The sequence below is a fragment of the Streptococcus wuxiensis genome (assembly GCF_040888245.1).
In the GTDB taxonomy this organism is placed as follows: Bacteria; Bacillota; Bacilli; order Lactobacillales; family Streptococcaceae; genus Streptococcus; species Streptococcus wuxiensis.
On sequence record NZ_JBFNFE010000006.1, the window covers coordinates 57,672 to 115,103 of the forward strand.

Below are 57,432 nucleotides of genomic sequence, written 5' to 3' on the forward strand. Positions count from 1 at the left end.
ACACTCCAACATCAAAAAGAGGCTAGGACTTTTTGTCCCAGCCTCTAATTTTTTATTCTTATTTTGCAACGCTCTTAGCAAGAACGAAGTTTCCTAGTGTAGCTGAACCATTGCCAGCAACAGCTGGAGTCACGATATAGTCACGTACATCTGGAACTGGTAGGTAGCCATTGAGTAGGGCTGTGAATTTCTCACGTACACGGTCAAGCATATGTTGTTGAGCCATAACCCCACCACCAAAGACGATGACATCTGGACGGAAAGTTACAGTCGCATTCACTGCGGCTTGAGCAATGTAGTAGGCTTGAACATCCCAGACAGAGTTATTCAGTTCAATGTTTTCCCCACGAACACCTGTACGAGCTTCCAAACTTGGACCAGCTGCATAACCTTCCAAACATCCATTATGGAAAGGACAAACACCATTAAATTCTTTTTCAATATCCATTGGGTGTCTAGCCACATAATAGTGACCCATTTCAGGGTGACCAACACCACCGATAAACTCACCACGTTGGATAACACCAGCTCCGATACCTGTACCGATTGTGTAGTAAACTAAGTTTTCGATACGACCGCCAGCATTGTTACGAGCAACTACTTCACCGTATGCAGAACTGTTTACGTCTGTTGTGAAATACATTGGCACATTTAGAGCACGACGAAGGGCACCGAGCAAGTCTACATTTCCCCAGTTAGGTTTTGGAGTTGTTGTGATAAACCCGTAAGTTTTTGAGTTTTTATCAATATCGATTGGACCAAATGAACCAATGGCAAGTCCTGCAAGGTTCTCAAATTTTGAAAAGAACTCGATCGTTTTATCGATTGTCTCGATAGGTGTTGTTGTAGGAAATTGTACCTTTTCTACAACGTTATAGTTTTCATCTCCGACAGCACAGACAAATTTTGTACCGCCCGCTTCCAAGCTTCCGTATAGTTTTGTCATGATTAACCTCTTGTATTTATTTTCTTTATTATAGCATATTTCCAGACTGAAAATTGCTCAATATTTTAGATTTTCCTCTGTAAATTTTACCATTCAAGCAAAAACGAACAAACATGACATTTGTTCGTTTTTTTGTTTTATTAAGCTTTAACTTCGATGATTGCGTCACCCTTAGCAACTGATCCAGAAGCAACTGGATTTACTGAAGCAAAGTCTGCAGTGTTTGTTACGATAACCATAGTTGTGTTATCCAGACCTGCAGCAGCAATCTTAGCTGAGTCAAAGGTTCCAAGAACATCTCCAGCTTTAACCTTGTCACCTTGAGCAACTTTATGGTTGAAGCCTTCACCGTTCATTGAAACAGTGTCGATACCAACGTGAATTAAGATTTCAGCACCGTTAGCTGTTCTCAATCCATAAGCATGGCCAGTTGGGAAGACGATTGTTACTTCAGCATCAGCTGGTGCATAGACAACATCTTGACTAGGTTTCACGGCGATTCCTTGTCCCATAGCTCCGCTTGAGAATACTGGGTCATTCACATTTGAAAGAGCAACAACGTCACCAACGATTGGTGTTTGAATAACACCTTCGCTCGGTGCAACAACAGCACCAGTAACTGCTTCTTCAGTCAAACGATCTGTTTCAGCTTCAGTAATAGCACCTGCAGCTTCTTCTACTTCATCTTCGTAACCAAACATGTAAGTAAGAGCAAAACCAAGTGCAAATGATACAGCTACCATAAGAAGGTATTGTAGAAGTTGTCCATTACCAATGTAAAGCATTGTACCTGGGATGACTGTGATACCATTACCAGTACCAGCAAGTCCTAGGATTGAAGCAAGTCCACCACCGACTGCACCAGCAATCAATGAAAGGAAGAAAGGCTTACGGAAACGCAAGTTAACCCCGAAGATAGCAGGCTCAGTAATACCTAGGAAGGCAGAAAGAGCAGCTGGGAAAGCAAGAGTTTTAAGTTTAGGATTTTTAGTTTTCACACCAACGGCAACAGTTGCAGCACCTTGAGCAGTCATAGCTGCAGTAATGATAGCGTTGAATGGGTTAGCGTGGTCAGCAGCAAGCAATTGAACTTCAAGCAAGTTGAAGATGTGGTGAACACCTGATACGACGATTAATTGGTGAACTCCACCAATCAAGAAACCACCAAGTCCGAATGGCAAGTTAAGAATAGCTTTTGTTCCAATGAGAATGTAGTTTTCAACAACGTGAAAGACTGGTCCGATAACAAACAATCCAAGGATTGACATTACAAGGAGTGTTACAAACGGTGTTACCAAGAGGTCAAGTACATCTGGAACAACCTTACGAACTGCTTTTTCAAACTTAGCTCCGACAACCCCGATGATGAAGGCTGGAAGAACTGAACCTTGCAAACCTACAACTGGGATAAATCCGAAGAACTGCATTGCAGTTACTTCACCACCAGACGCAACAGCCCAGGCATTTGGAAGTGAATCAGAAACGAGCATCATACCAAGAACGATACCAACGGCTGGGTTACCACCGAATACACGGAAGGTTGACCAAACAACCAATCCTGGCAAGATAATAAAGGCAGTGTCTGTCAAGATCTGAGTATAAGTTGTCACATCTTGTGGAAGTGTCATTCCAAGAGCAGTCAAGAGACCACGAACACCCATGAAGAGACCAGTTGCTACGATAACTGGAATGATTGGAACGAAGACGTCACCGAAAGTACGGATGGCACGTTGGAACCAATTTCCTTGTTTTGCAGCTTCTGCTTTCATATCTTCTTTAGAAGATGTTGGCAACCCAAGAGCTACGACTTCATCGTACATCTTGTTTACTGTACCAGTACCAAAGATGATTTGGTATTGACCTGAGTTAAAGAAAGCACCTTGAACTTTTTCCAAGTTCTCGATAGCATCCTTATTGATTTTCGCTTCATCTTTTACCATAACACGGAGGCGAGTCGCACAGTGAGCTACACTGTTGACGTTCTCACGTCCACCCAAGGCTTCGATGACTTTTTTTGCAATTTCTGTATTGGTCATTTGCAAAAATCTCCTTATAAAAAAATTTGTTCTTGTTTGAAAGCGATTTTACTCGCCCTACGAGTATTATTTTATCATCTTTCAAAAATATGTCAAGCGTTTTGCAGAAAAAGTTTTTTGATTGCTAAAATTTTTGATAGTTTTTGCTACTTTCTTAATAAAATTCTCTCAAAATCGCCTATCTCTACATGTTTTTATGTGAATATTTTCAAAAACTTTCATATTTTCATTGATTTTCATAAAAATAGGTTTCTAATTATCTGTCAATCGTTTGACATTTTTTTCTTAACTTCGATATAAAAGACTTGCTTTTTTATAAGGAAACGTTTACTATAAAGATAGTAGAATTTATGGAGGGAATATAAATGGAATGGACTACCGAGCGTCGTTATAGACGCTATGAAGATTGGACACAAGAAGAAAGAAAAGAACTCCAAGAAAAGATGGCGCAATCACCATGGCATGTCAGCTATCACATTGAACCAAAGGAAGGACTCCTTAACGATCCGAACGGTTTTTCTTACTTTGATGGCAAGTGGGTTGTCTTTTACCAAAACTTCCCCTTTGGTGCAGCTCATGGATTGAAATCTTGGGTTCAGCTTGAAAGTGACGACTTGGTTCACTTTACTGAAACAGGTGTAAAAATCTTACCTGATACTCCACTTGATAGCCACGGCGCTTACTCTGGATCTGCTATGCAGTTTGGTGATCAATTGTTCCTATTCTATACAGGAAATGTCCGTGATGAAAATTGGGTGCGTCACCCTTATCAGATTGGTGCCTTAATGGATAAGGACGGCAAGATTGAAAAGATTGATAAGGTCTTGATTGATCAACCAGCTGATGCTACCGACCACTTCCGCGATCCACAGATTTTTAACTTTAAAGGACAATACTACGCAATCGTTGGTGGACAAGACTTGGAGAAAAAAGGATTCGTCCGTCTCTACAAAGCAGTCGATAATGATTATACAAACTGGCAAGAAGTTGGTGATTTGGACTTCAACAATGACCGCACTGCCTATATGATGGAGTGCCCAAATCTTGTCTTTGTCGGAGAACAACCTGTCCTTCTCTACTGCCCACAAGGTTTGGATAAAAAAGTTCTTGAATATGACAATATTTATCCAAATATGTATAAAATTGGTGCTTCCTTCGACCCTGAAAATGCTCGTTTGGTAGATGTGTCTGAACTACACAATCTAGACTATGGTTTCGAAGCCTATGCTACTCAAGCTTTTAACGCTCCGGATGGACGTGCTCTCGCTGTTAGTTGGCTTGGTTTGCCAGATGTGTCTTATCCATCTGACCGTTTTGACCATCAAGGAACTTTTTCATTGGTAAAAGAACTTACCATTAAAGATGGCAAACTCTATCAGTACCCTGTAGAAGCCATCAAGTACCTTCGAGCTTCAAAAGAGGAATTTTCAAATCGTTCTGAAACTAAGAATAGCTACGAACTTGAGCTGAACTTAGAGGCTAATAGCCAAAGTGAAATCATCCTTCTTGCTGATAAAGACGGAAAGGGGCTATCTATCAATTTCGACCTTGTCAATGGCCAAGTAACCGTTGATCGTAGTCAAGCAGGTGAGCAATACGCTCAAGAATTTGGAACTACTCGCTCATGTCCTATTGACAAGCAAGCAACTACTGTCAATATCTTCATCGACAACTCAGTCTTTGAAATTTTCATCAATAAAGGAGAAAAAGTATTTTCTGGTCGTGTCTTCCCACATGAGAACCAAAATGGAATTCTCATTAAATCTGGAAACCCAACTGGAACTTACTACGAATTAGAATATGGTCGCAAAACTGACTGATGTCGCAAAATTGGCTGGTGTCAGCCCTACTACTGTTTCACGTGTCATCAATAAAAAAGGCTATCTATCTGAAAAAACCATCCAAAAGGTCAATGAGGCCATGCGAGAGTTGGGCTATAAACCTAACAACCTTGCTCGTAGCCTCCAAGGGAAATCAGCCAAGTTAATCGGTTTGATTTTCCCAAAAATTAGCCATGTTTTCTATGCTGAATTGATTGACAAATTGGAACACGAACTCTTCAAAAAAGGCTACAAGACCATCATCTGCAATAGTGAGCACGATTCGGAAAAAGAACGTGAGTATCTTGAAATGCTAGAAGCCAACCAAGTGGATGGAATCATCTCTGGTAGTCATAACTTGGGAATTGAAGACTACAATCGCGTAACGGCTCCAATCATCTCTTTTGACCGTAACCTGTCTCCAGATATCCCTGTCGTTTCTTCTGACAACTATGCTGGTGGTGTCCTAGCCGCTCAGACCTTGGCTAAAACTGGAGCCAAATCTGTTATTATGATTACAGGTAATGATAACTCCAACTCACCAACTGGACTTCGTCATGCTGGTTTTGCTTCAATCTTGCCAAAGGCTCCTATTATCAATGTTTCCAGTGACTTTTCACCCCTTCGTAAGGAAATGGAAATTAAAAATATCCTGACCAAACAAAAACCAGATGCGATTTTCGCCTCTGATGATTTGACTGCTATTTTGGTTATTAAGATTGCCCAGGAGCTTGGAATCTCTGTACCTGATAAACTCAAAGTGATCGGCTATGACGGAACTTATTTCATTGAAAATTTCTATCCTCACCTTACTACCATTAAACAACCCTTGGAAGAAATTGCTCGCCTGACAGTTGATTTACTACTTCAAAAAATCGAGGGGAAAGAAGTTGCTACGACTGGTTATTTCTTACCAGTTAGTCTCTTACCAGGTAAAAGTATTTAAACAAAAAACTCAGACTAGTTTCGTCTGAGTTTTTTCTTATGATCTTAAGTTTTTCAAAAGAGTTTGGGCTTTTTCTAAATTAAAAGTTTTTTCAGCAATCAAGCTTTCTACCAACTTAGGCACTTCAGCCTCTGTGGCTCCTGCAAGGAGGGCCAGTGACTTCGCTTGAAGTTTCATGTGTCCATGCTGAATTCCTGTGCTGACAAGAGCTTTAAGAGCTGCAAAATTTTGTGCAAGACCAATTGACACGGTAATTTGGGCCAATTCCTTAGCTGATGGATGACCTAGCAACTCATGGCTGAGGACTACACGAGGATTAAGACCAATTGATCCACCTTTGGTCGCAACCGGCATCGGCATAGTCATCTCTCCGATTAGCTCTTCTGTTTCCAAATCCATAGTCCAACGACTGAGACCTCGATAAGCACCATCATGACTCGCATAGGCATGCGCTCCTGCTTCGATGGCACGCCAATCATTTCCTGTCGCAATCAAGAGAGCATCGATTCCGTTGAAGATTCCTTTATTATGGGTGGTTGCTCGATAAGGATCTGCTTGAGCAAAGTGGCTGGCTAAAACCATTTTTTCAGCTAGTTCACGCGCTTCATCCTTCTGGCGACTCAAATAACGAAAGGCAATCCGACAAGTTGCAGTTACTAGAGAGTCTGTTGCGTAGTTGGATAAAATGCCCATTAAACTTTGCCCTTGACTTAGAGCCTCTAAGCTAGGTTTTAAAGCTTCAAGCATGGTATTGAGCATATTGGCTCCCATGGCTTCCTGAGTATCCACGTGGAGATAAACTACTAAAAAGTCAGCCTCACCAGAAATTTTCTCAACTTTTAGCTCTCTCGCTCCACCACCACGTTTGACAATAGATGGATAGGCTTGGTTTGCTTGTTCGAGTAGCTCTGCTTTCTGACTCAAAATAGCCTGACATGCTTTATCCCTATCTGGAACCTGATAAAGAGCTACCTGACCAATCATTTGGCGTTGATGAACCTGAGCAGTAAAACCACCCGCACGTTTGATAATCTTACTAGCAAAACTAGCTGCAGCAACGACGGATGGCTCTTCGGTCACATAAGGAACGGTGTATTCTTGACCGTTTACCAGTACTTCTGGCACCACTGAGTATGGAAGTGAGAAGGTTCCTACTACATTTTCACTCAGTTGATCCGCAATTTCTAGACTGAGATTTTCATTCCGGTCTAAACTTTCCTGCGCCTCTATAGAAGTAAGCGCCTGAGACTTCACTAGCTCTAGGCGCTCTTGGGCTGATTTTTTAGCAAATCCATTCCAATTTTTTTTCATTATTTTTCAACCTTGCTGTAGCGACGTTGGTGTTCTACAATCTCAACCAGAGCATAGTCTTGTCCTTCATAACCTGACATGGTTGCAGAACCTGTCTCATCCAAGTTTGTTTCCTCAAAAAAGATTCGTTCATAATCAGCTACGCTCAATGCTTGACGCTGGTCTAGCAATTCTAAGCGATTTTTCTGCAATTGCTGTTCATAGCCTTCAACCAATTCCACACTGAAGAACTCAGATACAGCACCACTTCCGTAGCTATAGAGAGCAAGCTTGTCCCCTGCTTTTAGACTATCAGAATTTTCAAGAAGAGACAAGAGTCCTAAAAAGAGTGAACCCGTATAGATATTCCCAACCTTTTGGCTGTAAATAATGGACTCATCAAAGTGTTTTTGAAGTAAATCCTTTTTCTCTTGAGGTAGAGATTTATCGAGAATTTTTTTCAATCCCTTAAGAGCTAGCTTAGGATATGGCAAATGGAAACAAATAGCTTCAAAATCATTCAAGTCGCAATCATAACGCTTTTGGTACTCTTCCCAAGTCGTTTTTAAGCTATCCAAATACTGCTGTGTTGAGTAGACTCCATTTACAAATGGTGTCGTTGAATAATTTGGACGCCAAAAGTCCATGATATCACGAGTCTGCGCAACGTTATCGTTGTTGAAGACCATAACACGTGGATTTTGACTAATCAACATGGCAACACAACCTGCTCCTTGAGTTGGTTCCCCAGGAGTTTCGACACCATATTTTGCAATATCACTAGCAAGTACCAAGACTTTTGATTTTGGAGAATTTTCTACGTGTAACTTAGCATAGTGAAGGGCCGCAGTTGCACCATAGCAAGCTTCTTTGATTTCAAAACTACGAGCAAAAGGTTGAATTCCAAGTAGACCGTGTACAAAAACCGCAGCCGCCTTACTTTGATCGACTCCAGATTCTGTCGCTACGATAACCATATCAATCTCTTGCTTCTCTTCTTCAGTCAGGATAGAATCTCCTGCACTGGCAGCCAAGGTAACAATATCCTCTGTTAAAGGAGCAATACTCAATTCTTTTAAAAGGAGTCCTTTACTCAATTTTTCAGGATCAGTCCCTCGAGCTTCTGCTAAATCTTGTAATTTCAAAACGTATTGACTGGTCGCAAAACCAATCTTATCAATACCGATTTTCATATTTACCTCTATTTTTATCATTCATTATAAAAATTCGTTCACCTCTATTTTATCATAATTGAGGTCAAATGAGCGAAAAAAGACTTGATTCCCCAAATCAAGTTCATTTCCATCGTCCTATCCATGTTCTTTCAGCCACTCTACCAACGAAAAAATCGAGTTTTAGCTAGCTCGATTCTTTTTGAGATAATAATACAACTTGAGTATGACTGTCCCACTTGCCATTCCTATTGAAATAACAAGGGCCAACATCATCACCAACATTGCACTGGCAATGGCGTTTCTATAGTCGCCTGTCACAAAAAATGAAGTCGTTCGATAAGATAGATACCCTGGTACCAGCGGAGCCAAGATGGCCAAAGCAAACACAACGGCTGGTGTTTTGTAGAGAATACTCATAATCTGGCTGATACAAGAACCAATTACAGCGGCAATAAAGGTCGCCAAAATAACATTGGTTGGCTCCTTGAGTATTAGATAGAGCAGCCAGATTGACATTCCCAAAACTCCACCAGGAATGAGCATAGAACGTTGGACGTTTAAAACGATTAAAAAAGTGATAATAGCTAGCAGACTAGCTAGAGCCTGCAATAAAAATGTTGTTAGAGTCATATTAGTTCATGAGTAAGAGGGCGACAGAGGTGCCTGCCCCTAAGGCAAGGGTAACCAGCAAGGATTCAAACATCTTGCTCATACCAGAGTTAATGTGATTGGTCATAATATCTCTAACAGCATTGGTCAGAGCAATTCCCGGTACAAACGGCATGACCGCACCTGCAATGACCAAATCGGCTGTCGAAGGAAAGCCAGAATAGCGCGCCCAAAATTGTGCAATCAAACCAAAAACAAGAGCACCTGTAAAAGCTGTCATAAAGGGAATACGGATAAATTTTTCTACGTAAAGAGAACAGGTGAAAGCAAATATGGTTGCCACTCCTGCACCAATGGCATCGTAGACATTCCCCCCGAACATGATCGAGAAGAAGGGAGCACTAAGGGTCGCTGCAGCAGTTAGCTGAACATTGGTGTAGGGAGATGCCTTCGCATTTAATTGCTTGAGTTGAATAAAGGCTGTCTCCAAATCAAGCCGCCCTGATACAAGCTGCCGTGAAATCTGATTGACATCACACACCTTCTCAATATTATAAGCAGAGGAGGTTACTCGTTTCATTCGAGAGATATTTGTATTTTCAATGGAGAAAAAAATAGCTGCAGGCATGGCCAAAACATTACAATCCATGATGCCTTGTGAATGAGCAATTCGAATCATGGTGTCTTCGACACGATGGATTTCAGATCCATTGCGAAGCAGAATTGTTCCTGCTAACATAATGACATCAATGACTGCATTCAGTTTTTTTGATTCGTCCATGTTCCCCTCCTTTTTAAACTCTTTTTATTTTATCATAAATTTTAAGGAAAAAAAATCTTTGTCACAAAAACTGTGACAAAGATTGATTAGTTCTCACCATTATGGTTCTCTGAAGGAACATTAGATGATGGAGCTGTAGTAGTCTGTGGTTCTCTAATCTGTGGTGTTGTCTCTCCACGATATGGATTTCCTTGTGAAGGATTTGTTGTCGTTGTTGTTGTTTTCGGTTTGTAGATAGAAATTTTGATACGAGTTGTATTCAAATCTACACCTTCACCTGGTTTTGGACTTTGACTAACCACAGTATCCTCAACAGTCCCTTCTGGTGCTGTAGAAACCTCTACTACTTCAATATTCGCCTCTTTAACACCGACTATCTGAATCAAGTTATTCTTGGTAAATTCAAGGCTTGATCCAATATAACTTGGCATAGGAACGCTAGTTACCTTCTTGGCTACTGTCAAGGTAATCTCTGTCGCCTTACTAAGATCATAAGTGGTTCCTTCTGGTAGACTCTGTCTCATAACAAGTCCTGCCTCTGTTTCACTTGATTCTTCTTCTACAACCTTGATGAGATTTTCAGGAACTTTTTTCCCTTTCAACTCTGCAATGACGTCTGTAGAATTGCGTCCAATATAATTTCCAATCTTAAATGATTGCTGACCTGAAGAGATAATGAGATTGACTTTAATACCTTCTTTACGAGACGAACCAGCATCTGGATCCGTTCGAATCACTCGGCCTTCTTCTACCGTATCACTAGCTTCAGACTTTTCCTCGCCAATTTCAAAATTAGCTTTTTTAAGTTTTTCCTTAGCTTCTGCTACAGTTTGTCCAGCAACATTTGGAATTTCAACAGTTGCTGGTGTTTTGGATACTATCCAAAAGAGAGAAGCCAAAACAAGTATAAAGCTAGCCAAAAGCACCAAATACCTCGCTTTAAAACGACGTTTCTTGACTGGTTTTGCAACAGTTTCTTTACTAGTTGCCTTTTGAGTCGGCTTTTGGTTCTGAGGACTTTCTTCCTTTGGTTGCACTTTAGGAATCGCTGTTAAAGTAGATTGTGAAATTTTCGGTAAGGTTTTTGTGTCAACTTTACTTGTATCTTCAAATACCAGCTTTGGTTCATTTCGACGGTTATAAGAAAGACTGCTCAATAAGTCAACATACATCTCTGAGACAGTTTGATAACGGTCTGTCAACTTTTTAGCTGTCGCTTTTATAACTACGTTTTCCAAGGATTGTGGCACTGATGGGTTTTCTGCAATGACCGAAGGAAGTGGTTTTTGGAAATGCTGAAGTGCAATCGTAACAGCACTATCTCCATCATATGGAATATGACCCGTCAACATTTCAAAGAAAATAATTCCCATTGCATAAATATCACTCTGTATGGTCGCCTTAGAACCACGCGCCTGCTCAGGTGATAGATAGTGAACAGAACCCAACATGGAGTTGGTCTGTGTCAAACTGGTTTCTGCAAAGGCCACTGCAATCCCAAAGTCAGTAACTTTTGCGGTTCCATCAGGAGTCAAGAGTATATTTTGAGGTTTTAAATCACGGTGAATAATCCCCTTTGCATGCGCCAAACGCATAGCCAAGAGAATTTGCCCCATGATACGAACAGCTTCCTCGTTTGATAGAGGGTGGTGTTCTTTAATATAACGTTTGAGGTCAAGCCCAGCTACATATTCCATAGCTAGATATTGTTGACCGTCTTCTTCACCGATATCCGTAATTCGAACGATATGAGGATGATCTAGGTCCGCCATCGCACGTGCTTCACGCTGAAAACGTGCAACAGCGATTGGATCCGTTTGGTAGTTGGTCCTCAGGACCTTCACCGCTACCTCTTCCCCATCTAAAATCAAATCTTTGGCCAGGTAGACATCTGCCATCCCGCCACGGCCAATTTGTTTGATAATCCGATATCGTCCGGCAAATATCTTGCCGATCTGGATCATTCTGATTCCTCCTCAATCGCAATCAAGGCAACAGTAATGTTATCAAGCCCTCCGGCATTGTTTGCAAAACGTACTAAGGTTGCCGCCTTGTCTTCAAGTGAAATATCACTTGTCACGATGTCATAGATTTCACTTCCTGAAATCATATTCGTGAGACCATCACTGTTCATAACGATATAGTCACCAGGTTCCAAGCTTACAATTCCTAAATCAGGTTGAATCTCATCTTTTTGTCCAATAGACTGGGTAATGATATTTTTTTGTGGATGCGCTTCAGCTTCTTCAGGTGTTAATTGACCTGCCTTGAGTAACTCATTGACTAATGAATGATCACTCGTTAATTGGTGGTACTCTTCTCCACGAACCAAGCCGATACGAGAATCACCAATATGAGCATAGATGGCTTGGTTATCAATGATTGCAAGGGCTTCTAGAGTTGTACCCATTCCCTTATATGCTTCATCTCGGCCTAATTGGTAAATCTTTTGATTTTCAATCTCTAGATGTTCTGCAAACCATTCACGAACTTCATTAACGGTATCAATCTGAGTATCTACCCAGGCAACACCTAAGTCCGTAACTGCCATCTCACTGGCAATATTACCCGCTCGATGTCCTCCCATCCCGTCAGCCAAGATAATCATCGTACGACCGGCACGGTTGACAAAAAGATTGACATAGTCTTGATTATTTGTACGTTTCTGACCCACATCTGTTAATAATGAAATCTCCATTGTGTCAGTTCCTTCCTAATTGGATACCTTCCGAAATTGGCTGATAAAGAATCCATCACTTCCATATAATTCAGGAGTAATGAGGATGCAACCATCTTTCAGGATATCCTTGCATTCGTGTTCTAGTTTAACCTGCTCGAACTCGGGATGACTTTCTAAAAATGCTTGAACAACTTGAAAGTTCTCCTCAGAGACAATAGTGCAGGTACTATAAGTTATTATACCACCTTTACGTAGCGTTTGACAAACACTACCTAATATTTCCAGCTGAATTTCCTGTAATGACGCGAAATCAGCAGTGTCTTTGTTGTATTTGATATCTGGTTTCCGACGCAAAAGTCCAATCCCTGAGCAAGGGGCGTCGACTAGAATTTTATCAAATTGATCCTTGTCAAAAAACTCATGCACTTTTCTAGCATCCAGTTTTTGTGTTTGTACACGGTCAGCTACGCCTAATCGCTCAGCATTCTCTTGAATCAACGTGAGTTTATGGTCGTAGAGATCCAATGCAGTCACCTGACCCGTCGTCAGATAAGAGGCCATATGGGCTGTTTTCCCACCTGGTGCTGCACAAGCATCCAAAACCTGCTCGTCTCCTTGCAGATCTAGTGTCGGAGCCACCAACTGACTAGACTCATCTTGGATAGTAATAGCCCCTTCAGCAAACAAGTCATGACCAGCAAAATGCCCCTGCTCTTTGACCAGACCAGAAGCTGATAAAGCAGAATCACTTGCATCAATCAGAGCTTTAATTTCCTCTTTTCGGCTCAAATCTGTCACCCGGATACTGGCTTTATTACGTTTTAATAGACTTTCAAAAATCGCTTGCGCTCGCTCTTCTCCATACTCTTCCTTGAGCTTAGAAACTAACCACACTGGCAAAGAGTAGGCGATAGAATCACGCTTGTTCTTACGCTTGATACTGGCAATATCTGGCAAGCTCTCACGCAAGATACGGCGAAGGACTGCATTGACCAGTTTTTCGCTACCTTTTTTACGAAGTTTTGCAATTTCTACCGCTTCATTGACCACTGCATGATCAGGAAGCTTATCCAAATATTGGAGTTGATAGACGCTCATGAGAAGCAAAACATAGAGCCAGCTGTCTAGCTTGTCTCTATCCTCAATAAAGTGAGACAAATACCATTCTAAAGTTAGTTTACGAGCTACGGTTCCATAAACAAGCTCTGTCACCAAACCTTTGTCAGTTGCTGACAGTTGACTTCCCTTGAGGTGTTTATTTAAGGCGATATTGGAGTAGGCTTGATTGACAAAGACATCCTCTAGCACCTTTAAGGCTAAGTTTCTAGCCGTTTCTACTTTAGTCACCAAATCGTTCTCCTACAGCCAAACTTCGTCCAACACCGTTGAGGAAGGAAGCAATGTCCATTTTAGGTTTTCCTGCTGGTTGAACCTGTTTGAGAGATAGAGCTCCTTCTGCTGTCGCGACAATCAATTCTTTCTTACCGATGGAAATAATCTCACCCGGATTCCCCTTCCCTTCTACAGGCAAGGCTTCATAGATTTTGAAGCGTTCTCCCTTGAGGAAGGTATGAGCAACTGGCCATGGATTCATCCCACGGATTTGATTAAAGAGTTGACGGTTGGTCTTGTTCCAGTCCAATTTTTCTTCCTCTGGTTTGATATTAGGTGAGAAAGTTACTTGGCTTGGATCTTGCGGTTGAGTCTGAATCTCGCCAGCTATATAAGCAGGTAGAGTATCCAAAAGCAAATCACGCCCAACAATGGCCAATTTTTCGAACAAAGTTCCAACATTATCCTCATCAGTAATGGGAATACTGCGACGAGAAATCATGTCCCCTGCATCCATTTCCTTGACCATTTCCATAATGGTTACTCCTGCTTCTTCATCACCTTGAATCAAGGCATAATGGATAGGAGCTCCACCACGGTGCTTTGGAAGAAGCGAAGCATGAACATTGACTGCAAAATCCATGCTATCAAGGAGTTTACTTGGGAGAAATTGTCCAAAAGCTGCTGTTACAATCCCATCAGCTCCCAAATTCATGATGGCTTCCATTTCTGGACTACCCGATAATTTTTCAGGTTGGTAAATAGGAAGTCCTGCCTCTTTGGCTGCTTGTTTGACAGGGGTTTCTTGGATGACTTTTTTACGGCCGACAGCCCGGTCTGGCTGAGTCACAACCGCTACAATCTCGTAGCGGTCATCTGACAAAAGCCCCTTTAAAACAGTTGCTGAAAAATTGGGAGTTCCCATAAAGATTAGTTTTGTCATCTTTTCTCCTTCTATAAAAATTGTTGCGGTTCGTTGTCAATACTGAGACGAAGTTCGCTATTTTCACGTTCTTGAGTTAGGGCTAAGACCTGATTAAGGGTAGAAGCCAACTCATCTTCTAAACGGTATTTAATCAAAATTTGGTAATGATAGAGGTTATGAGTGCGAGCGATAGGTTTTGGTGTTGGTCCAAGGATGATACAAGCATCCGATAAACCTGACCTCAAAATTTCCATGACTTGATAAGCACGTCTAAGAACCTCTTCTTCTTTTTTATGAGATAAGGTGATTCCAATAGTAAAATAATAAGGTGGATAACCCAACTGACGTCTGATACCCATTTCATAGGCATAGAAACCTTCGTAGTCCTGATCCTTGGCGAACCGAATGGCATAATGATTAGGATTATAGGACTGAATCAAGACCTGACCTGCCTTTTCAGCGCGACCGGCACGGCCTGCTACCTGGGTCAAGAGTTGGAAAGTCCTCTCAGAAGAACGAAAATCAGGCAGGTTCAAGGCTGTATCCGCATTGAGAACACCAACCAAGGTCACATTTGGAAAATCTAATCCCTTGGCAATCATCTGGGTTCCTAGCAATATGTCCGCTTCACCATTGCCAAATTGTTCAAGTAAAGCTTGGTGACTACCCTTTTTACGAGTTGTATCCACATCCATGCGTAGAATGCGTGCCTCTGGAAAGAGTTCCGCTAGCTCATCATAAGCCTTCTGTGTCCCCGTTCCATAATAGCGAATGCTACGACTCTGACAGTTTGGACAGACATGTGGAATTTTCTTCGTAAAACCACAATAATGACAGTTCATAGTCTTAGTATCCATATGCAGCGTCAAGGAAATATCGCAGTTTGGACAGGTATCAACAGTCCCACATTCTCGGCACATGACAAAGCTAGAATAACCACGACGATTGAGCATGAGAACAACCTGCTCTTTTTTATCCAATCGATCTTGAATTGCCTCAATCAGTGGTGGTGTAAAGTTTGATGTTTCATTCTGCCCGATGTAATCACGAAAGTCAATGAGTTGAACTTCAGGAATGCTTGCTAAAGGATTGGCCCGTTGAGTTAGACGTAGATGTTGATAAACACCCTTACCAGCACGCGCACGGCTTTCTAGACTTGGTGTTGCAGAACCAAGAACTAGGGCAGCTTGATTGTACTGAGCTCGTAAAAGAGCCACATCCCTAGCATGGTATCGAGGATTGCTATCTTGCTTATAGCTAGCCTCGTGCTCTTCATCGATAATAATAACGCCTAGATTTTTCAAAGGTGCAAAAATAGCTGAGCGAGCCCCAACAACTACCTGAGCATCTCCACGCTCCACCTTGCGCCACTCATCATACTTTTCACCATTGGACAAGCCTGAGTGGAGAATGGCTACTTTATCGCCAAAACGAGCAATAAAGCGCTCAGTCATTTGAGGTGTCAGAGAGATCTCTGGTACAAGAACAATCGCTGTTTTCCCCATATCCAAGGCACCTTGGATAATCTGCAGGTAAACCTCGGTTTTCCCACTTCCTGTGATTCCTTGAAGGAGAAAGGGAGGGTGTTGCTTCCCAATCGCTCCAACAACCGCCTCACAGGCTAGTTTTTGCTCTGGGTTTAACTCTAAGGCTTGATTTGACTCGATTCCTTCAAAGTAGGTAGCTGAACGTTGAACTTCCTTTTGAAGAATCGTCAAAGCACCCTGTTCCACAAAGAAGTTGACTTGTTCCCGTGAGTAATGTTCTAACAAAGCAGCCAAAGGGGTACTTTCTGGATGTGCTACTAAATAATCTCGCAGTTCCAATTTCTTCTTGGCGCGGTTTGAGATTTCTAGCTTTTCTAATTTGTCAAGATTCACTTGAATCCAAGACTGTGTTTTGACCTTCTTCTGGTCTATAGCCTGATACTCTAACTTCAAAAGCCCTTTGCGAGTCAATCGCATCATCTCAGCCTGCTTTTCTAAGTCAAGCGATGAAAAGGCTAGAGATTCTTGCGAACCGAATAAGCGCTCCTTGTCCTCCTGACTCAAGCCTTCCAGAGGATAGAGAATCTTATCATAGCTAGAGTTCAAAAATCCAGGAAGCATGGCTTTAAGAATCGAAATTTTGTATGAAAAGACTGACTTACGTAGTTCTTCGGCCAACCAGAGTTGTTCCTCCGTTAAGACTGGAGAAAAATCAAGTACTTCGACAATCTCTTTCAAATCCTCGTCCGCCACTTCCTCATCGGACTCTTGTTCAAATCCTAGAACAATCCCCTGAATCAAGCGATTGCCCTTCCCAAAAGGTACATGAACCCGCATGCCAACTTCCAGCATATCTACAAATTCCTCAGGGACCTTGTAACTATATGGTTGGTCTGTCTGCATCAAGGGAACATCCACAATGATTTTTGCAATAACCATATCCTCACCTCCTTCTCTACTTAAATCGTTTCAATTGATTGAGTATTCTTGCAATAGAAAAAATAAGATTGAGTCCCCCCAACCTTAAATTTTTTCACCTTCTTCTTTTTCTTTCGCAATTTGCTCTTTGATTTTCTTTTCTTCCTCTTCTCTCAATCGTCTTTCTTCTTCGATACGACGACGAACAGCTTCGCGTTTTCCTTCTGGATCTGGATGGATGGTTACATTCCCAGATTCAATTTCTTCCAAAGCACGAAGAGTTGATTTTTCAGATTTGAATTCTTGTGTTGGAGGTGCTCCTGCTTCTAATTCATGAGCACGTTTTGCTTCCAAAATTACGAGTGAATATTTTGATGGCACCTTGTCAAGCAAGGTATCAATAGAGGGTTTAAGCATCATTTGTTTGTACCTGTTTTCTATAGTTTATCGAATAGTCGGAGACTTTGGTAGCATATCCTGATAGTGACCGATAACACGATCTACACGGAAATGTTCAGCTTCAATCACACGTTTCACACGTTCTGCAGCAAGAGGAACATGATCATTGACAATGGCGTAGTCGTACTCACGCATCAAAGCAATTTCTTCTTTGGCTTTTTCGATACGTTGGACAATCACTTCTGCGCTATCCGTACCACGACCAACCAGACGGTCTTGTAATTCTTCTAAATCTGGCGGTGTCAAAAAGATAAAGACTGCATCTGGAACTTTTTTCTTGACCTGAAGAGCTCCCTGCACTTCAATTTCAAGGAAGACATCAATACCCTTATCAAGTGTTTCATTGACATAAGTTAGAGGAGTTCCATAGTAGTTTCCTACATACTCTGCATACTCTAACATTTGTCCTTGACGGATCAATTCTTCAAATTCTTCACGCGTACGGAAGAAATAGTCAACTCCGTCTACTTCACCTGGACGTTGAGCCCGTGTTGTCATAGATACAGAATATTGGAATTGATTTTCAGAACTCTCAAAAATTTCTCGTCTAACCGTTCCTTTTCCAACTCCAGAAGGACCTGAAAAAACGATTAGTAAGCCACGGTCTGCCATGATGTCTCCTTTGGATAGTTTGTGAAATGCCTTGGAAATTCATTAAGAATTCTCTTTGTGAAGGCATTTCTGCTTACTACAATCTTTCTATCTAGTGTAACAAAAAAGCAGTAATTTTTCAACTGCTCTTTCTTATTTATTTTGCATAATCAACTGCACGAAGTTCACGAATCACGGTTACCTTGATATTTCCTGGGTAATCGAGGTTGCTTTCGATTTTCTCACGAACTTTGTGAGCTAAGATTGTGACCTTATCGTCCTTGATTTGACCTGGATTTACCATGATTCGGATTTCACGACCTGCTTGAAGGGCAAAGCTATTTTGAACTCCTTCAAAGCTATTAGCGATTTCTTCTAAATCATGGAGACGTTTGATGTAGCTTTCAAGCGATTCGCTACGAGCTCCTGGACGGGCTGCGCTTAAGGCGTCCGCTGCAGCAACGAGAACTGCAATCACACTTTCAGGCTCTACATCTCCGTGGTGACTAGCAATCGTGTTAATCACGACTGGATGCTCTTTGTACTTGCGAGCCAATTCAGTACCAATCTCAACGTGGCTACCTTCTACTTCTCGGTCAATGGCTTTACCGATATCGTGAAGGAATCCTGCACGACGGGCAAGGGCTGCATTTTCACCAAGTTCGCTAGCCATGATACCAGCCAACTTAGCCACTTCGATTGAGTGTCGCAAGACATTTTGTCCGTACGAAGTACGGAACTGTAAGCGACCCATGATCTTCATCAAGTCTGGGTGAAGGTTAGGTGCACCGATTTCATAGGCTGCTGCTTCACCATATTCACGAATACGGTTATCAATTTCTTGACGGTTTTTTTCAACTAACTCTTCGATACGAGCTGGGTGAATACGTCCATCCTTGAGCAAGGTTTCCATCGTCATACGGGCAATCTCACGGCGGATAGGATCAAAACCTGACAAGGTTACCACTTCTGGCGTATCATCAATGATGACATCAACCCCTGTCAAACTTTCAAAAGTACGGATGTTACGCCCTTCACGACCAATGATACGACCTTTCATAGTATCATCAGGCAGATGAACTGTCGAGTTGGTAGACTCAGCTACATACTCACCAGCAATTCTCTGCATCGCTTGGGACAGGATATCCTTAGCAAGCTTATCAGAACGTTCCTTAACTTCTTGCTCCGCCTCACGAATGCGACTAGCAATTTCCTTGGTCAAGTCTTCTTCTGTTTGGGCTAAGATAATGTCTTTTGCCTCTGATTGTGTCAAACTTCCGACACGCTCTAGTTCAGCTTGCTTTTGCTTTTCAATTTCCTCTAGTTGCTCTTCACGTGCATCAAGGTTTTTTGCTCTATCAGAAATACTTTGTTCTTTTTGTTCAAGTGTTTTTTCTTTGTTCGTCAAATTATCGTCTTTACGGTCAAGGCTCGTAGCTCTCTCCGTCAAACGACTTTCGATTTGCTTGAGTTCTTGACGCTCCGACTTAAATTCAGCGTCCACTTCTTCGCGGTATTTTCTGGCTTCTTCTTTAGCCTCCAATAGTGCTTCTTTTTTAAGGGATTTGCTTTCGCTTTTAGCTTCATTGATTAATAAATCCGCTTCGCGCTCAGCTTGTCCTCGTAAATTAGTTGCTTCTTGTTCAGCATTTAAAAGCATCAACTCTGCAGCCTCTTGTGATGATTTCATCTTGACTGAGATGCTGACATATCCAATGACTAAACCAATGATGACGGCAAAAACAACTATAACAATTGTCATAATTTCCATGTTTTTACCTCAATTTATTTGTTTATCTGAATGACATACATTCTTATACATTTTACCACAAAAAAATATTTTTAACAAACCTTAAATGGAAGTTGTTTTAGTTATTTTTAGGAGCAATATCTTCATTTTCCTTAGCAAAATAAGCTTCTTAAACCTAACTATTTTTTAAAAGAATTTTTTTGCAAAAAATAAGAAAAAAGTCCACCTCTCAGTAGACTTAGTTTGTTTCAATTCTGATTGGCACTCGACCAAAATTTTGTTCTGCGATACTAGGGTGTCCCAGTTGATAAATTTGGTCTGCCTTTTGAGTCATGGCATCCCAGGGTTCTTTACCGATACGGCTGACGAGATTGACCTGCTCCTTGAGAGCTTTAAGATGTTGTCTACCTTTTTCGGTAAAACCTAGGACATGAATGGCTTCTGGCAAGTCACTTTCTCTAGCCTGCACCAAGATATAGGTCAAGAGGCGTCGCACACGCGCCTTGGTGTAGCGTTTGGTAGCTACTAACTCAACCAATTCCTCAATAGATTTTGCTATTTTGATGGCTTCCTTAATACGCACAGCCATCTCTTGATTAACCTGATAAATAGTACTTAAATCTGGATTTGACAAGATTTGATAGCGTAAAAGTGAAAAATAATCTTCCCAACTCAGCTTACTCGTCTGCTCAAAAAGAGTAACAGAAGGCATAAAGCGTTCTAAGAAATCTTGATCTGTTTGGTGCTGACGGATAGCTGTCGCCGAAGCAAAGTCCACATCCTTGTCCACAGAATGATATCCTGCTCCCTGACGCTTGATTGGATGAAGTTTGATGTTTCGTCCAGCAACTGCCTTGGCGTAGGCAAGAGCTAAGACATGATTGGGCGTATCACCCGAAAAATCAAGACCTGCAAATTCCTTCCACATAGCTTGCGTTTTCTGAGGGTAGGAGAGGGAGTCAGGCAGTTTATCCACAAAATCCTCCATCTCTTGACCACACTCTGCATATAAGTCAACGATTTTTTGATAATCCAGAACTTGCTCTGTCCCAAAGGAAAGGGTATCTATGCCCAAACGAGCCAAGATATCTACTGCTCCTTGTCCAAAGAAATCTGCTGCCTGTACACTGACTAAAAAGGGCAATTCTACTACTAAGTCCGCTCCATTCTCTAGTGCCATTTGAGCCCGTGTCCACTTGTCAACGATAGCCGGCTCGCCTCTCTGCATGAAATTCCCAGACATGGCAACAATTTTCAACCCATCCGCCTGTTCTAGCAGGTATTTGTGGCCATTATGAAAAGGATTGAACTCCGCGATAATACCTATGATGGTCATGATGTTCTCCTACTTCTGTGCCACAAAAAACCAACGAGTGCTAGTTTCTGTAGGTTCCTTATCCTCAAAGTCTGCGTAGAGTTTGAAGGATTTGAAACCAGCCTGTTCTAGCAAAATATCATAGGTCAAGACTTCGTAGGTTCGCTCCTCATGCACTTCGTCGTGACGACTAAAGGAACCATCCGCTTCCTTGATAAAAAAGGTCAACTCATGCACGATAGAATGTGGTGCTGCATCCTCGTAGGTATCCCAGAGCATGGCAAAGTCTTCTGCATTTTCATGATAGGAATAGCCAGGAAAAACCTCGTCAGTCTGGTAAGTCGAATGCACATCAAAGATGAAAACTCCGTCCTCATTGAGAGCATTATAGACTTCTTTAAAGACATCCCCTACTTCCACCTCATCCTGCATATAACAGATAGAATCGGAATAGCAGGTCACAAAGTCGTATTTACCAGCCTTGGATAAATCCAGCATATTGCCTTCCATAAAATCAATCTTTTGCTTGGCTGAAGCAGCTCTCTTCTCAGCAATCTTCAACATATCTGCACTCAAATCAAGCCCAGTTACATCAAAACCAGCCTGAGAAAATCGCACAGACTGAATCCCTGTCCCACAAGCTAGTTCCAAGAGTTTCTTTTTCTCCTTAGTCTTGGGCAAATGCCGGAGGGAAAAATCCGTCCATTTGTCGTATAAACTATCATCCATGACTGCATCGTAAACAGCCGCAAAAGTCTCGTATGTTGCCATAAAACATGATACCAAGTCCGCCCATAATTCGATAGAAAATTAGGAGCCTGACGATGGAGCCAAGCTCCAAGGAAGGCTGTCTATTTTCCGAGAATTACAGGACGGGTTCAAATCCTTTCTAACAATTTTCTTCTAACATAAGCAAATAAAACTCAGTTGACTACAACTGAGTTCATCTACTAGTCCAAGGTTTCAGATAAATCTACTGAATCCGCCTCATGCCATAGTTTTTCTAGGTTATAGTGGGCACGCATTTCTTCTGAGAAGATATGCACAACGACTCCACCAAGGTCTAGCAAGACCCAGCCTCCAGCTGCTTCGCCTTCTACATGGCTACCTTTAAAGCCTGCTTCAGCTACTTTTTCACGGATATTTTCAGCGATAGCGTCTAATTGACGGCTATTCATAGAGCTAGTAATGACAAAGTAGTCTGTCACACTGGTCAATTCTTGTACATCAAGTGCGAGAATGTCCTCGGCACGTTTCTCATCAGCCGCTTTCACGACTAGTTCTAGTAATTCTTTTTCGTTCATTTAGTCCTCTTTCAAATAGTGCACATAGGCGTTATAGGTTTCAAGGGTTTGGGGATAGATGGGAAATCCCTGGTGAGCCAAATGCTCCACAGTACGAGCAGTCTCATAGGCCACTGCCTTATTGAGTGATAAACTTGCAATCTCACGCGCCTGGTCCACCCCTGGAAAGGCACGATTGTGCTCGATGTAGTCTGCGACGTAGATAACCTTATCAAGGTCCGTCATCTGATCAGCCCCGACTGTATGGATTTCTATTGCGCGCAAAATTTCAGAGTCTTGCAAGTTCAAATCTTCTCGAATCTTGTAAATTCCGACCATACCATGCCAGACATTATTGCCCCAGTTTTTAAGATCAGAGTCAAGTTGATAACGATCTATCAAGTCTAGAAATTCCTGGTTTGACAACTTTTTAGCATAGTCATGAAGGAGGCCTGCTAGACCAGCTTTCTCAACATCGACTCCAAATCGCTGGGCAAGCTCTATGGCTGCACTCTCTACACCCAGACAATGGGTTAGGCGTTTTTCAGGTAGAAGCTCCGCCATTTTTTCTAACAATTCTTCACGGGAACAGTTGATATAGTCTTGGTATGCCATCAGTAAAGTCCTTCTTTCTCGATATAGTCTAGCACTGGCTTAGGCAAGAGAAAGTTGGGTGTTCGTCCTTGAGCGATAAAATCACGCACCATACTAGATGAAATATCCATGAGAGGCACATCCACCCAGATGACTGGATAAGAAGTCCCTGCTTTGTAACGTGGTCGCTGAACTCCCACAAACTGAACTAGTTCCACCAACTCATCAATTCTATACCACTTAGGCAAATAGTCTACCATATCGGCACCGATAATGAAATAGTAATCTGTGTCTGGATTCTTCTCTGTTAGAAGCTTCATGGTGTCGTAGGTGTAAGAAATACCCTTGCGCTCCAGCTCGATTGTCTCAATAGCTAAACCTTCGATTCCATCGATAGCTAATTCAAGCATCTTGAGGCGATGGTGCTCAGGGATGGTTTCCTTTTTATCTACGTGAGGTGGTTGGTATTCGGGCATGAGCAGAACTTGATCCAATCCCAACTGCTGGCGTACTTGGTCCGCCACGATAAGATGGGCGTTGTGAACAGGGTTAAAATTTCCCCCTAAGATTCCAACTTGCTTACGTTTTTTATCCTTGATTTCTGGCTCTAACTCCACTTTTGTAAAGGGAGTTAATAATTCGATTGCCATAGGCTAATCTCCTTTAGTCTTCTGTAAAAACAGTATTGGAGTAAAGTTTTAAATTTCTTTAACTTTTTTAGAAATCTTTCGATTTTCTTTCTTGCTTGATTGTTTATACAAAATCAAGATGCGTCCGATTTTTTGAACTGTGTCCACACCGATTTCTTCTTCCAAGATTTCAGCTACTTCGTGGATATTCTCGTCTGTGTTTTGCAAGAGAGTAACCTTGATCAATTCACGAGCGTCAAGAGCCTGACGAACACTTGTTTTAATTTGGTCGTTGAGACCATTTTTCCCGATTTGGATGATGGGTTTGAGGGTATGTGCCTGGCTGTTGAGGAAGGCACGTTGTTTTGATGTTAATGACATATTCTTTCTTCCTTTTTTGATAGTTATTTTAGGTGGTGGGGGACGGTCGGAACTAATTTCCCAAAGATTTCATCTTTGAAAAATGGATTTCCTGACCTCACAATTGAGCCTAGGTCTCAATTGCGCCCCTTGCCAATCTATAGATTGGCAATCACACCACGGCAATAACTATCCCTACATGAGCTCACTTTGTTCGCTCATTGATTTTATTTTAAATAATTGCTTTTCGTGTGACGACTGCGACGCCTTCTGGTGCCCAGACGGCGACCTTGGCAGTTCCTGTTACACGAATCCAGCCTAGTCCTGAAATAACTAGGTCTGTCTTGTCCTTGATAGTAAAGACATGTTGGACCAGTTTTGGAAAATCTTCTTTTTCCTTGCTATTTGGCGGTGTGAGAAGGGTTCCCAGGTGCTTGTCGTAAAAGACACTGGCTCCTTCTAGCTTGGTGCGGTGAAGTTTGAGTTCATTGTCAAAGAAAGCTGTGAAACCTTGCTTTTCTCCTGCAATGAAATCAAAGCGTCCCAAACCTCCTAAAAAGAGAGTTTGCTCAGGATTGAGCTGGTAGGTTTTAGGTTTGATTTCCTTTTTAGGACTGACATACTTGAGATTTTTAGCCGTCAAGTAGTGGGCCATCTGATGACGATGGATAATTCCCGGTGTATCATAGATATAAGAACCATCATCAAGTGGGATCTCAATCTTATCTAAGGTTGTCCCTGGGAAACGTGATGTTGTGATGACGTTCTGGTCACCCGTAATTTCCTGGATAATTGCGTTGATAAGAGTTGATTTCCCAACATTGGTAACCCCAACTACATAGACGTCACGACCCTTACGATAGTGCTCAATTTTATCAATGACTTCCTTGATAGCATGCTTGTTTTGGGCTGAAGTCAAGACGACATCGACAGGACGAAGACCCTCTTCGTGGGCACGTTCCATGAGCCATTGACTAATCTTACCAGGCTTAACAGACTTAGGTAGGATGTCTTTTTTATTCCCAACCAAGAGAACATCATTGCCTGATACAAAGCGAGGCAATCCTGGGATAACAGAGCCATTAAAGTCAAAGATATCGATGACGTTCACTACTAAGGCATCACTGTCTCCTACCTCGTGCAAGAGTTTGAGGAAATCATCATCCGTCAACTGGACATCTGTGATTTCATTGTAATGACGAAGACGAAAACAACGTTGGCAATAAACCTCTCCAGTTTCCAAACCTTTTTCAAGTGCTGACTGAGGCGTAAAGCCTAGACCAGTCTTATCTGTCGTCTGAATGGTTGCTCCACAACCAATACAGAGAATTTCTTCCATAGTTAGATTCCTTTTTTATATGTGATAGGCCCGTACTTTTCAGTGATTTGTTTCATGACACGGCGCTCACGAGCTCTGTTAATCTGTGTTTTGATAGAGTCATGTTGGACCAAAGGTTTGACCAAAATCGAACGAATACCTGCACGGTGAGCCGCTCGAATGTCCGTCATGAGCTGATCTCCAACCATAACCACTTCGTTTTTCTCATAGTGAAATTCCTTCATGGCGCGGTCAATCCCGAAAGTAAAGGGCTTCAAAGCCCAATAAACATAGTCAATCCCAAATTTTTCAACTGCACGTTGAACTCGTTTTTTAGAGTTATTAGACACTACGATAATGCGAATACCAGCATCACGAAGGTCATGTAACCACTGCCTCATCTCTGAAGTCCCATCAGGGTTATTCCAAGCAATCAGAGTGTTGTCCAAATCCACCAAAACAGCTTTGATCCCTTGGTTTTTCAGGCCTTGGACTGTCAAATCATAAACTGCTTCTACAGCAAAGTCCGGCATGTAATTTTCAATCGCCATTCTGGCTCCTTCTCTTTTATTTTCTAGTAATTTTCTTCAGCCATTGAGATAAGGCTGCCCATAAAATCAAGCTAGCTATTAAGATATAAATCCAAGCATTTGGCTCTTCTGTAAATGGTAGAGGAACATTCATTCCGAAGAAACCTGTAATAACCGCAAGTACTGCTAGTAAAACGGAGATAATAGTCAAAATTGTCAAACTATCATTCAGGTTATTGTTTAGGATGTTGTTGTAAGAAGAAGAGAGTTGTTGCAAGACTTGAGAAATCAAGTCTGTCATAGACACCAACTGATGGGCTTCAATCATCGCATCATCAAATTGCTCTCGTTCGACATCATTAAATCTCCGATAAAGAGCATGGCTCTGGATATGTTCCAAGAGGAGTCGATTTTGTTTTGCCGCTGCCGTTAAGTAAACCATACCAGTCTCCAAGTCGGAAAGAGCAAAGAGATTTTTCTTTGTTGTTCTCTGACGAAGTAAGCTGTTGACTTCATCTTTACTCTTATCCATCTTTTCAATGATTGGATAATAGGCGTTACTAATGATTTCTAGACTAGCAAAAAGAAATTTGTAAATAGAAAGCAACTCATGGCTATCCAGATAAGCTAACATCTGATCAATGACATAAGCATTCTTATGGTTGCTGATGGTAATCATTCGTTTGTTTTCAACGATAAAGGTCATGGGAATCGCTTCATAGTAATCCTTGTCCTTTTCTAAGTCCAGAACATTGTAGATAAAGGTCACAGTCCCATTCTCACGGTTGTAATCCATATGGGCACGTTCATTTTTATCCAGCGCATATTCGATGGTTTCCTTATCCAATCCGTAGATTTCAGATAAATCTTCAAGATTTTTAATTTTTTCTACATCTAGATTGATCCAAACACAACCATTTCCTAATTGCTCATCTAAAAACATCGTTTCTCCTTTACCAAACTCTTTCTATTGTACCACAAATCAAGTAAAATTTCAGTTCAACTCGTCTCTTGAAAAATTGCTAACCACAGTAATATTACGGTTGGGAACAAAGTGGAGAGCCTGGTCTTCACCTCTTAGTTGAGTGGTTCGAATTCCGACACTAACTACTTTTCCCGATACAGTAATGGGACCATTTGTCAAAACAACTTCATCTCCTACATCCAACTGGCGTTCAAAGAGAATAAAGAAGCCATTGATAACATCTGATAAGAAGCCCTGCGCCCCCATACCAATTGCAACCCCGGCAATCCCAGCACCAGCTAGTAAACTGGATACAGGTAGTCCTAGGATAGACAAAATGCAGTAGACTAAAAAGAAATAAAGGGTGTAATTAAAAATATTTTCTAATAAACGCGAGATTGTCTTTTGTCGTCCTGCATCACGCTTTGAATACTTAAGTGAAGGCTTCACAATTCTCTTGACAGCTGCATGGAGAAGCTGTTTAGCTATGTAAAATAGCACAAATAAAATTAAAAGAGAAATCACTTTCGTTAAAAGATTCTCAAATACCGTTGTTAAATCTAGCTTATTAAAATAACTTTTAAAAAATTCTTGCATGTAAAACTCCTTTCTAATTATTATACCACAAAACGAAGTTGTGTCTGGCTTCATAAATATTCATTCTGCCTATACTATTATTAGATTCACTTGATTTCAAAACATATTTATACTATAATCAAACCACTACATGGAGAACAAATTATTTTCTCAATAACTCTCTTGGAATAGACCTTTCTACCTCACCTACTACTATAACTTTAAAGCATTTATCTCAAGGAAAGTATTCTATGTCTATCACACAACGCACTCTTAAACTAGTCCTAGCAACTTGTTTTGCTTGTTTACTAGCCTACTTTTTTGATTTGTCATCAGCTGTTTCAGCTGGTATCATTGCTATCTTGAGTCTTTCTGATACTCGAAGAAGCACGATCAAGCTAGCCCGCAATCGTCTTTTTTCAACTCTTCTAGCTCTCTTAGTTGGTGTTATTGCCTTTAAACTAACTGGTTATCATATCTGGAGCTTTGGACTTTACTTAGCAATCTATGTTCCTCTAGCCTATAAACTGGGTTGGGAAATTGGAATCACTCCTAGTAGCGTTCTGGTTAGCCATCTCTTAATCCAACAATCAACAGCACCGGCACTTTTACTGAATGAGCTCTTACTCTTCCTAATCGGTACTGGCTTTGCACTTCTGGTCAATCTCTACATGCCTTCACGTGAAAAAGAAATTCAACATTATCATACGCTTGTTGAAGAAAAACTCAAAGATGTTCTCCTACGGCTTTCTTACTATCTGAAAAGAGGAGATGGCCGTAATCAGGCTCAACTTGTAAATGAACTTGATCAACTACTTGAGGATGCTCTTAAGTTAGTTTACCTCGATCACTCTGACCATCTCTTTCACCAGACAGATTATCATATCCACTACTTTGAGATGCGACAAAGACAAACGCGTATCTTAAGAAATATGGCTCAACAAATCAACACATGCCAACTAGCCGCTAGTGAGAGTTTGATTGTCGCCCAGCTCTTTTCAAAAACAGCTAGCCAACTAAGTCAAACCAATCCAGCCTACGACTTATTGAATGATATTGAGAGCTACCTAGAGGTGTTTCGCAATCGCTCTCTCCCTAAAACTAGAGAAGAGTTTGAGACACGGGCTACGCTTCTACAACTCTTTCGTGAATTAGAACATTTTATCCAGATAAAAGTAGATTTCTACAACCGTTATTCTAACAAAAACAGTAACAAATAAAAACTTCTATCGGCAACTGAGTTGCTGATAGAAGTTTTTTGTTATGAATAGATTTAATTTTCGCGCTTCTTTCGAATCGACATGTGACTGATATCTCTCAAACTAAAATAAGTAAGAGCCAGCATTCCCAATGTAATAAAGATTTCTGCTGGAAGTTGGAAAATCTGTAGGGCAGACAAGAGCAATAAGATTACGAGGGCAACAAGTCCAAAGACTAATATTACAACGTTGACCGTCCCCTTGATACTTTGAGGTGTCGCAAATACATAGAGTAGTAATAAGAGTATCCCTATGATTAAATAGACCATCTTTATCTCTTTCTAGCTCTTATTCAGCTGATTTTTTCTTTTTGTTTGCTTTCTCACGCTCTGCCTTGTTGAGGATTTGCTTACGCAAACGAATCGATTCAGGCGTTACTTCCATGTACTCATCGTCGTTCAAGAACTCAAGTGATTCTTCAAGTGTCAAGATACGAGGAGTCTTGATAACTGCTGTTTGGTCCTTAGTAGCAGAACGAACGTTAGTCATTTGTTTTGCTTTCGTGATATTAACAGTCAAGTCATTTTCACGAGAGTTTTCACCGATGATCATTCCTTCGTAAACCTCAGTACCTGGGTTGACAAAGATAGTCCCACGTTCTTCGATAGACATGATAGAGTAGGTTGTAGCCTTACCAGCATCGATCGAAACAAGGGCACCACGGTGACGTCCACCAATTTCTCCTGGAATCAATGGCAAGTATTGGTCGAAGGTATGGTTCATGATCCCGTAACCACGAGTCATTGACAAGAACTCAGTTGAGTATCCAATCAAACCACGCGCAGGAACTAGGAAGACCAAACGAGTTTGACCATTACCAGTTGCAATCATATCCAACATTTCACCCTTACGTTCAGAAAGGCTTTGGATAACAGATCCTTGGTATTCTTCTGGTGTGTCGATTTGCACGCGCTCAAATGGCTCACACTTCACACCATCGATTTCTTTGACGATAACTTCTGGACGAGATACTTGAAGCTCATAACCTTCACGACGCATAGTCTCGATGAGGATTGACAAGTGCAATTCCCCACGTCCTGAAACTGTCCATTTATCTGGTGAGTCTGTTGGTTCTACACGAAGAGATACGTCTGTTTGCAATTCTGCTTGCAAACGTTCTTCAACCTTACGAGAAGTCACCCATTTACCTTCACGACCAGCAAATGGTGAGTTGTTAACCAAGAAGGTCATTTGAAGGGTTGGCTCATCGATGTGAAGAACTGGAAGAGCTTCAACTGCATCTGTTGGAGTGATTGTTTCCCCAACGAAGATGTCTTCCATACCTGATACGGCAATCAAGTCACCAGCCTTAGCTTCTTGGATTTCACGACGTTCCAAACCAAAGAAACCAAAGAGTTTTGTAACACGGAAGTTCTTGGTTGTACCATCAAGTTTAGAAAGGGTAACTTGATCCCCAACCTTGACAGTACCACGGAAGACACGTCCGATACCGATACGACCAACGAAATCATTGTAGTCCAAGAGTGACACTTGGAATTGAAGTGGCTCGTCTGAGTTATCGATTGGAGCTGGAATGTGGTCAATAATGGTATCAAAGATTGGCGCCATAGTCTTCTCTTGGTCTGCTGGATCATCTGACAATGAAGATGTTCCGTTGATTGCTGAAGCATAGACTACTGGGAAGTCAAGCTGATCATCATCTGCACCAAGCTCGATGAAGAGTTCCAAAACTTCATCCACTACTTCTGCTGGACGAGCTGATGGTTTGTCAATTTTATTGATAACAACGATTGGGACAAGGTCTTGTTCCAAAGCTTTTTTCAATACGAAACGAGTTTGAGGCATAGTACCTTCGTAAGAATCCACTACCAAGACTACACCGTCAACCATTTTCATGATACGTTCAACTTCTCCACCGAAGTCCGCGTGTCCTGGTGTGTCCATGATATTGATACGAGTTCCGTTATAGGCAACTGCTGTATTCTTCGCAAGGATGGTAATTCCACGCTCTTTTTCAATATCGTTTGAGTCCATTGCACGTTCAGCTAATTCTGTACGCGCATCAAGAGTTTCAGATTGTTTTAATAATTCGTCAACGAGGGTTGTTTTACCGTGGTCGACGTGTGCGATAATCGCGATATTACGGATATCTTCTCTTAATTTTGTCATGATTTCCTCTATTTATTTCAAATTTATTTTCTAACTGAACGATTATACCACAATTTTAAGCAAATGACTTAACTCAAGTAAGTGTAAATGTTTTCAAAAGAAAATTCATGATTTATCTTTTCTTTTCAAAAATGCCGACTTGTGATAAGATAGGCTGGTATGCGTTTAGATAATTTATTAGCCCAGGAAAAAATCAGTCGAAAAGCTATGAAACAGGCTCTCCTAAAAAAAGAAATCTTAGTAGATAAAGTCCCTGCTACTTCCCTTGCACAGAATGTTGATACGGGATTACAAGAGTTGATTTTTCAGGGTAGAAAAATCCAAGGATATGAGCACACCTATCTCATGCTTCACAAACCAAATGGTGTCGTGACAGCAAGCAAGGACAAGAAGCTCCCAACGGTTATGGACCTACTACCTCAACACCTCCAATCAGACCAACTCTATGCTATCGGTCGGCTAGATCGAGATACGACAGGGCTCCTCCTCTTAACAAACAATGGCCCTCTAGGTTTTCAACTTCTCCACCCTCAATATCATGTCGATAAAACTTATCAAGTTGAGGTGAACGGCTTGCTCACACCAGATCACATCCAGCAGTTCAAAAACGGAATTGTCTTTCTTGATGGAACTATTTGTAAACCTGCTCAGCTTGAGATTCTATCTTCAAGTCCTAGTATCAGCCGAGCCACCATCACCATCTCTGAAGGGAAATTTCATCAGGTCAAGAAAATGTTCCTCTCAGTTGGTGTCAAGGTCACTGCCCTCAAACGAGTTCAGTTCGGAGATTTTCTATTAGATCCTGACCTAGCAGAAGGTCAATACCGACTCTTGAATCAAGAGGAATTGAAAATTATTAAAAACTACTTAGAGAAAAGTGAATAAAATAAAAAAGCTTTAAAAATAAAGCTTTTTTGTTTTTGATTAGCCAAAAATCATTACGAGGGCTGCAATCCAGTTAAGTACAGAAATGACAATACCTACGATATTGAGAATTTTTTCTGTTTTATACACTAGTTCAGATTGTTTTTCGTGCGAATTAGCCAAAACAAGTCCAATGATACCCAAAATAAGACCTACGATTGGAGATAACAAACCAAGGACGATAGATAGGATACCTAAAACAAGTGATGCTTTTTTCTTTTCTTGCATAATAAAAACTCCTTAAATTTAATACAAATTAATTATATCATAAAAAGCTAGATTTATCTTCAATTCAATAACTTTTTACAGAATATTAGCTAGTCTTAACCTTGCCTGTCCAAGAATCCAATCCGTAAGAAAGGATATAGATTTCTGAGAAACCTTGTTTTTTCAAGAAAAGTGCTGCATTGGTTACACGTTGCGCACGTTGGTTTTCATATAGAAGGACAGGTTTATCCTTGCGAAGAGCTGCAAGACTTGTCTTCAATTGATTTGAAGGAATATTACGAGCTCCGAGGATATGTTTTCTGTGGAAGTCAGCTGGGTCACGCAAGTCAATTAGCTGACCTGTACGAATCAAAGATTCAAATTCTGCATTGTCTACAATTTTTGCTGCACGGCGAATACGAAGATAGTTGTATCCCATCCATGCCAACATCGCCACTACAAGTCCCCATAATACCCAAGTTACCATAATATCTAATCTCCATTTTTTTCTAAATAGTCTAATTCTAGTTTGTGCTCTCTACGCAAAATTGCTTCTGCTTCAAGATAATCCAGCTTATCCATCAAGCCAGCATCATAGATACGAGAAAGTTCAATCTTCATTAGTTCAATATCATAGAGGCGTTTGCCCATATAGACAAGAATGCCGAACTGTTTGAGAAATTGTTGCACATCATAGAGTGTTTTCATAGCTTTCATTTTAGCAAAAAATCAGAATTTTTTCAATAGTTCCCTTGGAGGATTGCTCTTTTTACTATTATCTAGCTTTCTTCACACTATGACAAAGAAGAAAGCCTACTGTCATACCAACGATATTTTGCACAAGATTTGGGACGATTTCTGGTATGGCTGCTCCCCAACCATTCATCCAAGCCGATGCAAAAGCGTAACCTGCCACCATGATGATGGTTGCCAAGACTAATCCTAGCCACTGCCATTTCCCTTTAACACCTGCCAAATATCCCTGTGAACCATGGAAAATCAAGCTGAAGAACATCCACTGAGGGTAACCTGAAATCAGGTCAATTAGAAATCCCGCTAATCCTCCGACAACAGCTCCTTCGCGACTCCCAAAGTAAAAGGCCGTAAAGAATATTCCTGCATCCAAAAGTGTTAGAAATCCTGTTTGGGTTGGGATTTTGACAATATAACCTAAAACTACCGATAGGGCAGTCAGTATTGATAATAGGGCGATTTTACTTGTTTTGGTTTGCTTCATACTGTCTTACTCCATATTGATCTGCTTGTGCGATAGCACGGTAAACAAAGGCTTTAGAACTCTCAACCGCAGGTAATAGCTCCTCTCCCTTGACTAACTGACTAGCAATGCTAGATGCAAAGGTACAACCAGCACCTGCATTTTGTCCTTCTAAGACTGGATTCTCAAAAATGGTAAAATTCACTCCATCATAAAAGACATCCACAGCCTTATCCTGACTAAGGCGATTCCCACCTTTAATAATGACTGCTGGTGCACCCAAGTCATGTAATTTTTGAGCTGCAGCCTTCATATCGTCCAAGGTTTCAATCTTTTGGCCTGCTAGCAATTCTGCCTCAGGTAGATTGGGTGTAATGACAGTCACATAAGGGAAAAAGCGAATCAACTCTTGACAAAGCTCGCTGACAGCAACATCATGCGTTTCCTTACAAACCAATACAGGATCCAGAACGACAGGGACTCCTGATCTTTCCTTGATGAAATGTAATGCTTTCTCAGCAACACTAACAGTCGGCAAGAGACCAATCTTAATCCCTCCAAAGTCTACGCTTTTAAGACTATCCAACTGTTGTTGAAAAATAGTCTCATCCGTCGGGAAGACCTCAAATCCATTTTCTGTCAAAGCAGTTAAGCAAGTCATGGCTACAAAACCATGCAAACCATTTAAAGTAAAGGTCGCAAGGTCTGCGGCTAGTCCGCCACCACTGAAAATATCATTTCCTGAAAGTGCTAAAATACGATTATTCTTCATAACGAATCTCCTTCAAATACAAACCATTGGGTGCTGCAGTTGGACCTGCCAACTGTCTGTCTTTTTTCTCCAAAATCAGGTCAATCTGCTCTATCGGCATTCTGTTATTACCAATTTTCAGCAAGGTCCCAACCATATTTCGAATCTGCTTATAGAGGAAGCCATTGCCAGAGAAAGTAAAGGTCAAAAATTGACCGGTCTCGTCAACCCTAAGACTGGCTTCCGTGATTGTTCTTACCTTGTCCTCCACACTTGTTCCGGCAGCAGTAAAACCGGTAAAATCATGGGTTCCTTCTAATTTCTTCACAGCCTTTTGCATGCGTTCCACATCTAGTGGATAGGGATAGTGGGTGGCATAATGACGTCTCATAGGATTTTTAGGACGCCCTCTATCCACGATAAACTCGTAGGTCTTGCTATGCTTGGCATAACGGCAATGAAAATCATCAGCCACTACCTCAATCGAAATGACATCTATATCTTCAGGACTTTGAGTATCGAGAGCAAAGCGAAGCTTTTCCTCATCCATCTGATAGGGAAGATCAAAGTGGATAACCTGCCCTAGCGCATGAACACCACTATCCGTTCGCCCTGCACCATGGATGGTAATGGCCTGCCCTTTATTTAATTTGGTTAAAGTTTTTTCAATTTCCTCTTGGACACTACGCGCGTGTGGTTGCCGTTGAAAGCCAGCAAAGGCGTAGCCATCATAGGAAATGATTGCTTTATATCTAGTCATGTATCTATTTTATCAAGAAAATTTCTCTGCAACAAGTTTGAAAACCAAAAATTGTACGGGTGCAGTTTTAGATATCAACTAGTCCTTACCTCGATTTTCTCATTATATATTTTCGTACAGGTACTTCAACCATTTGAACGATTTCAAATCCTTCTTTTTGGTAAAGATTGTAAGCTGTTTGATTTGCCTCGTAGACATTTAGAGAAATAGTATCTATGTCTTCATTTTCAAAGGCCAAACTAACAAATTTCCTTAAAGCCTGGCTACCTAATCCCTGCCCCTGTTTCTGAGGATTGATAAAAAATCTCCCGATATGAAGATTCCTGTCTTCTAGCCTGATTTTCTGGATAAGCCCCACAAACTCTTGTCCTTCAAATATTGAAAAAATTCCTTCCAGCTTTTGTAAGGATTGGACAATCAAGGGATAAGAAATTTTGGGTCCCATCCATTGCTTCTGAAAACTCTCTCCCAAAGCATTAGACCAGCGACAAATGAGTTGGGCATTTTCTATCTGAAGTCCTTTTTCAAAGTGAATTTTCATATTTGCTCCTAAAATTTCTCCTTTATCCAACTATTATACTCTTTCTCTTATTTTTTCCGAATTAATAAGTATGATTCATCTTTACTTTTTTCTTGTTGGAGCTATTCTTGCTTCCTTTCTAGGCTTAGTCATTGATCGTTTCCCTGAGCAATCCATTGTTTTCCCTGCTAGTCACTGTGATTCTTGTCAGACTCGCTTGAGACCACTGGATTTGATTCCATTTCTCTCACAGGTATTCAATCGCTTTCGCTGTCGCTATTGCAAGTCAAGCTATCCTGTCTGGTATGCCTTCTTTGAGTTGTCTTTGGGACTGCTCTTTCTAGCTGAGTCTGTGGGATTTTTAACTTTGGGGCAAGTCATCTTGATAACTGCCGGCTTGACTTTGGGAATTTATGACCTACGTCATCAAGAATATCCCTTGCTCGTCTGGCTGATTTTTCACTTATTCCTCATGGTTTGCTCTAGTTGGAATCTAGTTATGATTTTCTTTCTTATCTTGGGAATTTTGGCTCACTTTATCGATATCCGCATAGGTGCAGGTGATTTTCTCTTTCTGGCCTCTTGTGCGCTTGTTTTTAGCCTAACTGAGATGCTGATTTTAATTCAATTTTCTTCCACAACTGGCATTCTAGCCTTTCTCCTACTAAAGAAAAAGGAAAGACTACCTTTTGTGCCTTTCCTCTTGCTGGCTGCTTGTATGATTATTTTTGGTAAGCTACTGCTTCTCGAATAAAGTCAGCGATTTCTGCTACTTGCCCTTCATGTAGAGCCTTAACAATCTTGGAACCGACGATAACACCATCTGATACTGCATTAAATCGTTCTACATCATCCTGTGTGGATACACCAAAACCTGTCAAGACTGGAATGTCAGCCACTTGATGAAGTTGATTCAAGTGCTTGTCCAAGTCATCTCGGTAATTTCCTGATTTCCCTGTGACTCCATTGATAGCAACGGCATAGACAAAACCTTCAGCCCCTTCAATGAGTTCCTTTTGACGCTCCATTCCTGTCGTCAAGCTGACAAGTGGAATCAAAGCAATGTCTGTATTCACCAAAAAGGGCTCTACAAAGTTAGCGTGCTCATGAGGCAGGTCTGGGATAATCAATCCCTTGACCGCTGTATCAGAAAGGTCTTTGACAAATTTCTCCACACCGTACTGAAAGAGGGGGTTAAAATAGGTCATGATGACAAGCGGGATTTCTGTTTCAATGGTTTTCAAGGTTTCAACCAAAGCCTGGGTAGAGGTTCCGCGAGCTAGACTACGCAAGCCTGCTTCTTCGATAACTGGACCGTCTGCAACAGGGTCTGAGAAAGGAACTCCTATCTCAATGGCAGACACACTCAAATTTTCTAAAAAGTGGATTGTTTCAGCTAGTCCATCCAAACCTTTTTCATGGTCTCCAGCCATGATATAGGGAACGAAAATTCCCTTTCCAGTTGCTTTGATAGCGTTCAATTTTTCGGTTAAGGTCTTAGGCATGAGCTTCTCCCTTCTTTGTTGCTTCTGCTTCCAAGCGGTCTTTGACTTGAACTACATCCTTGTCTCCACGTCCAGATAGGCAGACAATCATAGACTTGTCTGGTCCAAGTTCTTTGGCCAACTTCACCGCAAAGGCGATGGCATGGCTAGATTCCAAAGCGGGGATAATTCCTTCTACACGAGACAAGAGTTGGAATCCTTCCAAGGCTTCCTCGTCTGTCACTGGTACATAGGTCGCACGTTTGATATCATGGTAATGAGAATGTTCTGGACCGATACCTGGATAGTCCAAACCTGCTGAGATTGAGAAAGCTTCTAAGATTTGACCATGAGCATCTTGGAGCACATCCATAAGCGAACCGTGAAGAACACCTGGACGACCCTTGGTCAAGGTAGCTGCGTGATGCTCTGTATCCACACCTAGTCCTGCTGCTTCAGCTCCATACATAGCCACTGACTCATCTTCCACAAATGGATGGAAGAGCCCGATGGCATTAGAGCCACCACCAACACAGGCTACTAGAGCATCTGGCAGATTTTCACCTGTCAAATCACGGTACTGTTGCTTGGCTTCTCGACCGATAACACTTTGGAAATCACGCACAATTTCTGGGAAAGGATGGGGCCCCAAGGCAGAACCAAGGATATAGTGGGTATCATCGATATTTGCCACCCAAGAACGAAGGGCTGCATTGACTGCATCCTTGAGCACGCGCGAACCATCTGTCACTGCCTCTACCTTAGCTCCTAAAAGCTCCATGCGGAAAACATTGAGGGCTTGGCGTTTGACATCTTCCTCACCCATGTAGATAGTACATTCCATGTTGAAGAGTGCTGCAGCTGTTGCAGTTGCCACACCGTGTTGACCAGCACCTGTTTCAGCGATAATTTTCTTCTTGCCCATGCGTTTAGCCAGTAAAACTTGTCCCAAGGCATTGTTAATCTTGTGGGCACCTGTATGGTTGAGGTCTTCACGTTTGAGATAAATCTTGGCTCCGCCGATATGCTGGGTCAAATTTTTTGCGTAGTAAAGAGGCGTTTCACGTCCCACATACTGACGCAAGAGTTGGTTTAATTCCTCTTGGAAACTTGGATCTGCCTGACTTTCACGATAAGCCTCTTCCAATTCCAATACTGCTGTCATCAATGTTTCTGGGACAAAACGTCCACCGAATTTCCCGTAAAATCCATCTTTATTTGGTTCTTGATATACCATGCTTAACCCTCTCTATAAATCTTCTAATCTTTTCATGATCTTTTTGTCCGTTTGTCTCTACCCCACTTGATACATCTACTGCATAGGGAGTAAAGTGTTGAATTGCTTCTTCTACATTATCTTCGTTAAGCCCACCTGCGATGAAGAAAGGCTGGGCTAGTTCTGTCGTATCCAGTTGACCCCAGTCAAATGTCTGACCACTTCCTGCCACAGGAGCATCAAAGAGGAGATAATCTGCCTGAGAATTGGGTACATGCCCTCCTTCATCGACCTGAACAGCCTGAATGCTGCCACAAGGTAAGTTTTCAAATAGTTTATCCACTACCTTACCGTGAACTTGTACAAAGTCCAAACCAACTTTGTCTACCGCTTCTAACAGTTCTGCCCGACTGGGTGAAACAAATACACCAACTTTTTGAATATGGCTAGGAATAAACTTAGCCAGCTCTGTGGCTTGTTCTACGCTCACCTGTCTTTTGCTAGGAGCAAAGACAAAACCAATGTAGTCTGCTCCAGCCGACACAGCTGTTTTTACGGCTTCTTTGGTCGATAGTCCACAAATCTTAACCTTTGTCAATCTGCAACTCCTTGATTCTCTGGGCTACATCTTCTGCCTGCATGAGGGCTGTTCCTACTAAAATTCCGTTAAAGTATGGTGCTACTCGTTTTGCATCCTCCTCTGTAAAAATAGCAGATTCGGAAATGTAGAAGCAATCATCCTTAAAGTGTTTGGCCAAGTCTACGCTGGTCTGCAAGTCAACTTCAAAGGTTGTTAAATTGCGATTATTGACCCCAATAATTTGAGCTCCAAGACGGTGAGCCACTTCCAGTTCATCCAGATTATGAGTTTCCACCAAAACTTCAAGACCCAGTTCTGTCGCGTAGTCGTAAAGCTCCTTCAGTCGTTTTTCAGATAAGGCTGCGACGATGAGTAAGATGACGGTCGCTCCCGCATTGCGAGCACGGATGATTTGCTTTTCATCGATGATAAAATCTTTATTCAGTGTCGGGATCTGTACCTGACTGGAAATCTCTCGCAGATAATCCAAATGACCTTTAAAGAAAACCTCATCTGTCAGAACAGAAATCATAACCGCGCCGTTAGCCTCGTAGGTCTGGGCCTGTTGTACGATATCCACATCAAGATTGATATCACCTAGACTTGGGCTTGCCTTTTTGACCTCAGCAATGATTTGCAAACGGTCTTGGTGATTTTTTAAATATTCCGCTAAGTGATAGCTTTCACGCAAGGGTTGAAGCTCCTCTCGTTCCATCTTTTCAACTTCACGCGCCTTCTGCTCTAAGATACGTGACAAAAATTCCTGACTCATTTTTGATACTCCTGTAATAGTCTGAGTTTTTCAAGGGCCTTACCACTGGCAATCACTTGACGTGCCATTTCAACTCCGTCCTTGATACTGTCTGCTTTACCATTGGCGTAGAATCCTAGACCTGCATTTAAAACTGTTGTTTCCAAGAATGGACTTGGTTCGTTATTAAGAACGCTGACAAGGATGGCTGCATTCTCATGAGCATTTCCGCCACGGATGTCCTCAATGGCAATGCGTTCCATTCCCAAATCTTCTGGAGTAAAGGTTGACAAAGTGATTTCACCATTTTCAAGAAGGGCAATGCTGGTAGTACCATTCAAACCAGCTTCATCTAATCCTTCTGGACCAGCTACTACGATAGCACGTTTGCGACCCATGTTTTTCAAAACCTGAGCAGTACTTTCCAGAAGTTCAGGACGACTGATTCCTAGAAGCTGTGTTTCCAAGACCATTGGGTGAATCAGTGGGCCTGTCAAATTCATGATGGTTGGAATTCCCAACTCCAAGCGTGCTGGCATGATATATTTCATAGCTGGGTGCATGTTTTTGGCAAAGAGAAAGACGATTCCTGTTTGATCAAATACCTTACCCAATTGTGCTGGCTTGAGGTCAATATTGATTCCCAAAGCTTGCAAGACATCTGCTGAACCAGATTTAGAAGAGATAGAACGATTTCCATGTTTGGCCATGTGGATGCCACCACCTGCCAAGACAAAGGCTGCAGTTGTAGAAATATTAAAGCTAAATGACTTATCTCCACCTGTACCACAGTTATCCATAGCATCTTGAATATTTGTTGGAATGTGTTGAGCATGTCCTCTCATGACTTGAGCGAGGGCTGTTCTTTCTTCAGGTGTTTCTCCCTTCATCTTAAGAGCTAACAGTAGTGAAGCAATTTGTGCTTCTGTCACTCGCCCTGTCACGATGCGTTCGATAACATCTGTCATTTCAACACTTGATAAATCTTCAAAGTTGGCTAATTTTTCAATAATTTCTTTCATTTTGTGTTCCTCACTTTACAACTTTCTCGATAAAATTCTGAATAGAAGATAGGCCATCTGGCGTTCCAATACTTTCTGGATGATACTGCAAGCCATAAATCGGCAAGGTTTTGTGTTGAATCCCCATAATGGCTTGGTCATCTGTCGAGCGAGCTGTTACTTCAAACTCTTCTGGCATCTCTTCAATTAAAATACTGTGGTAACGCATGACTGGACGATTGTCCTCAATTCCTTGATAGAGAACTGATGGAGTCTCAAATCGAATATGGCTTTGTTTACCGTGCATAACTTTAGGAGCCAATCCCAACTTACCACCAAAGACTTCTGCAATGGCTTGGTGCCCCAAACAAATCCCTAGAATAGGTTTCTTACCTGCAAAATCACGAATCATTTCTTCCATTTTCCCAGCATCAGCTGGCCAACCTGGACCAGGAGAAAAGACCAGTCCATCTGCCTTTTCAGCATGTTCATAAAGATGTGGATCATCATTTCTCAAAACCTGAACTTCTGCGAAATTCCCGATGTATTGAGCTAAGTTATAGGTAAATGAATCATAATTATCAATCAATAAAATCATGGTCTTAGTTCTCCCATTCTAGTCATAGATTTAGCTTTGTTAATCGTTTCTTGGTATTCGTTCTGGGCGATGGAATCATAAACAATTCCTGCACCAGCCTGTACATAGGCTGTTTTATTTTTAAGAATCATGGTTCGAATTGCAATAGCAAAATCCATGTCTCCAGTCGCTGATAAGTAACCGATAGCTCCTGCATATACGCCTCGCTTCTCTGTTTCTAGTTCATAGATGCGTTTCATGGCCCGAATCTTTGGTGCTCCCGATACTGTTCCTGCCGGCAGAGTCGCCTTCAAGGCATCCATGGCAGTCAGTTCTGGTAATAAATGTCCTTTAACCACGCTGGTCAAATGCATGACATAGCGGAAAAGTTCGACTTCCATATACTTGGTTACTTGGACGCTTGCTGTTTCAGCAATTCTACCGATATCATTTCGTCCCAAGTCCACCAACATTCGGTGTTCTGCCGTTTCCTTTTCATCAGAAAGTAGATCATTTGCAAGTGCTGCATCTTCCTCGTCATTGGCACCTCTAGGTCGCGTACCTGCAATTGGATTGGTTGTCACGATACCATTCTTGACGGAAACCAAGCTCTCAGGACTGGCACCGATAATTTGATAATTTCCAAAGTCATAAAAGTAGAGGTAATTTGATGGATTGGTCACTCGGAGATTTCTGTAGAAGTCAAAAGGATTTCCAGTTACCTCTGCGGAGAAGCGCTGGCTAAGCACACATTGGAACATATCTCCATTGCGAATCAAGTCGCGAGCTGTTTCTACCATTTCTTCAAATTTCTGAGGTGCAATATGTGGTCTAAACTGAAGTGGAGAAACGTCCAAATCCTCAAATTCATTTGGAGCAGGGATTTTCAACTCTTCTAAAACATGATCTAAAGCCACTTCTAGTTCTTCATTACTACGTTCACTGTAGAGAGCATCCTCGATGACATGAATTTTTTCTTTCTTATGGTCAAAAACTATATAACTCTCATAGACGAAGAAATGCATATCTGGCGTCCCAATCGTATCCTCAGGGAGCTGGCCAATCTGTTCATAGAGAGAAATCATATCGTAACCAACAAAGCCAATAGCTCCACCACCAAAAGGTAGGTCTGAATGGTGCTGACTCTCATGAGTCACCTCATAAAGGAAGTCCAAAGGATCACGATCAATCACCTGGCCATTTTGATAAAGAACTCCATTCTCAAACTTAATCTCAAAAACTGGGTTATAGGCTAAGATAGAAAATCGAGCATTTTCCTTTTCTCTTGGGATACTTTCAAGTATGACCTTGTGATTTCCGTTCAAACGCATATAAGCCAAGATTGGTGATAAAACATCTCCATGAATGATTCGTTCCATTGTAATTTCCCTTTCAGTTCCTTATTTTTAATTTTTTATCTTTTTTCTATTTCCCTTAAATAGTGCGGACGGGAGCAACTTTCTCCGAAATTTCATCCCTAATTTTTGAGCTCCTCGCTCATTCATTTCTAGGCTCAGGCTAAAATAGTTCCCCGAACTATTTTACTCTCAAAAATTCCGTCCTAGAGAAGCATCTTTGCTTCTCTAGGATACCACCATGGCGGGAAATAGCGGTTCGATGCTCACTTCGTTCGCAAATATTTTATAGAAATCTACCTATTGATGAAGCATAATTTAAAACTGATGGCCATATCTACGATAAATATAGAAAAATCCCCACGCAAAATAACTTGCGTGAGGACGAAATTCGCGGTGCCACCTCAATTATAGGATTTCTCCTATCTCTCATTCCTGTCTCAGATAGCTCCTGTAACAGGTTGTGCGATAAAGGGCACTCCCTTGAGAATTATGTTTTCTTCTCTCATTTCAGACGGACCCAACCTTACAGCTTTCTCTGCTTGTTTTCAGCAACCACAAACTCTCTGTGAGAGAAATCTCTGTATATTTTCCATCTTTTATTTTTTAGCTTCAAGGTAGTCTGCAATGGCAGCTACGTCCTTGTCTCCACGACCAGAGACATTGATGATGATAATCTCATCTTTACTTAGTTTTGGTGCGCGTTTGACTGCTTCAGCAATAGCATGTGAGCTTTCAATCGCAGGGATGATTCCTTCTGTTTTGCTTAATAAAAGCAAGGCTTGGACAGCTTCTTCGTCTGTCGCTGCTACATATTCTACTCGACCAGAGTCTTTAAAGAAGGCATGTTCTGGACCAACCCCTGGATAGTCCAAACCTGCTGAGATAGAGTAAACTGGCGCGAGCTCTCCATCTTCCTTAAATACTGCATAGGTCTTCATTCCATCAACAATTCCGACACTACCCTTAGTCATAGTTGCCGCGTGTTTGTCGGTATCTAAACCGTGACCAGCAGCTTCTACCCCAACCAATTTTACTTCTTCATCAGCTACATACTGTGAAAAGGCACCGATGGCATTAGAACCACCACCTACACAGGCAATAACGTAGTCTGGCAGACGTCCTTCTTTTTCCAAGATTTGACGACGTGATTCTTCACTGATGACTTTTTGGAATTCATGAACAATCGTTGGATAAGGGTGTGGTCCAACAGCAGAACCTAAAACGTAGAAGGCTTCAAGATCATTCATCCATGCTCCAAAGGCTGCATCAACCGCATCTTTGAGGGTACGAGTACCAGTTTCAACTGCGTGAACAGTTGCTCCCATCATCTCCATGCGGAAGACATTGAGACGTTGACGCTCCACATCTTCTGCCCCCATATAAACATCACATGCCATACCAAACTTAGCTGCAGCAGCCGCAGTCGCAACACCGTGCTGGCCAGCTCCTGTCTCAGCAATGACACGCTTTTTACCCATGCGTTTTGCTAGAAGGATTTGACCCAAAACATTATTAAGTTTGTGAGATCCAAGGTGGTTAAGGTCTTCACGCTTGAGATAAATCTTAGCTCCACCTAAGTGCTCTGTCAAGCTTTCAGCAAAATAGAGTGGTGTTTCACGACCTGAATAATCCTTCAAGTAATGGCGAAATTCTGCCAAAAATTCTGGATCATCCTTGTATTTATCAAAAGTCACTTCCAATTCATCTAGTAAAACCTGAATTGGTTCTGGTACAAAACTACCACCAAATTGTCCAAAATATCCTTTAGTTGTCATAAAATTTTCCTCCTTCTGTATGAATCCGGCTTTTTGTTTGCTTTTAGTAGTAGGCAAGGAGCTGTAGATAGAACTCAAGTTCATCAAAGCGACTTAACGCCCTAATAAAAGATAAATAAAATGACGGATAGAAAAAAGCCCACACACGGAATTCACTTCCATGTGAGGGCGTTCGTAACGCGGTACCACCTCAATTGTAAAGAGAATATCCCCTTTACATCTCTGCCTTGTCTAACAACAAGTTGCACTGTAAGGTGTGCGCACCGAATTTTCATTGTTTCAAATTCATTTTTTCAAATCAGCCCAATTTCACTAGTTCCAACCACCTGTTCACAGTAACCACAGGCTCCCTGAAGATCAAAAATAACTACTTTTCTGATTTGTTGAGTTAATTATATGTTATTGTTTTTTCTTTGTCAATCGTTTTCATTCATTTTTTACTAATTATTTTAATTATTTTTGTGAAGTACCTAGAATTTCTTCAGAAACTCTGACAAAAGTCTCAATGATATAATCTACTTCTTCGTCCGTTAATTTCGTGTGAAGTGGTAGTGTAATCTCGTTTACAAAGAAGGCATAAGCTCGCGGATAATCTGCCATATCAAAGCCAAGATTCTTATAGGCTGTCAAAAGTGGAAGCGGTTTGTAGTGAACGTTACTTGCGATTCCTGCCTTGGCTAATTCTTGAATAATTTGGTTGCGTTGTTCGAGATTTGCTCCTTCTACATGGGTGATGTAGAGGTGACGACAAGATTCAACTGCATCTGTCTCATGAGCCAATGGGTGAATCCGAGTTCCTGTAAATCCACGGTCATAGCGAGTTACGATTTCTTTACGACGTTGAAGCAAGTCAGGATAACGATCCAATTGTACCAAACCAATTGAAGCCATGATATCCGTCATGTTGCACTTGTAGGCAGGAGTTACGATATCGTATTCCCATGAACCTAGTTGCATCTTAGCTAGCGCATCCTTCGTTTGACCATGAAGAGATAAGATTTGGAATTCCTTGTACATTTCTTCATCATCAATAGCTAGATTAGCTTTCCAAGTAGCACTTCCTCCTTCAGCAGTTGTAAAGTTCTTGACAGCGTGGAAAGAGAATGACGTAAAGTCTGCAATAGAACCAGCTGGTTGTCCCTTGTAGGTTGAACCCAAAGCATGGGCGCTATCTGAGACAACAACGATACGGTTAAAGACCTTTTGCCACTTGCTAGCCGCTGTAAAGAGGTCGCGTTTCTTTTCTACAACTTGGAACAAACGGTCATAGTCACAGATAATCCCTGCAAGTTCTACTGGGATGATAACCTTAGTCTTCTCAGTAATCGCTTGTTCAAGCTTGTCATAATCCATTTCAAAGGTATCATCTTGGATATCAACCATAACTGGTGTCGCACCGACGTGAGTGATAACGCTACATGATGCTGTATAAGTCATAGCCGGAACGATAACTTCATCGCCAGGACCCACTTCAAGCACGCGCAAGATCAATTCAAGAGCTGCTGTTGCAGAGTTGAGGCAGACTGTCTTAGGTGTCTGAATATAGGCAGATAGACGACGCTCCAATTCTTTTGTCTTTGGACCTGTTGTGATCCAACCAGAACGGAGGGTATCTGCTACTTCAGCAATTTCAGCTTCGGTAATATCGGGCGGTGAAAATGGAATATTATACTTTGTCATTGATTTACTCCTTTTACTGTATTCACTCTTGTGACTACTTTATTTTAAAACTTCAACTACAGTCTGAAACATGATTTTGATATCTCCGAAGAAATTAAAATCACGTAGGTAGGCTAGGTTAAAGTGCATTTTCTCTGGAAGGACTCTTTCCACATAAGCCTGGTCAACCGTCATACCTTTTGCAGTCATTTGACTGATGATGGCATCCTCATCCTTATAGTTAATGCTGGCAAGGGAAGTAATCCCTGCAGGTAAGAGCAAGGTAGCCATCATTTCAGGACTATACTGCTCTGTGTAGCGTGGTACTTCTGGGCGTGTTCCTACAAAAGACATCTCCCCTTTGAGGACATTGACCAATTGCGGCAATTCATCCAAACGAACACGTCGAATGAAATTTCCAACTTTAGTGATACGACTGTCATTTGCAGAAGTTACTAGACTTCCTTTTTTATCAGCATCCGTCACCATGGTCCGGAATTTCCAAATCTTGAAATGACGGTTGTACTGGGTTACCCGCACCTGCTTGTAAATAACTGGACCTTTGCTATCTAGCTTGATCCAAATGCTTAGAATCAGAAATACGGGTGAAGTCAAGATTAACAAGACTACGGCTAGAAACAAATCTAGACAACGCTTGAAAATCAGTGAGCCTTTTCTTCTAGACACAAGCTGGTAGTATGGTTTTACCTCGCTCAATTGCATTTCTTGAGGTAGCTCATCCCATTTCAGCATGCACATTCTCCTCTGTTTTTTATATATAATCTTTATTAACATTCTACATTATACCACAAAATGAAAGAGGCAGTGCAAGAAATCTATGTTTTAAAGGAATTCTTCCCTAGGAAAGAGCACCTGCCTGCAAACTATACATCTTGTGATAGGTTCCACCCAATGCTAGGAGTTCCTCGTGGGTTCCACTTTCGATGATACGTCCCTTATCAAGAACATAGATACAATTAGCATCTTGAATGGTAGAAAGGCGATGGGCTATGGCAATGGTTGTCCGACCTTGTCTCATCTTAGCTAGGGAATTTTGGACCAGAGCTTCTGTTTCAGAGTCGATATTGGCTGTCGCTTCATCCAAAATCAGAATTTTAGGTTGACTGGCAACAGTTCTAGCAAAGGCAAGAAGCTGACGTTGACCAGTTGAAAAACTCGAACCACGCTCAGATACAGGGGCATCATAACCTAAAGGAAGATCCTGAATGAAGGAATCTGCATCGACAAATTCTGCTGCAGCCTTGACTTGGTCATCGCTGATATCTTGGTACATAGCGATATTGGACTTAATGGTCCCATGATAGAGGAAGGGATCCTGTAGAACCAAACCGATGTTTTTTCTCAGCTCCTCTTGACTATACTTTCGAATATCCACACCATCTAGTAGAACCCGACCTGACTGGAATTCATAAAAGCGCATGAGAACATTGATGATAGAAGATTTTCCCGATCCCGTATGACCGACAAAAGCAATGGTTTCTCCTTTATTGACGGTAAAGGAAATATCATCTAGAATTTGGTGTTGCCCATCATAAGAGAAGGACACATGCTCAAAGCGAATATTTCCTTCTTGAATCTTGGATTGGCCATTTTCTTGGACCGGTTCATAGTTTGACTCATCAATCAGCGCAAAAACACGTCCTGCTGACACCATGGAGGTCTGAAGAGTAGAAAAGTTTTGCGTTACCTCGATGAGAGGATCAAAGAGACGGTTGATGTACTGGATAAAGGCATACATAGTTCCTGCCGTTATTCCTAGATAAAGACCGCGATAGCCAAAGTAAGCCATCAAAACTGCATATCCCAACAGCTTCAACAAACTCATAGCTGGACGTAAAAAGAGAGAATCCAAGGCTACTGAACGATTAGCGTAGACTAGGTGTTCCTGGTTTATCTCATCAAACTCATCTTGCAGGCGTTTTTCTTGGTTAAAGGCTTGAATAATACGAATTCCTTCGATATTTTCGGCCAGCTTACTGTTAATATCTGACAGTAGACTTCTGGTTTTTTCAATGACCTTGACAGATTTTTTACGGTAGAGATTGACCAAAAGGAAAATCAAAGGCAGAAAGAGCAAGACTAAAGCAGTCAGACGATAGTCCAGAACTAACATGGTATAAAGGGTCGTCACGAATATAAAGACTGCCGAGATAAAGCTAGATAAGATCCCTGAGAACATATCACTGATAGTCTCGGTGTCATTTGTCAAACGAGAGACAATAGAGCCTGCAGGCGTTTTATCAAAGTAAGACATGCCTAGCTTCTCCATATTGTCAAAGGCATCACGTCGGATATCTCTAACGATGCTGTAGGACACGCGCGCAAAAAGGAGATTCCCCACATATTGGACAATAGTTTGAAGAATGTAGAGACCATAGTAAACTAGCAAAACTGTAACAGCAAGCTGATTAAGGTTGTTTAGATACTGGTCGATAAAGTGCGAAGCTACCAGGGGGATAATACTCTTAACAACAGTCGTCGCAAGGAGAAAAGCTAAGGCTAAAAAGGTGAGGAGCCCATAAGGCTTAAGATAAGACAACAAACGCTTTAATACAGCCCATTGTTCTTGTTTATTCCGCATCTTCTTCTCCTTTCATTTCTAACTGTTGAGACTGGTAGGTTTGGGCATACCAACCATCCAAGGCTAGTAAGTCCTCATGAGTCCCACGTTCGATAATCTGTCCATTTTGCATAACCAAGATCAAATCAGCATGAACAACTGCACTGAGACGATGGGCAGTGATGATAGTCGTTTTATCTTTGCGAGTTTCCTTGAGATTATCGATGATCGCGAACTCTGTCTTAGCATCCACAGCTGACAAGGAATCATCTAAAATCAAGATATCAGGATTTAAAATCATAGCCCGACTCATAGCCAGACGTTGCTTTTGCCCACCAGATAGACTGACACCTTTTTCCCCGATAACTGTATCAAACCCCTCAGGCATGGCTTGAATGTCTTGATAGACTTGAGCCAACTGAGTCGCTTCTTCTACTGCAGAAAAAGGTAGGTCGGGATTTCCAAAACAAATATTCTCTAAGATTGAACTAGCAAAGAGAAATTGGTCCTGTGGAACGTATCCCATCAAACTACGCAAGTCAGCTAGTCGATAGTCACGAATGTCATGACCATTTAGATAAATAGCTCCTTGGTCAACATCATACTCACGTAGGAGCAATTTAATCAAAGCAGTTTTCCCTGAACCAGTTTGCCCAACCAAGCCCAAGGTTTGTCCTTTTTCGAGACTAAAATGTATATCTCTCAGCGTCTCTTCGTCTTCAAAGGCAAAACTATCAATAGCATATTCCAAGCGCCCATTTTCAATCCCGTCAAGTGGATATTCTGGGTCTTTGACAGGTGACTCTTGGGACAAAAGACTCTCAATTCGTTGATAAGAAACCTTCCCTCTTTGAGTAATATTAAAGAGGAAACCAATCGCCATCAAGGGCCAGACCAACATATCTAAGTAAGAGATAAAGGTGACAAGATTCCCAACGGTTACTTGTCCTGCTTGCACCATAAAAGCACCGACTAAGAGAGTTAAGGCATAGGAAGAACCAACAAAGAGTAGAACCATGGGGTCAAAGAGACTATCATATTTCATGGTTTGCAGATTCTTTTGGAAGGTCAAATTATTGACTTCCTGGAAAGATGCCAATTCATCAGACTGATAGCCAAAGGACTTGGTTACCTTAATACCTGATACAGACTCCTGAACCTTATTATTAAGTTCAGAAAAGGCTGCTTGTGATTCTCCGAAAGCCTTATGGGTCTTTCTCCCCAGACGACTAGTCGCATAGGCCATAAACGGCAAAGGTAGAATGGCAACCAAGGTCATCTGCCAAGAAATGCTAAAAAGCATAGTCAGCAGAGTCACCAAGGCCGTGATAGAGGCATCCACCGCAGACATGACACCACCACCTGCTAAACGAGTCAGAGCATTGATATCATTGGTTGCGTGAGCCATCAAATCCCCAGTCCGATAATTCTGATAAAAAGCAGGCGACATCTTTGTAAAGTGCTCAAATAGTCTTGAACGCATGATTTGTCCAAGTCGGTAGGAGGTCCCTAGGATATACATGCGCCAAACATAACGCAGGTAGTACATCCCGAAAGCTGCCAGCAGGAGATAAAAGAGATGAAGCAGGAGCTCATCTTGTGTTAATCGTCCCGAAGTAATGGCATCAATCACGCGCCCCATGACCATAGGTGGGATGAGGTTTAGTACAGAAACCAAAACCAAAGCTACGATTCCAACTAGGTAACGGCGTTTTTCTAATTTAAAAAACCACCAGAGTTTTTGGATGATGGACATAAAATTCCTTTCTAATGACAAATGGAAACCTGAGGCGACTGCCTCAGGTTTTTCCTATTCATCGGTGATGACACTAACTTAAACTTTGTCATATTCAGCGATAAAGATACTCAAAGGAGTAACATTTCATTTATTTTCAATCCTTTACATAAATCATTCTTTATTATATAGGAATGACCTTGATTTTTCAAACTATACGCTGGGGAATTCCTTCTTTTTCTGGTATAATATTGTCTATAATCTGAATGAAAAGGTAAACATTATGAAACTGATCTCATGGAATATTGATTCCCTAAACGCTGCACTCACGAGTGATTCTGCGCGTGCGAAATTATCACAAGACGTCCTCCAAACATTGGTAGCCGAAGACGCTGATATCATTGCCATCCAAGAAACCAAGCTTTCAGCTACAGGGCCTACTAAAAAACATCTTGAGGTGTTAGAAGAACTCTTCCCTGGATATGAAAATACTTGGCGTTCCTCTCAAGAACCTGCTCGTAAAGGCTATGCTGGAACCATGTTCCTCTATAAGAAAGAACTGACTCCAACTATCAGTTTCCCGGAAATTGGTGCACCTTCTACCATGGACTCTGAAGGCCGCATCATTACCCTAGAATTTGATACATTTTTCGTGACTCAAGTTTACACACCAAACGCTGGTGATGGCCTCAAACGCTTGGAAGAACGTCAAGTCTGGGATGTCAAATATGCAGAGTACTTGGCTCAACTAGACAAACAAAAACCTGTCCTAGCAACCGGAGACTACAATGTTGCCCACAAGGAAATTGACCTTGCTAACCCGGCCAGCAACCGCCGTTCACCAGGATTTACAGACGAAGAACGTGAAGGATTTACAAACCTTTTAGCCAAGGGATTTACAGATACCTTCCGCCATATCCATGGCGATGTGCCAGAACGCTATACTTGGTGGGCACAACGCAGCAAGACTTCAAAAATCAACAATACAGGCTGGAGAATCGACTACTGGCTCACAAGTAACCGTGTAGCAGACAAGGTTACCAAGTCAGACATGATTGACTCAGGCGCACGCCAAGACCATACACCGATTGTCATGGAGATTGATTTCTAAGGAGAAAACGAATGGACTATCAAGCTGTCATCCCTGAATTTGTAGTATCTGACCTCGAAAAGTCACGCCACTTCTACTGCGACTTATTGGGATTCTCTGTCGAATACGAGCGTCCAGAGGAAAAATTTCTCTTCCTTTCGCTTGAAGACTGCCAACTTATGCTAGAAGAAGGCAACGCAGAAGAATTATCCCAACTGACTTATCCTTTCGGGCGTGGTGTCAATATTTCCTTTGGTATCAAGGATGTCCCTCAGCTCCACCAAAAACTGCTGGAAGCCAACTATCCCATCTATCGTCCTTTGACTAAAAGAGAATTTCGAGTTGGTGAACAATATATCTACCCTCATGAATTTGCAGTTTTAGATCCAGATGGCTATTTTTTAAGATTTAGTGAATAGAATAATAAATCATTAGAGTGGAAAAGTAATAAAAAAAGAGGCGTTTGCCTCTTTTTTTTGTTTCCTATATCCTCACCTGTCTATCTTCAGACCGTTGTCCTGTGACAAACATGGTGAAGGTTGCCTTGCAGACATTTCGGCCATCTTGGTTGATGATGTCAACATCGACGACACAAGTGGTGCGTCCTTGATGGACACATTCTCCTTTGATAGTGAGAACATCCCCTAGATTTCCTGCTTTCAGATAGTTGATGGAAGACTGGAGTGTCACCCCGTCTAATCCAAGCGAAATCACTACAAGTCCACTGATTTGATCACAAAGTGTAAATAGATAACCTCCATGGGCATTCCCATAGTAGTTGAGTGAGGAGTCCACTACTTTTGTTGTCACCACCACGTGACCGTCTCTCATTTTTTCAATTTCGTAATTTTCAAAGGCAGATATAGCGTCAAAGTGAAAATCTTTCATACGTTCCTCCTGATATTTCAAACGACACTATGATACTACTTTTCAAGACTCTACGCAAGAGAGAAGCACTTATTCAGGTAAAATACCAACCTGCTCCACAAAGCGCATAAAGGCAGCTTGTCCTTCTTCTGTTTGCTTGTAAACTCCTGCATCTTCCAAAACTCGAGCAAAGATTTTTCCAACAGATTCTTGGACGATTTCAAGAGCTTGTACTTTGTCAGTCAATCCAGGATGGGATTCTTTCAACTCATCCGCCCATTCTTGGTGATAATCTGCTACTGAAACATCCTCTCCGACTAGATAAGCTGCCACCTGCTCCACTTCTTCCTTCAAGCGTGGTGGCAAGATAGCCAATCCCATAACCTCTATCAAGCCGATATTTTCCTTCTTGATATGTTGGACATCCTTGTGGGGATGATAGATACCATCTGGATGCTCTGGAGATGTTTGATTATCCCGCAAGACCAAATCCAACTCAAACTGCCCATCTCTTTTACGCGCAATCGGTGTGATAGTGTGATGCGGTGTTCCATTACTTTCTGCCAAGACCTGTACACTTGGATCTGAGTATTGACGCCAAGCCAGCAAGATTTTATCCGCTAGTTCTGTCAAATCCTCTTTAGAATCTGAAGTTAGTCGAATCACAGACATAGGCCAATGGACAATTCCTGCTTTGACAGTTTCAAAACCTTCAAAGGTAAAGTTTTTCTGAATAGGAGCCACTTCCATTGGGAAAACATGACAACCACCTTGATAATGATCATGGGTCAGGATGGAACCACCCACGATTGGTAAGTCTGCATTCGAACCAGCAAAGTAGCCTGGAAACTGCTCCACAATCGCTAACAAACGTTCAAAACTTTGGCGACTAATAGCCATAGGACGATGTTTGCTGTCTAGGAAAATACAGTGCTCATTAAAGTAAGCGTAAGGCGAATACTGGAAGCCCCACTCCTGCCCAGAAATATCAAAACGAATAATCCGGTGATTGCTTCTAGCTGGATGATTGACACGACCATGGTATCCTTCATTTTCCATACAGAGCTGACATTGAGGATAGTTGCTCGACTTGACCAACTTAGCTGCCGCTATCTCTTTTGGATCCTTTTCAGGCTTAGAGAGATTGATGGTAATCTCTAGTTCACCGTAGTCAGATGGTACACGATAAGCAATATTCTTTGCGATAGCCTTCAGTTTGATGTAATCATTCTTCTGACTGAGTTGGTAGAAATCCGCAATTGCCTGCTCTGGTGACTGAGCATAGGTATCCCAAAAATCACGATTAACCTGACTTGGACAAGGCGTTACCAAGTCCATGAGGTCAGCACCGAGAATCTCACGCGCAGTCTGACTATCTTCAATTGTTTCCAATCGAACGGCTTCCTCGACAAGCTGATCTTTTAGTTCAATCAAATCATCTTGGTCAATCTCAACTTCAAGAACTCCATCTCCCACCAGTGCTAAAACACGATTGGTCAGATAAATCCGATCTAACTCTTCAAAGCTACTTTCTGCAATGACTTTGGTCACAAATCTTTCTACTAAGGTCACTAGACAACCCCCTTCTGACTAATCAAGAATGCGAGTTCCACCTGCCACTTCAGCGATATAGAAGCTTGGAGCGTAGCCAACGATTTCTTCATAGTGCTTGCCAACAGCTTCCTTGAAGGACTCAACAGCATCTTTTTGAACCAAGGCGATCGCACAACCACCAAAACCTGCTCCTGTCATACGAGCACCAAGAACACCTTCTTGAGCCCAAGCCGTATGAACAAGCGTATCTAATTCCAAGCCAGTCACTTCATAATCATGCTCAAGAGAAACGTGAGAGGCATTCATCAAACGACCAAACTTGTCCAAATCGCCTGCTTGAAGAGCGGCTTGCGCTTTAAGCGTACGTTGGTTTTCAAGAACGGCATGACGAGCACGTTTCAAGCGATTTTCGTCTTTGATGAGGTAGCTATATTCATCAAAAGCCCATTCATCCAATTCACCCAAGGTTTGAATATTTAAGGCCACTTGGAGTTCTTCTACTGCTTTTTCACATTCAGCACGACGTTCATTGTACTTAGAATCCGCAAGTTCACGGCGTTTGTTAGTATTCATGATGACAACGACATTGTCCTTCAAATCAAGCGGAACCAAGTCGTACTCTAAAGTATTGGTATCTAGGTAAATAGCACGTTGGTCTGCCCCCATACCGATAGCAAATTGGTCCATAATACCAGAGTTAACACCGATAAAGTTATTCTCTGTCAATTTTCCGATTTTTACTAAATCTAAACGGTCCAATTTTAGGTCAAAGAGGTATTCTGCCACGACACCAGTCAAAAGCTCTAAGGATGCAGAAGAAGACAAACCAGCACCATTTGGGATATTTCCATAGACATAAAAATCAAACCCTTTATCAATCACATGACCAGCTTCTTGCAAGAAATGAAGGACACCTTTTGGATAGTTGGTCCAGTTGTGCTCTTTCTCAAACTTAAGGTCAGCTAGAGGTACTTCGATAATGCCTTTGTCCTCAAAGTTTGCGGAGTAGAAACGCAAAACTTGGTCATCACGCTTGCGTGCTGCTCCATAAGTTCCTAGTGAAATAGCAGCTGGGAAAACATGGCCACCATTATAGTCAGTATGCTCCCCAATCAAGTTGATACGGCCTGGTGAGAAGAAGGTTTGATCTGCTTCTTGACCAAAAACAGCAAGAAAGTCCTTGCGAAGTGCATCAGCAGTAAGATGTTGTGTCATATGAATTCTCCTTTGACAATTTTTTAGGTAAAAAAGTTTACCTTGTAATCGTTTTCTTCTATTGTACCCAAGGGTTTTGCTTTGGTCAACATTTTTACCGATATTTTACTAAACTATGAGTAAAAAGATAGAAAAATATGATATAATAACCTAAAAAGGAGGGGAATTATGGCTACACTCAAAGATATTGCTCAGTTAGCCTCTGTTTCAATCGCAACTGTATCCCGTGTCCTCAATCGCGATCAGAGTCTATCTGTCACAGAAGAAACCCGACATCGTATTTTAACTGTCGCCGAAGAACTAGGTTATACCAAACATCTCAAAACAGGCGAAAGTCACAAACTGAAACAAAAGATTGCCATTATCCAGTGGGTCAGCGAACAAGGTGAGTTGGAAGACCTCTACTACTACCAGATTCGACTAGGAATCGAAAATAGGGCACAAGAATTAGATTACGAAATCTTACGCTATTTCAATGATCAACCTTTTACGCTTAGCGAAGAAGTTATTGGAATTCTTTGTATTGGAAAATTTAGCCAAGCACAGATTGCATCATTTGAAGAATATCAAAAACCTCTAGTTTTTCTAGATAGTGACACCATAGCCTTGGGACACACCTGTGTCATTACAGATTTTAATAATGCTGTTAGACAGGTAGTGGATTACTTTACAGACCACGGGATTAAGAAGATTGGTATCTTATCCGGTCTTGAAACGACTACTGACCAAGAAGAAGTCATCGCAGACAAACGCTTAGGTTACTTTAAATCCTATACACAAGAAAAAGGAATTTATAACGAGAAATTCATTTTCCAAGGTCTATTTACTGCCCAATCTGGATACGACTTGATGAAAGAGGCTATCGAAAAATTAGGAGATAAACTTCCACAAGCCTTTTTTGCAGCTAGTGATAGTTTGGCAATAGGTGCTCTTCGCGCCCTTCAAGAAGCCAGCATCAGCATACCAGAGCGCGTCAGCATTATTTCCTTTAATGATACCATTCTAACCAAGCAAGTGTTCCCACCCCTTTCCAGTATCTCAGTATACACCGAAGAAATGGGACGTACAGGGATGGATATTTTGAACAGAGAAGTCCTTCATGGGCGTAAAATTCCAAGTCTCACTATGCTTGGAACCAAACTGACGTTAAGAGAAAGCACCTTGCATTAAGCACACCAGTTGAACATAAAAAACCCTAATAGAGATTCTCAAATCCTATTAGGTTTTTCTTTTTTTTTAATCCATCACAATCATAGACTTAATAGTCTTGCGTTCATCCATAGCCTTATAAGCTTGGTCGATATCTTCCAATTTATAACTTGTGGTAAAGACACGACCTGGATTGATATCACCATCAAGAACAGCTTTGAGCAAGAATTGCTTATCGTATGTTGTTGCAGAAGCCGCTCCACCCGCAACAGAAATATTCTGAGCAAAGGTCGAACCAAGGGCACGGTTATTATAGTGAGGCACACCAACAATTCCCATACGACCGCCATTATGAAGGACACCCAGAGCCTGTTCAACAGCCGCCTCAGTACCAACACACTCAAGTGCTGCATCTGCCCCTCCTCCAAGGATTTCACGCACCTTGGCAATGCCTTCTTCACCACGTTCGGCCACAACAGCTGTCGCTCCTGACTCCAAGGCCATTTGTTGTCGATCTTCGTGACGACTCATAAGGATAATTTGTGAAGCTCCACGCATCTTAGCCGCAATGACAGCACATTGGCCAACAGCCCCATCCCCAATAACGACAACCTTGTCGCCTTTTTGCACATTAGCCACACGCGCTGCATGATAGCCAGTCGGCATGACATCAGCCAGAGTCAAGAGGGATTTAAGCATCCCTTCTGTATAATCGGACGGTTGTCCAGGGATTTTTACAAGTGCCCAATTGGCAAAATGGAAACGGATATACTCAGCCTGGACACCACCTGACCAGTTGGTGCCAATATGGCGGTCACAAGTCCCATCATAACCAGCACGACAGGCATCACACTCTCCACAACCATGAGTGAAAGGCGCGATGACAAAGTCACCTGGTTTGACCGTTGTAATGGCTTCTCCAGTTTCTTCAACGATTCCAATCGCTTCGTGTCCACTATTTTTATGTCCCGCTTTAATATCTGGATTGCGGTAACTCCATAGGTCTGAACCACATACGCAAGCACGAACTACGCGGATAATCACATCATCCGCCTCTTGAATACTTGGACGTTTAACCTCTTCAATACCAACCTGACCTGCTTTTTTATAGACTGCTGATTTCATAAAATTTCCTCTCTGTATCTAACTACCTTTAGTATACACTTTTTAGCAAACTTTCGCTCATTTATACTACGTCTCATTAATGATGATGATGTTCATGACTTTTATCTACTTCCAACTCTTCGACCTTTCGCTTATGGGCTTGGTGAGTTTCTAGGTCTGCATCAATCTCAATGGTGATATTTTGAAAACCACAATCTTTGAGTTTTCTTCGAATCGATTCCTTGCAAAGCTCCATCTGTTCAATTTCTTTTAGACAAACATGGACAATAGCATTTTTCTCCAAACCATCCATAGTCCATAGATTAAGCTGATTGATACTAGCTACATGGTCCAATTGCTCCAAATCGCTCTTGACTTGCTTGATATCTACACCTTCTGGCACAGCATCGAGGAAAATCTTGAGTGTAGACCAAAAACGTGGAATAGCTTTTGACAGAATAAAGATCGAAATGACAAGAGATAAGAGCGGATCCAGAATATACCAATCAGTAAATCGCAGAACAATAGCCATTAGGATGACAGCTACCCAACCCAGAGTATCTTCCAGAAAATGAAGACTCATAATAGACTCATTCTTGGTTTTTCCTTTACGAACTACTAGACTTGCCAGCACATTAATGCTAACAGCAATGAT

At 41.7% G+C, this 57,432-nt stretch carries 58 protein-coding genes and 1 other annotated feature (1 of these 59 cut by a window edge); of the genes, 8 read left to right on the forward strand and 50 right to left on the reverse strand.

Going from position 1 to position 57,432, the window contains the following annotated elements:
- Window positions 1-58: 58 nt before the first annotated feature.
- Together scrK and AB2B47_RS07375 are read right to left on the reverse strand one after the other, a co-directional pair.
- Complete coding sequence (gene scrK / locus AB2B47_RS07370) at window positions 59-946, reverse strand: fructokinase ScrK (protein WP_320693979.1); 888 nt, start codon at window positions 944-946, stop codon at window positions 59-61.
- 140 nt (window positions 947-1,086) lie between these two features.
- Complete coding sequence (locus tag AB2B47_RS07375; protein WP_320693980.1) at window positions 1,087-2,982, reverse strand: sucrose-specific PTS transporter subunit IIBC; 1,896 nt, start codon at window positions 2,980-2,982, stop codon at window positions 1,087-1,089.
- Between the two features lie 365 nt (window positions 2,983-3,347).
- Between AB2B47_RS07375 and AB2B47_RS07380 the strand changes: the two genes are divergently transcribed.
- Together AB2B47_RS07380 and AB2B47_RS07385 are read left to right on the forward strand one after the other, a co-directional pair.
- Complete coding sequence (locus AB2B47_RS07380) at window positions 3,348-4,802, forward strand: sucrose-6-phosphate hydrolase (RefSeq protein ID WP_320693981.1); 1,455 nt, start codon at window positions 3,348-3,350, stop codon at window positions 4,800-4,802.
- The gene (locus AB2B47_RS07385) at window positions 4,783-5,748 is read left to right on the forward strand and encodes a LacI family DNA-binding transcriptional regulator (RefSeq protein WP_320693982.1); all 966 of its coding nucleotides are present in this window, start codon (window positions 4,783-4,785) and stop codon (window positions 5,746-5,748) included. The genes AB2B47_RS07380 and AB2B47_RS07385 overlap by 20 nt, the downstream gene beginning before the upstream one ends.
- Before the next feature lie 36 nt (window positions 5,749-5,784).
- Here AB2B47_RS07385 and AB2B47_RS07390 read toward each other — a convergent pair whose 3' ends face one another.
- The 22 genes from AB2B47_RS07390 to AB2B47_RS07495 form a co-directional block, all read right to left on the reverse strand.
- Window positions 5,785-7,059, reverse strand: coding sequence for a hydroxymethylglutaryl-CoA reductase, degradative (locus AB2B47_RS07390; RefSeq protein WP_320693983.1), 1,275 nt, complete (start codon window positions 7,057-7,059; stop codon window positions 5,785-5,787).
- Window positions 7,059-8,231, reverse strand: a complete 1,173-nt coding sequence (locus AB2B47_RS07395) for a hydroxymethylglutaryl-CoA synthase (RefSeq protein ID WP_320693984.1) — start codon at window positions 8,229-8,231, stop codon at window positions 7,059-7,061. Before AB2B47_RS07395 ends, AB2B47_RS07390 begins: the two co-directional genes overlap by 1 nt.
- 162 nt (window positions 8,232-8,393) lie before the next feature.
- Window positions 8,394-8,843: a threonine/serine exporter family protein gene (locus AB2B47_RS07400; RefSeq protein ID WP_320693985.1), complete on the reverse strand. Its 450-nt coding sequence runs from the start codon at window positions 8,841-8,843 to the stop codon at window positions 8,394-8,396.
- Window position 8,844: 1 nt separating this feature from the next.
- Window positions 8,845-9,603, reverse strand: coding sequence for a threonine/serine exporter family protein (locus AB2B47_RS07405; protein WP_320693986.1), 759 nt, complete (start codon window positions 9,601-9,603; stop codon window positions 8,845-8,847).
- 86 nt (window positions 9,604-9,689) lie between these two features.
- Complete coding sequence (gene pknB, locus AB2B47_RS07410; RefSeq protein ID WP_320693987.1) at window positions 9,690-11,567, reverse strand: Stk1 family PASTA domain-containing Ser/Thr kinase; 1,878 nt, start codon at window positions 11,565-11,567, stop codon at window positions 9,690-9,692.
- Window positions 11,564-12,301, reverse strand: a complete 738-nt coding sequence (locus AB2B47_RS07415) for a Stp1/IreP family PP2C-type Ser/Thr phosphatase (protein ID WP_045615317.1) — start codon at window positions 12,299-12,301, stop codon at window positions 11,564-11,566. The genes pknB and AB2B47_RS07415 overlap by 4 nt, the downstream gene beginning before the upstream one ends.
- Window positions 12,302-12,316: 15 nt before the next feature.
- Entirely contained in the window at window positions 12,317-13,630 is a 1,314-nt protein-coding gene (rsmB, locus tag AB2B47_RS07420; RefSeq protein ID WP_320693988.1) for a 16S rRNA (cytosine(967)-C(5))-methyltransferase RsmB, read from the reverse strand.
- Window positions 13,623-14,558: a methionyl-tRNA formyltransferase gene (fmt, locus tag AB2B47_RS07425; RefSeq protein WP_320693989.1), complete on the reverse strand. Its 936-nt coding sequence runs from the start codon at window positions 14,556-14,558 to the stop codon at window positions 13,623-13,625. The genes rsmB and fmt overlap by 8 nt, the downstream gene beginning before the upstream one ends.
- An 11-nt stretch (window positions 14,559-14,569) precedes the next feature.
- Complete coding sequence (locus AB2B47_RS07430; RefSeq protein ID WP_320693990.1) at window positions 14,570-16,966, reverse strand: primosomal protein N'; 2,397 nt, start codon at window positions 16,964-16,966, stop codon at window positions 14,570-14,572.
- Window positions 16,967-17,050: 84 nt separating this feature from the next.
- Complete coding sequence (gene rpoZ / locus AB2B47_RS07435; protein WP_006152731.1) at window positions 17,051-17,365, reverse strand: DNA-directed RNA polymerase subunit omega; 315 nt, start codon at window positions 17,363-17,365, stop codon at window positions 17,051-17,053.
- A 24-nt stretch (window positions 17,366-17,389) separates the two neighbouring features.
- Entirely contained in the window at window positions 17,390-18,016 is a 627-nt protein-coding gene (gene gmk / locus AB2B47_RS07440) for a guanylate kinase (RefSeq protein ID WP_320693991.1), read from the reverse strand.
- A gap of 136 nt (window positions 18,017-18,152) precedes the next feature.
- Window positions 18,153-19,766: a ribonuclease Y gene (locus AB2B47_RS07445; RefSeq protein ID WP_006152689.1), complete on the reverse strand. Its 1,614-nt coding sequence runs from the start codon at window positions 19,764-19,766 to the stop codon at window positions 18,153-18,155.
- Window positions 19,767-19,983: 217 nt separating this feature from the next.
- Entirely contained in the window at window positions 19,984-21,081 is a 1,098-nt protein-coding gene (locus AB2B47_RS07450) for a nucleotidyltransferase (RefSeq protein WP_320693992.1), read from the reverse strand.
- Window positions 21,082-21,090: 9 nt separating this feature from the next.
- A complete protein-coding gene (locus tag AB2B47_RS07455) occupies window positions 21,091-21,831 on the reverse strand; it encodes a class I SAM-dependent DNA methyltransferase (protein ID WP_006152708.1) in 741 nt (246 codons plus the stop codon).
- Between the two features lie 179 nt (window positions 21,832-22,010).
- Window positions 22,011-22,364, reverse strand: a complete 354-nt coding sequence (gene rsfS / locus AB2B47_RS07460) for a ribosome silencing factor (protein WP_006152697.1) — start codon at window positions 22,362-22,364, stop codon at window positions 22,011-22,013.
- A complete protein-coding gene (yqeK, locus tag AB2B47_RS07465; RefSeq protein ID WP_320693993.1) occupies window positions 22,365-22,958 on the reverse strand; it encodes a bis(5'-nucleosyl)-tetraphosphatase (symmetrical) YqeK in 594 nt (197 codons plus the stop codon).
- Window positions 22,958-23,587, reverse strand: a complete 630-nt coding sequence (locus tag AB2B47_RS07470; protein ID WP_000963691.1) for a nicotinate-nucleotide adenylyltransferase — start codon at window positions 23,585-23,587, stop codon at window positions 22,958-22,960. The genes yqeK and AB2B47_RS07470 overlap by 1 nt, the downstream gene beginning before the upstream one ends.
- 48 nt (window positions 23,588-23,635) lie before the next feature.
- Window positions 23,636-23,947: a ribosome assembly RNA-binding protein YhbY gene (gene yhbY, locus AB2B47_RS07475; protein WP_000060171.1), complete on the reverse strand. Its 312-nt coding sequence runs from the start codon at window positions 23,945-23,947 to the stop codon at window positions 23,636-23,638.
- A gap of 211 nt (window positions 23,948-24,158) precedes the next feature.
- Window positions 24,159-25,265 carry a ribosome biogenesis GTPase YqeH gene (gene yqeH, locus AB2B47_RS07480; RefSeq protein ID WP_320693994.1) on the reverse strand — a complete coding sequence of 369 codons (1,107 nt, stop codon included), beginning with the start codon at window positions 25,263-25,265 and terminating at the stop codon, window positions 24,159-24,161.
- A gap of 2 nt (window positions 25,266-25,267) precedes the next feature.
- Window positions 25,268-25,795 carry a YqeG family HAD IIIA-type phosphatase gene (locus AB2B47_RS07485; protein WP_320693995.1) on the reverse strand — a complete coding sequence of 176 codons (528 nt, stop codon included), beginning with the start codon at window positions 25,793-25,795 and terminating at the stop codon, window positions 25,268-25,270.
- A gap of 16 nt (window positions 25,796-25,811) precedes the next feature.
- On the reverse strand, window positions 25,812-26,717 hold the full coding sequence (locus AB2B47_RS07490) for a magnesium transporter CorA family protein (protein ID WP_320693996.1): 906 nt from the start codon (window positions 26,715-26,717) through the stop codon (window positions 25,812-25,814).
- Between the two features lie 51 nt (window positions 26,718-26,768).
- Window positions 26,769-27,335, reverse strand: coding sequence for a mechanosensitive ion channel family protein (locus AB2B47_RS07495; protein WP_320693997.1), 567 nt, complete (start codon window positions 27,333-27,335; stop codon window positions 26,769-26,771).
- Between the two features lie 230 nt (window positions 27,336-27,565).
- Here AB2B47_RS07495 and AB2B47_RS07500 point away from each other — a divergent pair, with 230 nt between their 5' ends.
- A complete protein-coding gene (locus tag AB2B47_RS07500) occupies window positions 27,566-28,534 on the forward strand; it encodes an aromatic acid exporter family protein (protein ID WP_036759274.1) in 969 nt (322 codons plus the stop codon).
- Window positions 28,535-28,587: 53 nt separating this feature from the next.
- On the opposite strand, the gene AB2B47_RS07505 is transcribed toward AB2B47_RS07500, so the two are convergent.
- Window positions 28,588-28,842 carry a DUF3165 family protein gene (locus AB2B47_RS07505; RefSeq protein WP_320693998.1) on the reverse strand — a complete coding sequence of 85 codons (255 nt, stop codon included), beginning with the start codon at window positions 28,840-28,842 and terminating at the stop codon, window positions 28,588-28,590.
- A 19-nt stretch (window positions 28,843-28,861) separates the two neighbouring features.
- A complete protein-coding gene (typA, locus tag AB2B47_RS07510; protein ID WP_006152753.1) occupies window positions 28,862-30,703 on the reverse strand; it encodes a translational GTPase TypA in 1,842 nt (613 codons plus the stop codon).
- 159 nt (window positions 30,704-30,862) lie between these two features.
- Here typA and AB2B47_RS07515 point away from each other — a divergent pair, with 159 nt between their 5' ends.
- Window positions 30,863-31,588, forward strand: coding sequence for a 16S rRNA pseudouridine(516) synthase (locus AB2B47_RS07515; protein WP_036759277.1), 726 nt, complete (start codon window positions 30,863-30,865; stop codon window positions 31,586-31,588).
- A gap of 39 nt (window positions 31,589-31,627) precedes the next feature.
- Here the strand turns inward: AB2B47_RS07515 and AB2B47_RS07520 are convergent, their stop codons facing one another.
- The 7 genes from AB2B47_RS07520 to AB2B47_RS07550 form a co-directional block, all read right to left on the reverse strand.
- Window positions 31,628-31,855, reverse strand: coding sequence for a hypothetical protein (locus tag AB2B47_RS07520; RefSeq protein WP_006152754.1), 228 nt, complete (start codon window positions 31,853-31,855; stop codon window positions 31,628-31,630).
- Window positions 31,856-31,940: 85 nt separating this feature from the next.
- On the reverse strand, window positions 31,941-32,321 hold the full coding sequence (locus tag AB2B47_RS07525; protein ID WP_006148959.1) for a rhodanese-like domain-containing protein: 381 nt from the start codon (window positions 32,319-32,321) through the stop codon (window positions 31,941-31,943).
- Window positions 32,322-32,326: 5 nt separating this feature from the next.
- On the reverse strand, window positions 32,327-32,551 hold the full coding sequence (locus tag AB2B47_RS07530; protein ID WP_006148960.1) for a YqgQ family protein: 225 nt from the start codon (window positions 32,549-32,551) through the stop codon (window positions 32,327-32,329).
- A 58-nt stretch (window positions 32,552-32,609) separates the two neighbouring features.
- Entirely contained in the window at window positions 32,610-33,071 is a 462-nt protein-coding gene (locus AB2B47_RS07535) for an ECF transporter S component (protein ID WP_006152723.1), read from the reverse strand.
- A complete protein-coding gene (locus AB2B47_RS07540) occupies window positions 33,049-33,822 on the reverse strand; it encodes a bifunctional hydroxymethylpyrimidine kinase/phosphomethylpyrimidine kinase (RefSeq protein WP_006152716.1) in 774 nt (257 codons plus the stop codon). Before AB2B47_RS07540 ends, AB2B47_RS07535 begins: the two co-directional genes overlap by 23 nt.
- The gene (gene truA / locus AB2B47_RS07545) at window positions 33,812-34,561 is read right to left on the reverse strand and encodes a tRNA pseudouridine(38-40) synthase TruA (protein ID WP_006148963.1); all 750 of its coding nucleotides are present in this window, start codon (window positions 34,559-34,561) and stop codon (window positions 33,812-33,814) included. Before truA ends, AB2B47_RS07540 begins: the two co-directional genes overlap by 11 nt.
- A gap of 85 nt (window positions 34,562-34,646) precedes the next feature.
- Window positions 34,647-35,102 carry a GNAT family N-acetyltransferase gene (locus tag AB2B47_RS07550; protein ID WP_006152739.1) on the reverse strand — a complete coding sequence of 152 codons (456 nt, stop codon included), beginning with the start codon at window positions 35,100-35,102 and terminating at the stop codon, window positions 34,647-34,649.
- A gap of 70 nt (window positions 35,103-35,172) precedes the next feature.
- On the opposite strand from AB2B47_RS07550, the gene AB2B47_RS07555 reads away from it, so the two are divergent.
- Window positions 35,173-35,835, forward strand: a complete 663-nt coding sequence (locus AB2B47_RS07555; RefSeq protein ID WP_006152686.1) for a prepilin peptidase — start codon at window positions 35,173-35,175, stop codon at window positions 35,833-35,835.
- Here AB2B47_RS07555 and trpA read toward each other — a convergent pair.
- The 12 genes from trpA to AB2B47_RS07615 all read right to left on the reverse strand — a co-directional run bounded on the left by trpA (window position 35,804) and on the right by AB2B47_RS07615 (window position 49,819).
- Window positions 35,804-36,586 (reverse strand): tryptophan synthase subunit alpha, encoded by a 783-nt coding sequence (gene trpA / locus AB2B47_RS07560; protein ID WP_006152703.1) that lies wholly within the window; start codon window positions 36,584-36,586, stop codon window positions 35,804-35,806. The genes AB2B47_RS07555 and trpA overlap by 32 nt on opposite strands.
- Entirely contained in the window at window positions 36,579-37,802 is a 1,224-nt protein-coding gene (trpB, locus tag AB2B47_RS07565) for a tryptophan synthase subunit beta (protein WP_320693999.1), read from the reverse strand. Before trpB (AB2B47_RS07565) ends, trpA begins: the two co-directional genes overlap by 8 nt.
- Window positions 37,780-38,379 (reverse strand): phosphoribosylanthranilate isomerase, encoded by a 600-nt coding sequence (locus AB2B47_RS07570; RefSeq protein ID WP_320694000.1) that lies wholly within the window; start codon window positions 38,377-38,379, stop codon window positions 37,780-37,782. The genes trpB (AB2B47_RS07565) and AB2B47_RS07570 overlap by 23 nt, the downstream gene beginning before the upstream one ends.
- Complete coding sequence (gene trpC / locus AB2B47_RS07575; protein WP_320694001.1) at window positions 38,366-39,133, reverse strand: indole-3-glycerol phosphate synthase TrpC; 768 nt, start codon at window positions 39,131-39,133, stop codon at window positions 38,366-38,368. The genes AB2B47_RS07570 and trpC overlap by 14 nt, the downstream gene beginning before the upstream one ends.
- On the reverse strand, window positions 39,130-40,134 hold the full coding sequence (gene trpD / locus AB2B47_RS07580) for an anthranilate phosphoribosyltransferase (protein WP_320694002.1): 1,005 nt from the start codon (window positions 40,132-40,134) through the stop codon (window positions 39,130-39,132). The genes trpC and trpD overlap by 4 nt, the downstream gene beginning before the upstream one ends.
- A gap of 10 nt (window positions 40,135-40,144) precedes the next feature.
- Window positions 40,145-40,711 carry an aminodeoxychorismate/anthranilate synthase component II gene (locus tag AB2B47_RS07585; RefSeq protein WP_006152743.1) on the reverse strand — a complete coding sequence of 189 codons (567 nt, stop codon included), beginning with the start codon at window positions 40,709-40,711 and terminating at the stop codon, window positions 40,145-40,147.
- Window positions 40,708-42,069, reverse strand: a complete 1,362-nt coding sequence (gene trpE / locus AB2B47_RS07590; protein WP_320694003.1) for an anthranilate synthase component I — start codon at window positions 42,067-42,069, stop codon at window positions 40,708-40,710. Before trpE ends, AB2B47_RS07585 begins: the two co-directional genes overlap by 4 nt.
- Window positions 42,070-42,644: 575 nt before the next feature.
- Window positions 42,645-43,823: a tryptophan synthase subunit beta gene (gene trpB, locus AB2B47_RS07595; protein ID WP_320694004.1), complete on the reverse strand. Its 1,179-nt coding sequence runs from the start codon at window positions 43,821-43,823 to the stop codon at window positions 42,645-42,647.
- Between the two features lie 161 nt (window positions 43,824-43,984).
- Window positions 43,985-44,216, reverse strand: a binding site (T-box leader).
- A gap of 60 nt (window positions 44,217-44,276) precedes the next feature.
- Window positions 44,277-45,503: a DegT/DnrJ/EryC1/StrS family aminotransferase gene (locus AB2B47_RS07600; RefSeq protein WP_320694005.1), complete on the reverse strand. Its 1,227-nt coding sequence runs from the start codon at window positions 45,501-45,503 to the stop codon at window positions 44,277-44,279.
- A gap of 39 nt (window positions 45,504-45,542) precedes the next feature.
- Window positions 45,543-46,235, reverse strand: coding sequence for a sugar transferase (locus AB2B47_RS07605; RefSeq protein WP_320694006.1), 693 nt, complete (start codon window positions 46,233-46,235; stop codon window positions 45,543-45,545).
- A 106-nt stretch (window positions 46,236-46,341) separates the two neighbouring features.
- The gene (locus tag AB2B47_RS07610) at window positions 46,342-48,084 is read right to left on the reverse strand and encodes an ABC transporter ATP-binding protein (RefSeq protein ID WP_320694007.1); all 1,743 of its coding nucleotides are present in this window, start codon (window positions 48,082-48,084) and stop codon (window positions 46,342-46,344) included.
- Window positions 48,074-49,819, reverse strand: coding sequence for an ABC transporter ATP-binding protein (locus tag AB2B47_RS07615; RefSeq protein WP_320694008.1), 1,746 nt, complete (start codon window positions 49,817-49,819; stop codon window positions 48,074-48,076). The genes AB2B47_RS07610 and AB2B47_RS07615 overlap by 11 nt, the downstream gene beginning before the upstream one ends.
- Window positions 49,820-50,081: 262 nt before the next feature.
- On the opposite strand from AB2B47_RS07615, the gene AB2B47_RS07620 reads away from it, so the two are divergent.
- Both AB2B47_RS07620 and AB2B47_RS07625 read left to right on the forward strand, forming a co-directional pair.
- The gene (locus AB2B47_RS07620) at window positions 50,082-50,909 is read left to right on the forward strand and encodes an exodeoxyribonuclease III (RefSeq protein WP_320694009.1); all 828 of its coding nucleotides are present in this window, start codon (window positions 50,082-50,084) and stop codon (window positions 50,907-50,909) included.
- A gap of 11 nt (window positions 50,910-50,920) precedes the next feature.
- Entirely contained in the window at window positions 50,921-51,307 is a 387-nt protein-coding gene (locus tag AB2B47_RS07625; RefSeq protein ID WP_320694010.1) for a bleomycin resistance protein, read from the forward strand.
- A 64-nt stretch (window positions 51,308-51,371) separates the two neighbouring features.
- Here AB2B47_RS07625 and AB2B47_RS07630 read toward each other — a convergent pair whose 3' ends face one another.
- The 3 genes from AB2B47_RS07630 to AB2B47_RS07640 form a co-directional block, all read right to left on the reverse strand.
- The gene (locus AB2B47_RS07630) at window positions 51,372-51,776 is read right to left on the reverse strand and encodes a PaaI family thioesterase (protein WP_006152721.1); all 405 of its coding nucleotides are present in this window, start codon (window positions 51,774-51,776) and stop codon (window positions 51,372-51,374) included.
- 69 nt (window positions 51,777-51,845) lie between these two features.
- Complete coding sequence (locus AB2B47_RS07635; RefSeq protein WP_320694011.1) at window positions 51,846-53,327, reverse strand: UDP-glucose--hexose-1-phosphate uridylyltransferase; 1,482 nt, start codon at window positions 53,325-53,327, stop codon at window positions 51,846-51,848.
- An 18-nt stretch (window positions 53,328-53,345) separates the two neighbouring features.
- Window positions 53,346-54,524, reverse strand: a complete 1,179-nt coding sequence (locus AB2B47_RS07640) for a galactokinase (RefSeq protein WP_320694012.1) — start codon at window positions 54,522-54,524, stop codon at window positions 53,346-53,348.
- Between the two features lie 168 nt (window positions 54,525-54,692).
- On the opposite strand from AB2B47_RS07640, the gene AB2B47_RS07645 reads away from it, so the two are divergent.
- The gene (locus tag AB2B47_RS07645; RefSeq protein WP_006152752.1) at window positions 54,693-55,694 is read left to right on the forward strand and encodes a LacI family DNA-binding transcriptional regulator; all 1,002 of its coding nucleotides are present in this window, start codon (window positions 54,693-54,695) and stop codon (window positions 55,692-55,694) included.
- A gap of 66 nt (window positions 55,695-55,760) precedes the next feature.
- Here the strand turns inward: AB2B47_RS07645 and AB2B47_RS07650 are convergent, their stop codons facing one another.
- Window positions 55,761-56,798 (reverse strand): zinc-binding dehydrogenase, encoded by a 1,038-nt coding sequence (locus AB2B47_RS07650; protein ID WP_320694013.1) that lies wholly within the window; start codon window positions 56,796-56,798, stop codon window positions 55,761-55,763.
- A gap of 76 nt (window positions 56,799-56,874) precedes the next feature.
- Window positions 56,875-57,432 carry the 3' portion of a cation diffusion facilitator family transporter gene (locus AB2B47_RS07655; RefSeq protein WP_006152725.1) on the reverse strand. It continues 342 nt past the right edge of the window, so the window shows 558 of its 900 coding nt (coding positions 343-900); its start codon lies off the right edge, out of view; its stop codon occupies window positions 56,875-56,877.

Coding starts and splice junctions, on each gene's coding strand:
- scrK (WP_320693979.1), bottom strand. CDS start 946: ATGACAAAACTATACGGAAGCTTGGAAGCGGGCGGTACAAAATTTGTC.
- AB2B47_RS07375 (WP_320693980.1), bottom strand. CDS start 2,982: ATGACCAATACAGAAATTGCAAAAAAAGTCATCGAAGCCTTGGGTGGA.
- AB2B47_RS07380 (WP_320693981.1), top strand. CDS start 3,348: ATGGAATGGACTACCGAGCGTCGTTATAGACGCTATGAAGATTGGACA.
- AB2B47_RS07385 (WP_320693982.1), top strand. CDS start 4,783: ATGGTCGCAAAACTGACTGATGTCGCAAAATTGGCTGGTGTCAGCCCT.
- AB2B47_RS07390 (WP_320693983.1), bottom strand. CDS start 7,059: ATGAAAAAAAATTGGAATGGATTTGCTAAAAAATCAGCCCAAGAGCGC.
- AB2B47_RS07395 (WP_320693984.1), bottom strand. CDS start 8,231: ATGAAAATCGGTATTGATAAGATTGGTTTTGCGACCAGTCAATACGTT.
- AB2B47_RS07400 (WP_320693985.1), bottom strand. CDS start 8,843: ATGACTCTAACAACATTTTTATTGCAGGCTCTAGCTAGTCTGCTAGCT.
- AB2B47_RS07405 (WP_320693986.1), bottom strand. CDS start 9,603: ATGGACGAATCAAAAAAACTGAATGCAGTCATTGATGTCATTATGTTA.
- pknB (WP_320693987.1), bottom strand. CDS start 11,567: ATGATCCAGATCGGCAAGATATTTGCCGGACGATATCGGATTATCAAA.
- AB2B47_RS07415 (WP_045615317.1), bottom strand. CDS start 12,301: ATGGAGATTTCATTATTAACAGATGTGGGTCAGAAACGTACAAATAAT.
- fmt (WP_320693989.1), bottom strand. CDS start 14,558: ATGACAAAACTAATCTTTATGGGAACTCCCAATTTTTCAGCAACTGTT.
- AB2B47_RS07430 (WP_320693990.1), bottom strand. CDS start 16,966: ATGGTTATTGCAAAAATCATTGTGGATGTTCCCTTGATGCAGACAGAC.
- rpoZ (WP_006152731.1), bottom strand. CDS start 17,365: ATGATGCTTAAACCCTCTATTGATACCTTGCTTGACAAGGTGCCATCA.
- gmk (WP_320693991.1), bottom strand. CDS start 18,016: ATGGCAGACCGTGGCTTACTAATCGTTTTTTCAGGTCCTTCTGGAGTT.
- AB2B47_RS07445 (WP_006152689.1), bottom strand. CDS start 19,766: ATGGAAATTATGACAATTGTTATAGTTGTTTTTGCCGTCATCATTGGT.
- AB2B47_RS07450 (WP_320693992.1), bottom strand. CDS start 21,081: ATGACCATCATAGGTATTATCGCGGAGTTCAATCCTTTTCATAATGGC.
- AB2B47_RS07455 (WP_006152708.1), bottom strand. CDS start 21,831: ATGGCAACATACGAGACTTTTGCGGCTGTTTACGATGCAGTCATGGAT.
- rsfS (WP_006152697.1), bottom strand. CDS start 22,364: ATGAACGAAAAAGAATTACTAGAACTAGTCGTGAAAGCGGCTGATGAG.
- yqeK (WP_320693993.1), bottom strand. CDS start 22,958: ATGGCATACCAAGACTATATCAACTGTTCCCGTGAAGAATTGTTAGAA.
- AB2B47_RS07470 (WP_000963691.1), bottom strand. CDS start 23,587: ATGGCAATCGAATTATTAACTCCCTTTACAAAAGTGGAGTTAGAGCCA.
- yhbY (WP_000060171.1), bottom strand. CDS start 23,947: ATGTCATTAACATCAAAACAACGTGCCTTCCTCAACAGCCAGGCACAT.
- yqeH (WP_320693994.1), bottom strand. CDS start 25,265: ATGGAAGAAATTCTCTGTATTGGTTGTGGAGCAACCATTCAGACGACA.
- AB2B47_RS07485 (WP_320693995.1), bottom strand. CDS start 25,795: ATGGCGATTGAAAATTACATGCCGGACTTTGCTGTAGAAGCAGTTTAT.
- AB2B47_RS07490 (WP_320693996.1), bottom strand. CDS start 26,717: ATGTTTTTAGATGAGCAATTAGGAAATGGTTGTGTTTGGATCAATCTA.
- AB2B47_RS07495 (WP_320693997.1), bottom strand. CDS start 27,335: ATGCAAGAATTTTTTAAAAGTTATTTTAATAAGCTAGATTTAACAACG.
- AB2B47_RS07500 (WP_036759274.1), top strand. CDS start 27,566: ATGTCTATCACACAACGCACTCTTAAACTAGTCCTAGCAACTTGTTTT.
- AB2B47_RS07505 (WP_320693998.1), bottom strand. CDS start 28,842: ATGGTCTATTTAATCATAGGGATACTCTTATTACTACTCTATGTATTT.
- typA (WP_006152753.1), bottom strand. CDS start 30,703: ATGACAAAATTAAGAGAAGATATCCGTAATATCGCGATTATCGCACAC.
- AB2B47_RS07515 (WP_036759277.1), top strand. CDS start 30,863: ATGCGTTTAGATAATTTATTAGCCCAGGAAAAAATCAGTCGAAAAGCT.
- AB2B47_RS07520 (WP_006152754.1), bottom strand. CDS start 31,855: ATGCAAGAAAAGAAAAAAGCATCACTTGTTTTAGGTATCCTATCTATC.
- AB2B47_RS07525 (WP_006148959.1), bottom strand. CDS start 32,321: ATGGTAACTTGGGTATTATGGGGACTTGTAGTGGCGATGTTGGCATGG.
- AB2B47_RS07530 (WP_006148960.1), bottom strand. CDS start 32,551: ATGAAAGCTATGAAAACACTCTATGATGTGCAACAATTTCTCAAACAG.
- AB2B47_RS07535 (WP_006152723.1), bottom strand. CDS start 33,071: ATGAAGCAAACCAAAACAAGTAAAATCGCCCTATTATCAATACTGACT.
- AB2B47_RS07540 (WP_006152716.1), bottom strand. CDS start 33,822: ATGAAGAATAATCGTATTTTAGCACTTTCAGGAAATGATATTTTCAGT.
- truA (WP_006148963.1), bottom strand. CDS start 34,561: ATGACTAGATATAAAGCAATCATTTCCTATGATGGCTACGCCTTTGCT.
- AB2B47_RS07550 (WP_006152739.1), bottom strand. CDS start 35,102: ATGAAAATTCACTTTGAAAAAGGACTTCAGATAGAAAATGCCCAACTC.
- AB2B47_RS07555 (WP_006152686.1), top strand. CDS start 35,173: ATGATTCATCTTTACTTTTTTCTTGTTGGAGCTATTCTTGCTTCCTTT.
- trpA (WP_006152703.1), bottom strand. CDS start 36,586: ATGCCTAAGACCTTAACCGAAAAATTGAACGCTATCAAAGCAACTGGA.
- trpB (WP_320693999.1), bottom strand. CDS start 37,802: ATGGTATATCAAGAACCAAATAAAGATGGATTTTACGGGAAATTCGGT.
- trpC (WP_320694001.1), bottom strand. CDS start 39,133: ATGAGTCAGGAATTTTTGTCACGTATCTTAGAGCAGAAGGCGCGTGAA.
- trpD (WP_320694002.1), bottom strand. CDS start 40,134: ATGAAAGAAATTATTGAAAAATTAGCCAACTTTGAAGATTTATCAAGT.
- AB2B47_RS07585 (WP_006152743.1), bottom strand. CDS start 40,711: ATGATTTTATTGATTGATAATTATGATTCATTTACCTATAACTTAGCT.
- trpE (WP_320694003.1), bottom strand. CDS start 42,069: ATGGAACGAATCATTCATGGAGATGTTTTATCACCAATCTTGGCTTAT.
- trpB (WP_320694004.1), bottom strand. CDS start 43,823: ATGACAACTAAAGGATATTTTGGACAATTTGGTGGTAGTTTTGTACCA.
- AB2B47_RS07600 (WP_320694005.1), bottom strand. CDS start 45,503: ATGACAAAGTATAATATTCCATTTTCACCGCCCGATATTACCGAAGCT.
- AB2B47_RS07605 (WP_320694006.1), bottom strand. CDS start 46,235: ATGCTGAAATGGGATGAGCTACCTCAAGAAATGCAATTGAGCGAGGTA.
- AB2B47_RS07610 (WP_320694007.1), bottom strand. CDS start 48,084: ATGCGGAATAAACAAGAACAATGGGCTGTATTAAAGCGTTTGTTGTCT.
- AB2B47_RS07615 (WP_320694008.1), bottom strand. CDS start 49,819: ATGTCCATCATCCAAAAACTCTGGTGGTTTTTTAAATTAGAAAAACGC.
- AB2B47_RS07620 (WP_320694009.1), top strand. CDS start 50,082: ATGAAACTGATCTCATGGAATATTGATTCCCTAAACGCTGCACTCACG.
- AB2B47_RS07625 (WP_320694010.1), top strand. CDS start 50,921: ATGGACTATCAAGCTGTCATCCCTGAATTTGTAGTATCTGACCTCGAA.
- AB2B47_RS07630 (WP_006152721.1), bottom strand. CDS start 51,776: ATGAAAGATTTTCACTTTGACGCTATATCTGCCTTTGAAAATTACGAA.
- AB2B47_RS07640 (WP_320694012.1), bottom strand. CDS start 54,524: ATGACACAACATCTTACTGCTGATGCACTTCGCAAGGACTTTCTTGCT.
- AB2B47_RS07645 (WP_006152752.1), top strand. CDS start 54,693: ATGGCTACACTCAAAGATATTGCTCAGTTAGCCTCTGTTTCAATCGCA.
- AB2B47_RS07650 (WP_320694013.1), bottom strand. CDS start 56,798: ATGAAATCAGCAGTCTATAAAAAAGCAGGTCAGGTTGGTATTGAAGAG.